The organism is Mesorhizobium sp. P2_D5, assembly GCF_056404355.1.
On sequence record NZ_JBFUEE010000006.1, the window covers coordinates 55,493 to 112,241 of the forward strand.

Consider the following 56,749-nt stretch of genomic DNA (forward strand, 5'->3'; position numbering starts at 1 on the left):
GCGAAACCTTCTCCGCCACGTTGACCTTCGAGAAGGCCGGCACCGTCAGCGTCGACTTCGCCGTCGAGGGCATGGGCGGCGCCACGGACGACCATGCCGATTGATCGCACCATTTCGACAAAATCTGAAATCAGAGGGACCATTATGAACAAGTACCTTTTGTCGGCCGGTGCGCTTTTTCTCCTCGGGACAAGTGCTGTCTTCGCGCACATCACGCTCGAAACCCAGGAAGCGGCCGTCGGCTCGACCTACAAGGCTGTCTTGCGCGTGCCGCATGGTTGCGACGGCAAGGCGACGATCGCCGTGCGCGTGCAGATCCCGGAAGGGGTGATCGCGGTGAAGCCGATGCCGAAGCCGGGCTGGACGCTGCAGGTCAAGAAGGGCAAGTACGACAAATCCTACCAGCTCTACGGTCAGGCGGTGACCGATGGGGTCAAGGAAGTCGACTGGAGCGGCGGCAGCCTGCCGGATGAATTCTATGACGAGTTTGTATTCCGCGCGACGCTGACGGCCGATCTGCCCGTGGGCCAGAAGCTCTACTTCCCTGTCGTGCAGGAATGCGACGGCGCCGCCGATCGCTGGATCGAGATCCCGGCAGCAGGACAGGATGAAGACGCCCTGGAAAATCCGGCGCCCGGCATCAAGCTGTTGCCGAAGAAATGATGTCTTTCGGCGGCGCACTTCGTTCGCGGAATGCGCCGCCATTTCATGGCAATGGCATGATCGCGATATCCTCACTGCGGATGATTCACATGGCCAGCAAGCTCGTCAGCCGGGTTGCCGGGGGCTTTCTGGCGATGATGATGCTGCTCATCGCCATGGCCTCGACTAGTCCGGCCTTTGCCCATGCCGCGTTGATCAAGACCGACCCGGCCGACGGTGTGGTGCTGGCACAGGGGCCGGCACAGTTCTCGCTGACCTTCAGCGAGCCGGTCTCACCGCTGGTGCTGACGCTGGTGAAGCCCGACGGCACGCCGGTTCCGCTGACCGCTTTCCGCCTCAGCGACCAGACGGTCGAAATCGACAATCCGCAGGACCTCAAATCCGGCACGCATGTGCTGAGCTGGCGCGTCATCTCCGCCGATGGTCATCCGGTCGGCGGCTCGCTGCTGTTTTCCATTGGCGCACCAACGGAGCCGCCGGTCGCCTCCGAGGCCGTCGACTGGCCGCAGCGGTCGGCAATCTGGCTCGGCAAGGTTCTTCTCTACATTGGTCTTTTCCTTGGCGTCGGCGGCGCTTTCGCCCTTGCCTGGCTGACCCAGGGCGGGCCGTCCGGCCGGCGTTTCGCTATCGGGGCAATCCTGTGCGGGCTGGTCGCGGCCCCGCTGTCGCTCGGCTTGCAGGGGCTTGATGCGCTCGGGGCGCCGCTCTCCCATCTGGCGCAGCCGGTCATCTGGCGGACCGGGCTCGATACCAGCTTCGGCTGGACGGTGCTGGCCGCCTTGATCTCGCTGGGGCTCGGCCTGCTGTCGCTGGCCGGGCCACGTTTGGCCGCCAAGCCGGTCGCGCTGGCTGGACTTGCCGGTGTGGGTATTGCGCTGGCCGCCAGCGGCCATGCCAGTGCCGCCGAGCCGCAATGGCTGACGCGACCCATGGTGTTCCTGCACGGCGTCGGCATCGCCTTCTGGGCCGGCGCATTGATGCCGCTCTGTCTGGCGCTGAAAGGTCAGTCGGCGGAGGTCGCGCCATTCCTGCGGCGGTTCTCACGCATGATCGTGCCGGTGGTGGCCATGCTTGTCGCTGCCGGCATCGTGCTTGCCGTCATCCAGGTGCAGACGCTGGCGGCGCTGGTCAATACCGCCTATGGCAAGCTGCTCTTGATCAAGCTCGGGCTGCTGGTCTTCCTGTTCACGCTTGCCGCCGTCAACCGCTGGAAACTCACCGCATCGGCCGAGGCCGGAGCGACGGAAGTGCAGCGCAGGCTCGCCCGCTCGATCGGCGTCGAAATGCTGATCGTGCTGGCGATCTTCGCTGTTGCCGCGGGCTGGCGCTTCACGCCGCCACCACTGGCACTGGCGATCGCCGCGGCCCAACCGGTTTCGGTCCATATTCACGCGCTGCAAGCGATGGCGGATCTCAGCATCACACCCGGCCATGCCGGACCGGTCGTCGCCTCGATGATCATCATGACCGGCGATTTCGGACCGCTCGACGCCAAGGAGGTGACGCTGGTGTTGTCGAAGCCCGATTCAGGCATTGAGCCGCTCAAACGTGCCGCGACCAAGCCCGGCGATGGCAGCTGGCGTGTCGACGACCTCGTCATCCCGGTTCCTGGCCGCTGGACGGTGCGCATCGACATCCTGGTCTCGGACTTCGAGATGGTGAAGATCGAAGCGCCTGTCGATATCAGACCGTAAAAACTGGACCGCCAAGTGCCCCGAAACTTGGCCGATGCAACACAATTCGGCGAGGCGGTTGACGCGGCCCGAAAGGCCCGTCAATCATCTCGCCGAAGAATGGGCATCCCGGCAAACCGCGAGCTCGAACCAACAAGATCCGAAAGCAGGGAAGAAACGATGGAAAAAGCCGAAATCGGCCTGATCGGCCTTGGCACGATGGGCTCCAACCTGGCGCTCAACATCGCCGAGCACGGGCACCGCATCGCTGTCTTCAACCGCACCAGGGCACGCACCGACGCTTTCGTCGAGAATGCCGGCGCGCTGAAGGACATGGTGGTGCCTTGCTACAGCCTGGAAGAACTCGCCGCCGCGATCCGACCGCCACGCCCGATCATCATCATGGTGCTGGCTGGCAAGCCGGTCGACGAACAGATCGAAGCCCTGCGTGGCGTGCTGTCGGCCAACGACATCGTCATCGATGCCGGCAACGCCAATTTCCGTGACACGATGCGGCGCTTCTCCGAGCTTTCGGGCTCGGGTCTGACTTTCATCGGCATGGGCGTGTCCGGCGGCGAGGAGGGCGCGCGCCACGGGCCGTCGATCATGGTCGGCGGCACCGAGGATTCCTGGAAACGCGTCGAGAAGGTGCTGACCGCGATCTCCGCGAAATTCAACGACGAGCCCTGCGCGGCGTGGCTCGGCACCGACGGCGCCGGCCATTTCGTCAAGACCATCCATAACGGCATCGAATATGCCGACATGCAGATGATCGCTGAAATCTACGGCATCCTGCGCGATGGCCTCGGCATGGGGCCTAAGGATATAGGCACGGTGTTTTCCAACTGGAACAAGGGCAGGCTCAATTCCTACCTGATCGAGATCACCGCCAAGGTGCTGGCCGCAGACGATCCGAAGACCGGCAAGCCGGTGGTCGACATCATCCTCGACCGCGCCGGCCAGAAGGGCACCGGCAAATGGTCGGTCATCGAGGCGCAGCAACTCGGCATTCCGGCGACCGCGATCGAGGCGGCCGTGGCGGCGCGCGTGCTGTCGTCGATCAAGGACGAGCGGCAGGCGGCGGAAAAAGCCTATGGCAATATCGGCGTGACGAAGATTTCCGGCGACAGGGACGCATTGCTTGGAGATCTCGAACTGGCGCTTTTCGCAGGCAAGATCGCCGCCTACGCGCAAGGCTTTGCGGTGATGAGCGGCGCCTCCAAGGAGTTCAACTGGAACCTGCCGATGCCGACCATCGCCAGGATCTGGCGCGCCGGCTGCATCATCCGCTCGCAGATGCTCGACACCATGGCCGAGGCGTTCGGTTCCGGCGGCGCATCGACCAATCTTCTGATGGCGCCGGCCTTTATCGCCCTGATGCAGGAAGCGCATCCGTCGCTGCGGCGTATCGTGGCAAGGGCATCGGAGGCAGGCTCCCCGGTGCCGGCGCTGTCTTCCGCACTTGCCTATTTCGACAGTTACCGCCAGGGCCGCGGCACCTCGAACCTGATCCAGGCGCAACGCGACTTCTTTGGCGCGCACGGCTTCGAGCGTATCGACGGACCGGGTGCATTCCACGGGCCGTGGGGCAGCGGTGCGGCTGGCTGAAAAATGGCTAATCCAGCGAGCGCCGATAGGCCAGGACCTCGCTCGGTACGCTCAGGCTCTGCAGCGTGCCGGGCGCGGCGCCGCCGATCCAACCGAGAACGGAGCGGGCGAGTTCGGAGCCCGCCAGCCGGAAATTCTCGTTGACGACCAGCAATTCCGTGCGAAACAGATGCAGCAGGTCCGACGATTGCTTGGACACGACATCGACGTCACGACCAAGCTTGAGGCCGGCATCCTCGATGCCGGCGACGATGGCCAGTGTCGCGGCGGCGGCGCTGCTGACGAAGCCGTCCGGCCGGTCTTCGCGGCGCATCACTTGCGCGGTCCGGCTCCGGATCTGCTCGATCGTATGGTCGATAGAAACAGTGTTGAAGGGGACTTCACTGGCGCCGACCTCGCTCAGCGCATCGGCAAAGCCGTTGACGGTATGACTGTGGTAGGTCAGCCCGACGGGCGGTGACAACAAAGCGAGCCGGCGGCGGCCGATGCCGGCCAGACGACGCACGGCTTCCACCGCAAAAGCGTAGTTGTCGAAATCATGATAGGGGTGAACCAGCCCCATATCGGTGCGGCCATGCGTGGCAAAGGGAATGCCGTGCTCCAGCATGTAGCGGGCCCGTGGGTCATTCGGCTGCGTGCGTGAGATGATGACGCCGTCGGCCGAGCCCGTCTCGACCAGATAGCGTATGGGGTCGAGCGGATCCTGCGAGCGCGAATAGGGCGTGACGATCAGATGGTAGGGTGTGTCGGCAATGACCTCCGAAACGCCGTAGATGATGTCCGAGACGAAGCTCATGATCTCGCGCTCGGTGTTGAGCACGAGACTGATGACATTGGTCCTGCCGGTGCGCAGGCGCACGCCGGCGCGGTTCGGCCGGTAGCCGATCTGCTTGGCGACTAGCTGGACACGGCGCCTTGTTTCGGCGCCGATTTCCGGAGCGTCCTTCAAGGCCCGCGACACGGTGGTGACGCCGAGCCCGGTCATGAAGGCAAGCGTCTTCAACGTCGGCCGTCCCTGCGCCAACGCCTCTTCGTTGTTTTCCGTACGCCGTTTGTCCATTCGTCCTGCCCGTCAGGCGCATAGCAGCCGCAGGCCGGATCGGCAATCACCGCCACAGCGATACGGTATGCGTTCCAGCCCCGGCAAGCGTCAATATACTGAAACGTTACAGATTGCCAATATCGAGATGCCGCCACTCGCGGCGAGGCCGACGGCTGTCTTGAAATCCATTGGGATTGCAGAAGAAATCGCTTTTGTCATCGCCTTTGCCGGCTTTCACGCGCAGTTTGATGTCCTGCAGTGCAGCGATCCATGCTGCGGCGCATATAAAAGCGATTGCTCATGTGAATTTGTTCGCGGCTCGAAAAAATATCGAACTCGTTTCGTTCATGGGGTTGCGCAGGTCACGCAATTCCCGTATCGAAAATCTGTAACGTTTCAGATTCTGGGAGGAACCGAAATGCGATACAGACTTTTGACCGCTGCGCTGGCAGCGACGGCTACTCTGCAATTTGCCGGTCCGGCCGCGGCGACGGACCTGGAAGTGATTCACTGGTGGACGTCGAAGGGCGAGTCGGCGGCGGTGTCGCAGTTCGCAAAGGCCTTTGACAATGACGGCCACGGCGACCGCTGGGTGGACAGCGCCATCGCACTCGGCGAGACCGCCCGATCGACCGTCATGCAGCGCGTGCTCGGCGGCGATCCGCCCGGTGCCGCTCAGTTCAATCCCGGCCGGCAGTACGAAGAACTGATTTCGGGCGGCAAGCTGCTTGACCTGACGGACGTCGCGACCGCCGGCAAGTGGGATGAGGTCATTCGCCCGAAGGCGATCGGCAGCGCCTGCCTCGTTGACGGCCACTGGTGGTGCGTTCCGGTCAACATCCATTCGAATTACTGGGCCTGGTACTCCAAGCCGGTGTTCGAGAAAGCGGGCGTGCCAGAGCCGAAGAACCTGGCCGATTTCCTCGCGGCCGCGCCGAAGATCAAGGAGGCAGGCCTCATCCCCTTCGCCATCGGCGGCGACGGAAACGGCTGGCAGATTCAATTGCTCTTCCAGGACATGGTTACCGAGGCTCTCGGTGTCGCACAGCGCGACAAGATGTATACCACCAAGAGCGCCGAAATTGCGGGCAGCCCAGAGATGAAAGGCGTCTTCACGCAGTTGAGGGCCCTGAAGCAGTTCACCGACAACGGCTACGCCAACCGCAACTGGAACGACACCACCAACCTGGTGATCACCGGCAAGGCCGGACTTCAGGTGATGGGCGACTGGGCGCGCGGCGAATTCGCGGCCGCCGGCATGACCGGAGTCAAGGATTTCGGCTGCATGATCGGCCTGAACGAGGCCAAGCCGGTGGTCAGCACCGACGGCGACATCATCCTGTTCTTCAAGCAGAACAATCCGGATGTCGAAGCAGCGCAGAAGCGTCTTGCGGCGCTGCTGATCAGCCCCGAGGTCCAGGTCGCCTTCAACAACGCCAAGGGTTCCATGCCCGTGCGTGGCGATGTCGACATGTCGACAGCCGACCCGTGCATGCAGAAGTCGCTGAAGGCAGTGGAAGACCCGGCCAACATCGTCACCGCGACGAACCGGTTCATCACCGAGAACACCAATCAGCAGCTCAATGAGCTCGTCGCGCAATTCTTCGCAGACGATTCCATGACGGCTGACGACGCCACCGCGAAGTTCGCCACGATCATCGGCAATTCCGACTAGGAACTGATCACTACCCCGAGGCGCCGCCCTTACAGCGGCGCCTCGGTCGCGTCCCGACCCGACAGGAAGCTCTCTTTTCTCTCGGCAACGGGCTGACAATCGCAGGACGGGAAGCTGCGGCGGTCTGAAGCCCGGTGGTTCGGACAGCGCTGACCTTCACGTCGGCAAACGCCCCCAAGGTGTCGGTGGAAGCGGAGAAAGACGGACGATGCAGAAGAGCTGGAGGCACAGATTTCACCTGCCTGCCGTCATCGGGACAATACCGATGATTCTCGTTGCCCTCGGCGTGTTCGTGATCGGCATCGGCTTCTCGGTGCTATGGTCCTTTACCAGTTCGAAGCTCTTCCCTACCTACGATTTCGTCGGTCTGGCGCAGTACAGGCGCCTCTGGGCCGACAACCGCTGGCTCGTCTCGGTCAATAACATCTGGTTCTTCGGCCTGATGTCCATCACCTGCAACATGGTGTTCGGATACCTGCTCGCCGTCTTCATGGACCAGCGCATCCGCCAGGAGGACCTGTTCCGCTCCATCTTCCTGTATCCTTTTGCCATGTCGCTGATCGTCACCGGACTCGTGTGGCAATGGGCGCTCGACCCCAACCTCGGCCTGCAGGAGGCGCTGCGCAACTGGGGCTGGACGAGCTTCAGCTTCGCCCCGCTGGTCAGCGCCGAGACCGCGCTGTACGCACTGGTCGTGGCGGGCATCTGGCAGGGCTCGGGCGTGACGATGGCGATCCTGCTTGCCGGCCTGCGCGGCATTGACGAGGATATCTGGAAAGCCGCGAGGGTCGACGGCATCCCGACCTGGCGCACGCACGTTTCCATCGTGGCGCCGATGATGAAGGGTGCCTTCGCCACCGCCTTCGTTCTGCAATGCGTAGGCGTGGTGCGCGTCTACGACCTGGTCATTGCCATGACCGGCGGTGGGCCTGGCATCGCCACGTCCATGCCGGCAGTCTACGTCATCCAGCTCATCACGGTTCGCCAGAACGTCGGCCAAGGCATGGCTGGGGCAACGATGATGCTGCTGCCGGTCCTGATCGTGCTGGCTTTCAGCGGAATTCTACTATGGCGGCGAAATCGCCTGCGGGAGGCGGGCGCATGACCGTCGGACAGATCACCGCAATTCAACCGCCCCGGGAAGCGTCGCATCAGGCTGGCGTGGCGCCCTTCGGGCCGAAACCGCGACGGATATCGGCCGGCCGCATCGGCATCTATGCTTTCCTGGTCGTTGCGGCCCTCTTCTTCCTCATCCCGGTCTACATCATGATCGTCACCTCATTGAAGGGGATGCCGGAGATCAGGCTGGGACATCTTTTCAACCTTCCTGGCGAGCCGACCTTTCAACCCTGGGCCGACGCCTGGCTCCACGCCTGCACCGGTCGCGATTGCAACGGCCTCAGTCCAGGCTTCTACAATTCGGTGAAGATCACCGTGCCCAGCGTGATCATCTCGATCATCTGCGCGTCGATCAACGGTTACGCGCTGACCTTCTGGCCATACAAGGGCGCCAATCTGCTCTTCGGGTTGCTGGTGTTTGGTGCCTTCGTGCCCTATCAGGTCGTGATCTATCCATTGATCATCGGGCTGAGCTCGGTCGGGCTGTTCGCCTCGCTCCCCGGCATCATCATCGTGCACACCATCTTTGGGATGCCGATCCTGACGCTGCTGTTCCGCAATTTCTACGCGGCAATTCCGGTCGAGCTGTTCAAGGCAGCGCGTGTCGACGGTGCGGGTTTCTGGCGCATCTTTTTCTACATCATGCTGCCGATGTCGGTGCCGATCACCGTCGTCGCCGTCATCCTGCAAGTTACCGGCATCTGGAACGACTTCCTGTTCGGCATCGTGTTTGCCGGGCGGTCCAACTGGCCAATGACGGTGCAGCTCAACAATATCGTCAACACCACCACCGGCGTGAGGGAGTACAATGTCAATATGGCGGCAACCATTCTGACGGCTGCGGTGCCTCTGCTCATCTACTTCATCTCCGGACGATGGTTCGTGCGCGGCATCGCCGCTGGCGCGGTGAAAGGCTAGTGGATATGGCGCAGAACGGTACCAGCGTTTCGATCCAGGACCTGTCGCTGAGCTTCGGTGTGGTGACCGTACTGGAGACACTTAATCTCGATGTCGCCGAGGGCGAATTCATCGTGCTGCTCGGGCCCTCGGGCTGTGGCAAGTCGACCTTGCTCAACTGCATTGCCGGCCTGCTCGACGTCTCCGAAGGCAGCATCTTCATCAAAGGCAAGAACGTCACCTGGGAAGAGCCCAAGGATCGCGGCATCGGCATGGTGTTCCAGTCCTATGCGCTCTACCCGCAAATGACGGTGGAGAAGAACCTGTCCTTCGGGTTGCGTGTCGCTGGCACGCCGAAGGACGAGATCGCCAAGCGGATCGCGCGGGCGGCCGAGATCCTGCAGATCGAGCCGCTGCTGCAACGCAAACCGGCAGCACTGTCCGGCGGCCAGCGCCAGCGCGTGGCAATCGGACGGGCGCTGGTGCGCGATGTCGACGTGTTCCTGTTCGACGAGCCGCTGTCCAATCTCGACGCCAAGCTGCGCGCCGAGCTGCGCGTCGAGATCAAGCTGCTGCATCGCAAGCTGCAGAACACGATGATCTATGTCACCCACGACCAGATCGAAGCGATGACGCTGGCCGATCGCATCGCGGTGATGAAGGGTGGCGTCATCCAGCAGCTCGATGCGCCACAGACCATCTACAATCGGCCGGTCAACCGCTTCGTCGCCGGCTTCCTCGGCTCACCCGCGATGAACTTCATCGACGGGCAGGCCGAGACCGGCGCCACCGCGGCTTTCAAGACCGGAAATGTATCCATACCGCTCGCCCGCTACGCTTTCGACGCCGCGGGCAACAGCAGCGGCCCTTGCGTGTTCGGTATCCGGCCCGAGCATGTCGCCCTTGGCGAGGCGGCAAATGCCATGCCCTTTGCCATCGATGCCGCCGTCGAGATCGTCGAGCCGATGGGCTCCGACACGCTGGTATGGACGCAGCTCGGCGGTCAGAATTTCTCCTTCCGCGTCGAGGCGGAAAAGACGCTGCGCAGTGGCGAGCCAATCCGGATCGGCTTTGATCCTGCCCGCGCCTCGCTGTTCGACAGCCAATCCGGCAACCGCATGTAGCTCCCAAGCCCCACTCCTCCCCAAGCAGAACGGACAGAGACGATGAACTGGTCATTCCAACTTTACAGCGCCCGCAATTTCCAACCCTGGGAAGGCGTCCTCGAGACGCTCGGCAAGGTCGGTTACACCCAGGTCGAAGGCTTCGGCGGCGTCTATGATGATCCCAAGGCCTTTCGCGCCGAACTCGACAAGAACGGGCTCGCCATGCCGACCGGGCATTTCTCGATCGACGCGCTCGAGAACGATTTCGACGGCGTGCGCAAAATTGCCGACACACTCGGCATCACGCTGCTCATCTGTCCTTTTCTGATGCCCGACCAGCGCCCATCCGATGCCGCCGGCTGGCGCGGCTTCGGCGAGCGTCTGGCAAAGGTTGGCGACGCCGCGAAAAGGGCCGGCTACGGCTTTGCCTGGCACAACCATGATTTCGAGTTCAAGAAACTTGCCGACGGCTCGGTGCCGCAGGAGCTTATCCTCGCGGCAGCGCCGGACATCGGGTGGGAAATCGACGTCGCCTGGGTGGTGCGCGGCGGCGACGATCCGCTGGCGTGGATCGACAAATACGGCAAGCGCATCAGCGCCGTCCACGTCAAGGACATGGCCAAGCCCGGCGAGGGGCTGGACGAGGATGGCTGGTCGGATGTCGGCCACGGCACGATCGACTGGGCCGGCCTGATCAAGGTGCTGCGCGCCAAGAGTGCCGCCCAATACTACGTCATGGAACAGGACAACCCGAACGACATCGAGCGCTTCGCCCGCCGCTCGATCGCAGCCGTCAAGACCTACTAGGAGCAATCAGCATGGCAAAGAAACTTGGCATCGGCGTCATCGGCTGCGGCAACATCTCGAAGGCGTATTTTTCGCTGGCGCCGCTGTTTCGCGGCATCGAGATGCGTGCCTGCGCCGACATCAACATGGAGACAGCGAAGGCGCGGGCAAAGGAGTTCAAGCTGCGCGCCGAGACCGTCGACGACCTGCTCAAGGCCGACGACATCGACATCATCGTCAACCTGACCATCCCGGCGGTGCACTACGAGGTGTCGAAGCAGGCTCTGGACGCGGGCAAGCACGTCTATTCGGAAAAGCCCTTCGTGCTGTCGGTCAAGGAAGGGCTCGACCTGAAGAAACGCGCCGAGGCGAAAGGCCTGCGCATCGGTTCGGCGCCCGACACGTTCCTCGGCGGCGCGCATCAGCTGGCCCGCGACCTGATCGACACCGGCAAGCTCGGCAAGATCACCAGCGGTACCTGCCACGTCATGGGCCACGGCATGGAGCACTGGCACCCCAATCCGGACTTCTTCTTCCAGCCCGGCGCGGGACCGGTGCTCGACATCGGGCCGTACTACATCACCAATCTGATCCAGCTGATCGGGCCGGTGAAACAGGTGGCGGCCTTCGCGTCGACACCCGCCAAGGAACGCACCATCAGCTCGAAGCCGCGCGCAGGCGAAAAGATCCCGGTCAACACGCCGACGACCATCCACGGCCTGCTGGAGTTCGAGAACGGAGCCGTGGTGACGCTGAACACCAGTTGGGACGTCTGGGCGCATGGCCACGCGCCGATGGAACTCTATGGCGAGGCGGGCACAGTGTTCGTGCCGGATCCGAATTTCTTCGGCGGCGACGTGCGCTTCACCGAAGACAGCAAACCGGTCAAGAAGCTGCCGAAATGGAAGCACCCGTTCGGCGTTCCCAACGAGATGCATTCGCAAGGCATGATGGCCAACTACCGCACGGCCGGCCTCGCCGACATGGCGGTGGCGATCGCGGAAGGCAGGCCGCACCGCTGCTCGATGGAACTGGCGCTGCATGCCGTCGACGTGATGACTGGGCTGTTGCGCTCAGGCGAAACCGGCAAGTTCGTCGCCATGCAGACCAGTTGCGAACGGCCGGCCGCACTTGGCGTCAAGGAAGCCAAGGCGCTGTTGGCGAAGAAGAAGTAGACCAGGCACTCAACCCTCTCCCCGTTCCGTCAGGGAGAGGGTAAGGGTGGGGGGCAGAGCCGACTCGCCGTGCTGTCGCGATGGCAGCCGACTGGCTCGCTTCCATTTGAGGATTTTCCCATGCCCTACATCCCCGCCGAAAACCGCTACGAGAACATGATCTACAACCGCTGTGGTCGCTCCGGCCTGAAGCTGCCGGCGATCTCGCTGGGGCTGTGGCACAATTTCGGCAATGACACACCGCACAAGACCAAGCAGGCGATCGTGCGCCGGGCTTTCGACCTTGGCATCACGCATTTCGACCTCGCCAACAATTACGGTCCGCCGCCCGGCTCGGCCGAGACCGCTTTCGGCGAAATCCTGCGCACCGACTTCGCCGGTTACCGCGACGAGCTGATCATCTCGACCAAGGCCGGTTACGAGATGTGGGCCGGTCCCTACGGCGAATGGGGCGGGCGCAAGTACATGCTGGCCAGCCTCGACCAGAGCCTGAAGCGGATGGGTCTCGACTATGTCGACATCTTCTATTCGCACCGCTTCGATCCCGATACGCCGCTGGAAGAAACGATGGGCGCACTTGACCATGCGGTGCGCTCGGGCAAGGCGCTCTATGCCGGCATCTCGTCCTACAATTCGCAGCGCACGCGCGAGGCCGCCGATATTTTGAAGCAGCTTGGCACGCCTTGCGTCATCCATCAGCCGAGCTATTCGATGCTCAACCGCTGGGTGGAGGAAGACGGCCTGCTCGATACGCTCGAAGGGCTCGGCGTCGGCTCCATCGTGTTCTCGCCACTGGCGCAAGGCATGCTGACCGACAAATATCTCGGTGGCATTCCCGAAGGCAGCCGCGCCTCCCAGGGCAAGTCGCTGAAGACAGCCTTCATCAACGACAGGACCATCGCCAACATCAAGGCGCTCGATGCCATCGCCGGCAAGCGTGGCCAGACACTGGCGCAGATGGCGCTGGCCTGGGTGCTGCGCAAGGGCAAGGTGACCTCGGCGCTGATCGGTGCCAGCCGGCCGGAACAGGTCGAGGACTGCGTTGGCGCGCTCAAGGTGCTTGACTTCAGCGATGCCGAACTCGCCGAGATCGATAGCTATGCGCGCGAGTCCGACATCAATTTGTGGGCGGCTTCAGCCGAGCGCAAAGGTCCACCGAGAAAGTAAGCTCGGTAAGCCGGCAAATAAAAACGGCGGGACCTCTCCCGCCGTTTTTCATGTGAGGCGAATTGCCTTCGCTTCAGGGCGTGGCTGGTTTCTGGGCGGTGCCTAGCCCTGCCTTGGGCTTTGCCGGCGCCGGCGCTGGCGTTTTCATTTTCGTCTCGATCCAGCCGGTGTAGTTGGCCAGCCGTGTGTAGATGCCGTACGCGTCCTTGTGGCCGCAGGCCGCACTTCCGTCCGCCGGACCTTCGCCCCAGCTGACGACGCCGACCTGGACCGGACCGTCGGCGCCGGTCATGAACAGCGGACCGCCGCTGTCGCCGTTGCAGGCATCGCGCACGCCGCTGGTGGTGCCGGCGCAGATCATGTTGCCGGTCAGCGGGTCTGTCATGTCGGCGGCAATCGCATTGGCGGCAGCGTCGATGCCTTTTTCCGAATAACGCATGCGGTGGGACAGATCGCCAAGTGCGGCCTTCAGATCATGCGCATAGATGGCCTTGATGCCGCTGTTGCAGGCGGTGTTCGGCTGCAGGTCGAGGTCGGCAACCATCAGCGTGGTCGGAAAGGTGCCATCCTGCATCTTGCCCCAGCCGGTGACAGTGGTTTTGCCGGTGTCGGGTGTGGCGTCATGGGTGACCTTGATGGTCGGCGCATCGGCCGGCTCTGCAAGCCGCAACAGGCCGAGGTCGTTGTCGAGCGTCTGCTCGCTGTAACCCTCGTTGACGATGACCTCTACCACCTTGTGGCGCTTGCCCTCGCTGAGATCGGTGGCGCCGGTCAGCACGGTGACCGCGTCGGGCGAAATCGGCTGGCCCTTGTCGTTGAGGCAGTGGGCCGCCGTCAGCACCCATTGCGGCGCGATCAGGCTGCCGCCGCAGAATTGTGCATTGGCCTGCGAGGCCGGGTTCTCGTCCAGCCTGTCGGTGGTGAGCAGCGCGACCTGAAACGGATAGGCACCCTTTTCGGCCTGGTTGCCGCCATAGACACGATCGGCGCCGTCGGGATTTTCCGCCGCAGCCTTGGCCTTGGCATCCGCAACGCGTTTCATCGGCGAGACCGCCGCTTCGGGCCTGGCGGTGTCATCCGCCTGGCTGGCGCTGACGGTTGCAAGAGCCGAGGCGATGGCGAGCGCCGACGCGGCGACGATCGGCCTGAACCGATGGATGATGTGCACCTGAGATCCTCCTGAGACACGTTCCCGAACGAGCCACTCCGGCGCATGATCAGCGAAACAGTCGCCAGCAAACCGGCGTCGCTTCGCGGATCGCGTTCCCGTGCGGAACCCGTTCAAAACCCTATAGCCCCCCACGGGCTACGTGGAAGCGATTTGTCATTCCAATGTTGTATTAATTTAGGCAGTATACCGGCGCGGGTGTCTTTGGCGGGGGCCTTCGACAGACCGCGTGGGGTGATGATCAGGTTCAGGCGCCGGTAACCAAACTCATTTTTCGGCTTCACCACGATCTCGACAATATTTCTGTATTTTGATCAAGTCCTTGCTGACTTTTGGGAGAGTCTCACCATGACAAAACTGACAAACGCTATCATTGCGTCCGCATTGCTTTCAACTGCAATGTGGACGGTCCCGGTTTTCGCCGCCGATCCTGGCTCCGCCAGTGCCGGTAATGGCGAAAGCATGCGGGACGTAACTTCAGGCGACTATAAGCCCGGGCGGGCAAAACCAATCGCGTCGCCGAAGCTGACTGACGAAGACAGCCGCGCCGCGCCGCTTGCTGACGAGGCAACGGCTGTCAAATCCTATGGCATCGTCGGACGTTCCGCCGATGGCAAGGAGATCAAGATCGAGCCGAGCGAAGCGTTGCGGGATCTGATCATCAAGGAACTGAATGCGCCGGCCAATGGAAAAGACGGGGCGCAGCGCAAGACCGAAGATCCTGACCTTGGCGAAGGCGAAGCCGGCCGTCAGGTTTTCGGCACCGACGACCGTGAGCAGGTCAAGAACACCAAGACCTATCCGTTCTCGGCAATCGGCTATCTCGAAGCCAAATCGCCGAAGACGGGCAACTATGGCAGCTGCTCGGCAACGCTGATCGGCCCGCGCACGGTGCTTACCGCGGCGCACTGCCTCTACAGCCACGAGGACAAGGACTGGCTCTCCGAATATCTGTTCGTGCCGGGCCTCAACGGCAGCACAGCCGACGACGCACCGTTCGGCGCCTTCACCTATGAGAGCGCCTACGTGCTGCAGGGCTTCATCGACAACTACCAGGGCTATTATGGTTCGGTCATCCCGTGGGATCTCGGCATCATCACGCTGAAGCAGGATGTCGGCACCAACCTCGGCTGGCTGGGCTACGCCAACTATGACGATCTCGGCGACTTCACCGCCAACCTCGTCGGCTACCCCGGCGACAAGCCGATGGGCACGATGTGGAAGGCGAACTGCGAAGTGCATGCCGAAAACATCGCTCCGGAATATTTCCAGTATGACTGCGATACGTTCCCGGGGTCGAGCGGCAGCTCGGTCTATGCCTATGACAACAACTCCAAGCAGCGCATCATCACCGGTGTCAACGTGGCCGAAAGCCCCGACGCGAACACCGCCGTGCGCCTGAACGCGGCCAACATCCAGTGGATCAACAGCCTGTACAAATAATCGCTACGCAATCACCGTGAAGACAAAGGGCGGCGGGGCAATCCCGCCGCCCTTTTTTCATGCCGATGCTTCCCATGCGGCTTCTCTTGCACGAGGCCGGCTCGCCGACTACGCTTCAAAGGGCCAAGGGGTTGGCATCCAAAGGGGCTCAAAGGATGGCGCGGACTAGGGCAGTGTTCGGTATCGCGGCCGCATCGATGCTGGCCGCGCTGACATTATCACCGGCCTACGCCGATCCGGCGACCGGTCCTGCCGGTGGCGCCTGGGCTGAACGGGTGCAGATCCTCTACCAGGCAGACACGCGCTCGGTGCTGCGCAGGACGGTCCGGGTTTGGGATTTCCATCCGGAGAAGAATCTCGATTTCGTCTGGGAGCCGGCGGCCGGCCAGTCGCCCGACCTGACGATCACTGAGAACGGCACCATCAACGGCAAAGGCAGGCTCGTGTGGCGGGTGCGTGGCTCGGCGAGCTATGATCCCAAAACCATCTATTCCAGCTATTTCGGTGACATCCGCAATGGCCGGCCCGACGGGCAAGGCCGGCTCGAGCTGCGCTCGGGCGAGGTTTTCGATGGGCATTGGCGTGTCGGGCAACTCGACGGGACGGGTATTCATGTCGACGCCGACGGCAACCGCTATGAGGGGCAGTTCGTCGCCGGCGCGCCGAATGGCGAGGGGCGACTGCTGTCAAGGACCGGCGAGATTTTTGCCGGCTCATTTGTCGACGGGTTGAAGAACGGCAAGGGCCGCACGCGGCTTGCCGGAGGCACAATCTACGAGTCGCAATGGGCGATGGGCAAGGAGGTCGGCGGAATGCGTCCCGACGTGCTGGCCGATGCCAGGGTCGGCGGGCTGCTCAAGGCGCAGACCGGTGGCGGCGATGCCGACAAGGTCGAGATCGGCGTTGCGGTCGACCAGCGCATGACCCAGCAGTCCGATATGCAGTACCAGCATCTGGTGCGCGACGAGGATATCGCGATCTATCCGCTGTCGGACCAGTACAATGACAGCTGGAACGGCACCGGCCAGGTCACCACCAGCAATGTCTATGAAGGTATGAACTGGGAGGAGGCGCCGGCCTTTGCCGAGGTCGACCTGAAGACGTCAGACCAGTCCAGGGTCAAGCTCGACAGTCTGGAAATGAAGGTCGCCGCCAGTGATGCCTATCGCAAGCCGATGCTGTCGATATCGGAGCATTTCGGCTGCGTCGGCTTCCGTCCGGATTTCTCGATCATCAACAATGGTTGGGGCGAGCCCAAGGACATGAAGTTGTCGATCCAGTTCACCACGGTCGACGACGAAGGCAATCCGACAGGTGATCCCAGCCGCATGTTCAGCAAGGGTGTCGGCAGTTTCGGCGAGGGCGTCGACGTGTCGATCAAGAGCGTGCTCGCAGAGGCTGGCGTCGACACGGCCAGCCTGGAGACGGGGCGGTTTCCCTGTCCTTCTGTCGATAGTCTCAACGTCTGCCGCAGCCAGCTCACCAACAAGATCAAGTTCGGCGAGGTCGCCGATTATCTCGGCACCATGCAACAGGCGATGACGCTGAATGCGATCGGCAAGTTCGACTATTCCTGGTCGGACGACGAGGGTCATGTCTACCAGCAGAGCGAGCCGTTCCGCACCTCTATCACCATGGCTGTTTTCGAGACGCCGGAAGCGATGGCCGAATGCGGCGATGGCGGCGGCGGCACGCCGGAAGCGATGCGCTACCAGAACATCGAGTTCCCGATCGGCAAGCATGATTACACCATCGCCATGCCGGTGCGCGGCAACAAGAAGATCAGCGCCTACACGGCGCGGCTGAAGATGTGGTCGTCGATGTCGTCGATCCATAGCTTCAGCATCGCCGCGCATTTTGCCGATGGCAGCGTGCGCGAGAGCAAGCCGGTCACCTTCTTCTATTTTCGGCCGAAGCAGTCGCTGTTCGAGACCAAGACCGAGCCGGCGGCCTGCTATCTGCCGCGCGATATGGTCGGCTGCGGTTAGGGGTGCATCGATATTCAGGTGATGCCGGCCTGCAAACGGCAGCTTCCGGCTCGGCTTGACCTGAATCTCAACACACCCTGGCGCGCCTATTTGCGGCCCATCTCGAAATAGTTGGGCAGCGGCAAAAGCCGGGTGAACATCGTGCCCTGGGCGAAGACGCGCAGTTCCAGCATCGATCCCGACGACCGCTCGGCGCTCTGGTCGAAGAGGAAATTGCCGAGCGAATAGATCTCCGCAACATCGCCGCCGGCAAGCGGAACGATCGCCTCGCTCGATACATGCGGATGGCCGCCGACGATGACCGATGCGCCACGCAGCCGCATCTGGTCGGCAAGCATCTCCTCGCGCGCCGACGGTTCGGTCTCGTACTCGCGGCCCCAGTGGACGAAGGCGACGACCGGCCGCTCGGCGTTTTCGTGCAGCAGCCGATCAAGCAGGGCAGGCGTCAGCAGATCGGTGTTCTTCGAGCCGTTGGTGTCGATGTCGGTCAGGCCGACAAGGTCGAGATCGGCAAGCGCCAGCGTCTCACCCTGGCCGAAATGCGGGATGCCGGCTTCGTTCAGCGCGCGCAGCGTCTCGGCATAGCCTGACGGGCCGAGATCATAGGCATGATTGTTGGCGAGCCCGACACCGGCGACATGCAGCCTCTTCAGCATGTCGACGGCCAGGTCTTGCGGCATCGCCAGCGTCATGTCGTCGATCGCTTCCGGCACGTTGGGCAGGATGACGCCTTCGAGGTTGACGATCAGCGGCCGTGAACCGGTGAGCGCCAGGACGCTGTCAACGATCCGGTCGGCAACACCGTCGCGGACCAGTATCTTCTTCATGGCACGGCCGAAATTCACGTCGCCGGCCAGATAGTAGATCCTGTCCTTCGGCCGTGCCGGGTTGTTGAAACCGGGAGCGAAGGCACCGAACAGCGCCACGACATAGCTGGTGGTCCGCTCGACATAGTCCGGCGTGTGTTCCTGCGAATTCTCGTTGGCGACGACCAGCGGCTGGGCGCCGAACAGTTCGCGCTGCAGCCTGGTCTGGATGTAGAGCGCGCCGACGGAATCGGCGTGAGCGGGCTGGCGAAGCGCCGCTATGCCGTCGAGCGACCCGGCGGCCAGCATGTTCAGCGTCTGCTGGTCGAAGCGCCGTGCGTCGTGCTGCGGCAGATAGTGCGAGAAGTCGGTGGATTCGACGATCAGCGTGTCCTGGTCGACGATCGGCTTCAGGGCCTCGGCCAGCCTGTCCCAGTCGCCGCGCCGCGCCTTGACCGACATCGCCACGGGCACGATTTTCGCCTCGGGGAAGTAGTGGTGCAGGAAAGGCAGCATCGCGCGCACGCCATGTTCCTTGTCGAACAGGCAGGACTCCTCGACCATGTCGCCGTGCGTTTCGAGCTGGCGTACTGCTTGGACGTCGGCGGCGACCGGGCCAAGCACGGTATCGAAGCCGCGTACCGAGGTGGCGTACAGTTTGCGCGTCTTGTGGAAATGGTCTGGCGACAGGATGACGATGCGCTTGTAGCGGAAGCCGGACGCCGCCCGGAACCCCAGCGCTACCAGGTCCGCGGCCAGGAGATGATGCGGGACGGTGATGCCGGTCAGCCGCTGGTTCGATGGTTCGATATCGGCCACCTTTGCGATGGCATCCTTGAACAGTTTGGCGTCATCGTAGAAGGGCGGAAAGTTGTCAGCGCCGGGCGGGCAAATTACGGGCGCGGCAACGGCGTGAAAGAGTGGGGTAAAGAGGCAGAATAGCATTGCTGCGATTGCCGGCCACAGTCGCGCGAGGGGGGTGTCTTGGCGCAGTCCCCTCATGGCTCGGCGAGCACGATGTTCTCCACGCCGCCGACATAGTAGAACGGCTTCTGCTTCGATGATGTCAGCCGCACCACCTCGCGTGAAATGTAGTCGGCAAGGCCGAACAGCGTGACGCCGCCGTCCGACGTCCTGGCCTTGCCGCGCAGGCCTTCGAGGATCGAATAGGTGAAGACGCCGTGTCCGAGTTCGGGCAGTTCGGCGGCGGTGTTGTTGGCTGCGGTGGCCGAAAACACGACGATGCGCGCATCCTGCGCGTCCTTTTCCAGGCGCGGGTTGAAGGCGTTGGCGGCATGGCAGGTGTCGAGCAGCATGAAGCGCATGCCCTTGGCCCGCTCGACCGATTTCTGGATGTCCGACCAGTCGACAAGCGAGGAGCGCTTCCAGCGCTCGGCATCCTGTTTGCGGCCGTCGGTCGGGATGAAATAATAGTCCTCGTCGATGTTGATGCCGTGGCCGGCGACGAAGATGATCGTGGTGTCGTGCTCGCCCGGTCTGTCGAGGAAATCGGCGAGCTGGTCGTCGATCGTGTCGGAGTCGGGCTCCATGATGGCGTCAGCGCTGGCGATTGAATAAGTCTGCTTGGCCTTGTCGGGGGCCTCATCGAGCGCTTCACGGTTGACCAGAACCAGCGTCTCCATCGATGAGAACAGCGGCGCCGATTTCTGCGCAATCACCTTGAGGAATTCGGTGGCATCATCGACGGGGTAGCGCAGGTCGCAGGCGTGGCCCGAACAGGCGTCGTTCAGGAACGGATATTTGTCGACGCCGATGACCGCGACATAGAGCTTGCCTTTGGCCTCGGACTTCTCGGTCTTCCTTGCCAGAGCCGTTACGCTGCGTTCGGTCAGATAACCGAATTCGTTGGTGCCGGTGATGCGGATGGTGTTTTCGCCATTCTCGACCGGTATCTCGACGATGGTGTTGTCGCCGTCCACCGAGCGGGCGGTGACGTCGCCGACATTGCGGCTGTTCGACAGGATCGAGAAGCCGGCGACATCGGTCCCGGCTTGCCCCGCACCGGTGATCTCGACAGCGACATAACCGTCACGCACCTTGCTCTGGTCGGTGGCGAGGCGGATGTCGAATTCCGGTGGCTTGCGCTGCAGCAGTTTCTGGAGTTCGTTGTCGACGCTTGGCCGCATCTCCTTGACCGCCTGTTTGGCGCTGCGCAGGATGATCGCGCGGCGAACCATCTCCGGGCTCCAGAGATATTTCTTCAATTGGCCGGCGCGGATGAAGCGGCCTTCATGGTCGCGGCCCTGGTTGACCTGCCAGCCGATCAGCTTGTCGCCTTCATCGGAGGAATAGTAGTAGCCCTGCGGCATCCAGGCGATCCATTGCGAGCCGGCGAAGAACATCGAGACGATCAGCTCGTGCGTCTTCAGATTCCAGAGCCTGAGCGTCTGGTCGGCGCTGCCGGTGACCAGCAGGCCCGCTTTTTCCGAAGCGACCATGGCATTGATTTCGCCGGTATGGCCGGTGAATTCGCCCGACACTCTCGCTGTCGCGGTCCGATATTCGAGCAGCGTGCGGTCATTGCCGCCGGTGATCAGGCCAAGGCCGTCATCGATCAGCGTGAAGGCCGAATGGACAAAGCCATTGGTGGCATCGTTCTCGATGCTGCGCACCATCTTGCCGCCATTGGCGATCTCCAGCACCGCGTTTTCCAACGCGTCCTTGCCTCCTTCCCCGGCGCGCAGCGACCACTGGCCGTCTGTCAACGCGGCGCGGGCAAACGAGCCCGGCTCAGCCAGCGGCTGCGGGTCGTCGAAGAATCGCTCGGTGGTCGGCAGCACCAGCCTGTTGTCCAGTTCGCCTTGTTCCTCCGGACAGGACACGCGCTGGGGGCAAGGGTTGGCATTGCCCCAGGCGATGACGTCATTCGCTACGTCGATGCCGACGGCGGTCACCGGCTCACCCACTCCCTGCAGCAGGGCCTTGCGCTCGCCAGTCGTGGGATCCCAGACCTGGATGGCGTTGCGCGTGCCGCCGGCGGTTGCCACCAGCGAGCCATCGGCATTGGCGGTGCTGGCATAGACCGTGCCGTCGTGGCCGGTATAGTCGAGCACCTTCTCGCCGGTGTCGGTGTTCCAGATGATGGAGCGGTGCTTGTCGGCGCAGCGATAGCCGCAGGAGGCGACCAGTCGCGACCCCCTGGCAAAGGTCAGCGAGCCGACGAGGAAATCCTGCGTTGGCATGGCGCGCACCATTGTGCCGTCTGCTGCGTGCCAGAGCTGCACCTGCCCGTCCTTGCTGCCGGTGGCAAACAGGTTGCCATCCGGCGAGACGGCCAATGCCATGACACTGATATCCCGCAACGGTTCGGCCTCGGCCGGCAAGGCGATCTCCTCGCCCTTTGCGACGTCCCAGAGCCGGATGCCGTTGTCGGTGGTGGTCGCCGCCAGCCTAGTCCCCGCGGCAGCGAAGGCGAGCTTGTCGATGTGCCAGGAATCGGCATCGAGCTTCTTGTCCAGCGTCCACCCGGTCGCGGATTTGTCGTCCAGCCGCCAGAGATAGACGACGCCGTCGGCGCCACCGGCAGCCAGGGTTTTGCCGTCGGGAGAGAAAGCGAGGTCGTAGGTTGCGTAGTCGGCGGCCTTGAGCACCGCCTTCATCTTGCCGGTGGCAAAGTCGAACAGCCGGATGTCGCCATAGGGTGGCCTGTCGCCGAGGCTGGCGCCGAAATAGCCGCCGGCGGCAATCGTCTTGCCATCCGGCGAGACCGAGACCGCGAAGATCTTGCCGTCGCTGCCATTGCCGAGATAGCCGCGAATGGTGCGCAGCGTCACCCCGCTCTGCCAGTCCCAGATGCGGATGGTCTTGTCGTTCGATGCCGAGACGATGTCGTCGCCGTCGGGCGTGAAGGTGAGGTCGGTGACCTGTGCACTATGACCGCCGGTGTCGAGATCGAGGTGGAAGTCAGCCGCCTCTTCGGCGTTAGCAGCCGATGCGACAGCAAGCGCACCGGCCATGGCGAGCCAGCAGCAGGCACGCAGGAGGCGGCGGGCTGCTCCTCCCATCGCTATTTGACTTCGCCCGCGGGTTGCCGATTGCGCACATAAGCCTCGATCGCCGTGGCGAAAGTCGGTGAACCCGCCTTGCGCTGTTTGTCGACATAGCCGGCAAAATAACTCCAGAACGAGACGGCATAGTCGCGGAAATAAGCGTCGGTCACTTTGCGCGAACACAGATCGCCGTCGATGCAGAACGACAGGCGGTTGAGGAAATAGACGATGCGGTCGAAGTTTTCGCTGAAATCGGCGAGTGGCATGTCGCCACCGCTGGCGGTCATCGCCTCGATGCCGATCCGCTGCCGGAACACCTGCTCCTCGGTCGGCGAGGGGTTGGCGCTGAGCAGATTGTCATATTTGGCATTGAGGGCCGCAAGACGATCTTTCAGCGCGCGTTGCGCCTGCTGATAGTCTTTGGTTTCCCAGAGCTCAACCAGCGACATGGTCTGCTCGACGCGCTTCTGCTCCTGGTTGGCGAGGAACTGGTAGATCGAAAACATCAAGGTGAAGATGATGGCCAGACGCACCAGCAGGCCCGACCAGGCATAGACCAGCATGCGCCAGTCGCGGTCGGTGAACGGGTTCGCTTCCTTCTTGATCTCGTGGCTGCTCGGCCAGGGAAACCCCTCGGTGGTTTCCGGCAAAGCCGGCTTCGTGGCTGGCGCCTTTGCGGTGGCGGCGGCAGCTGCCGTTTGCCTGGTGTTGGCCGCCGGCTTTTTCATTGGCAGCTGTCCAGTTCGATGACGGCGGAGGGATCCAGCACGATGCCGGGCGCCTCCAGCTTCTTTTTCAAACATTCCAGCTGCAGGCGCGAAATCATGAACTGCACATCGGGCTCCGCCGCCCCCTTGTTCGGTGATGGCAGCGCCTCGACCACGCCCCGCGAGGCGCAGTTGCTGAGATCGACGACAACCGCTCCGTTGCCGCTTTTGGCGATCTGGTCATACTGATCGAGAAAACAGGTTGCCAGTTCAGAGTTGGTGACGATCTGATTGACACAAAGGCCGCAGGCCTCGTCCGCCGAAGCATTGGCGATCAGCAACAGGCTGCCGGCAAGGCCGGCCACCGATCCACGCCAGGAAAACATATATTTCTTCACAATCGATCCTATCCGCTTCGTCAGGCCGTCATGCGCCATTGCGCCCGCCGGGAATGTTCTCATATCGCGCCGATCGCGCAAGAGCCGGTCCGGCCCTTGTGCCGGCATTCGGTCAGGCGCGTGGCACCGTTTCCATAGGGAAGATTATCACCGCGCCCTTCGGGCCGCTCTTGTCGGCGAGCCGCATCACCGAGCGGGTTGCCGGCGCCATGCCGATATCGGTCAGCATGTCGGAGAAGCTGGCAGGGCCTAGCCCGCGCGTCATGGAGGCAACGCCGTCCTGCGCCAGGAAGCTCAGATCCTCCTTCTCGCTTTCCGGCGGCGCCTCGGTCAAAACCGCGATCATCCTTTCCATGCCGAAGCTGGTGTCGGTGAAGGCCAGCAGCCCCTCTTCGATCGAGGCTTGCGGCGCCAGGCGCTCGGCGACGATGTGGGTGATCGAATAGTCGCTGCCGACATAGAGCACGTTGATGTCGACCAGCAGATCAGAGCTGTTCTTTGCCAACACATGCACTTCGTCGCCCGGGGAGACGCGAGGCACCACCGAAGCCTGCAACGGTTCGAGACCATCCTTGTCACGGCGTTTGACCTGGAACTGGACGTCGACGTCCTCCGGCTTGTAGTCGGATGCCGCCGCCAGCCGCGACAGCCCGGTGGCACGGAAGATGGTGCGCAGATTTCTGGTCGTGGCCTCGACCAGCTTTTTCCGGTCATCCATGTGAATGATGATCAGCGGCGGCTTGCTGCCGTCCTTCAAGGTCACGTCGCCCGAGGCCGGCAGGAACCACAGCGCCGGCTTGTCGGTCGCGTCCTTGGCAGCGCCGGCAATGGCATTCTCGCGCATCACCGCAAAGCGAAGCTCGGCGCTCTTGCCGGGGTCGACCAGTTCGATGTTGAAGCCGGTTTCTTTGGCCGTAGCCAATTCGTCGAGAACCGAATTGACCAGAGCGGTTTGCTTTTCCAGTCCCTTGGTCGCCGCCGGCCGCGCCACGGCGAGCTTGTAGTCGACGGCGATCTCGGCCACCCGCGCATAGGCGTTGGCGGGAATATCGGCGAGCTTCAGCGCCGGCTTTTTGTCGAATTCGACCGGCTTGACCCGGCTCTCCAGGTTCCTGGCTGACTGCACCTCGAGATAGCCGACAGCGTCAGAAAGCTGCGACAGCGCCGAGGGCAGAATGGCGAGCTTGCTGCCGGGGGTGAGGCGATGCAGCAGGCCGGCGCCGATCGTCGCGTCGCCGTCCTTGATGACAACAGGCCATTGCATGACCGCGTCCGTCTTGTCGGTGCCGAACACGCGGGCGTCGAGTTCGCCCTCGAACAGCGGTGTCGGGCGCGTGCGGCTGTCGGCCGAATATTGCTGCAGCACGGCCTGGCCGAGCTGGCGATAGGTGACGTTCGGGTTCTCGGCCAGTTTCGACAGGATGGTGAAGGTGAACAGACCGAACCGGGGTGCATCGGTCGTGCCCTTGGGCAGCGGCATCTCCGGCGTCGTCTCCACCGTCTGCGCGGCATAGAAGGCGACTAGCTTGCCCTTGGTGATCGGTTCGCCGCCGGTCGGGGTCAGGTTGAAAGCGGGCTTGCGCGTGCCGTTGTCGTCGACGCCGCGCGAGCCGGCGGCGGATGTCACCTCGTCATAGGCCTTGATCGCCGCGGCCCGCTCGGCTTCGCTGCCGCCGACCAGGTCGGCGAACTCGACCTTGCGCTCCATTTCGTCGTCGACCTCGACGGCGCGGGTCGCGGTGCCGGAATGGCAGCAGTCGAACACGACCCAGACGAAGGCGCCTTTGTTGCGGATGGCGTCGAGCGCAGCACCGATCTCGTTGTCGACCAGCGCATTCGGCACGCCCGCATCACGGTTGATCCATTTGTCGATGTCGACGGGCAGGAAAATCTCGTCGAGCCCGTCGGTCTCGTCGCCCTTGACCCTCTCCGGCTGCTGGGCGCCGTGACCGGACAGGTGCAGATAGACGAAATCGTCGCGCTGCACCTTGGCGGCGAGGTCGGCCAGCGCGGCCTTGATCGCGGCATGGGTCGGCAAGCCATTTGCGCCTGGGACGTCCTTGGCCAGCAGCGTGACATTCTCGGCCGCGAACCGCACCGGGTCGGGCACGTTCTTCAACAGGTACTCGTGGACCAGGCCCGCATCGTTCTTCGGTCCGATCAGCCAGTTCCTCTGCGGCAGGTTCGGATATTCGGTGCAGGCGACCAGCAGCGCATGGTAAGTGCGCGATGCTGCCATGGTCCTGAACGACACCGCGCTAGCCATCGTCAGCGCGGACGTGCCGACCAGCAGCGTCCGCCGCGTCAATTTGATCATGATTGCTTCCCCAAGCCCGATCGAATTCCCAAGCGCGGCAATCCTTGCCGAAGATTTTGTCAGTATTTTGAATGTTGCATCGCAGAGCAACCCGCCTGTTACCCCGCTCCGGTCAACGATAGGCTTTCTCGACAGCCCTTCGGGGGCAGAGATGTTGTAAACAGTAGCAAAAATGGCTGTTCGTCGCTATCTGGATGGGTAGGGATCGTTTGCGCGCGGAAATGATGCGCGAGCGACGCAAGACAGGTTGGAAACAGGATCATGGCGGCGAGGGATGTACTGACGAAGAACCAGCTGTGCGTGCTCGAGAAACTCGAGGCCGCCAGCGGGCCGCTCAGCGCCTACACGCTGCTCGACCAGCTGCGTGAGCGCGGCTTTCGCGCGCCGCTGCAGGTCTACCGGGCGCTCGACACGCTGGTGAAGTCCGGCTTCGTGCATCGGCTCGAAAGCATCAACTCCTTCGTCGCTTGCGCCGAGCCGCATGACCACAGCCATTCGATGACCGCCTTCGCCATCTGCGACACATGCGGGCAGGTCACCGAAATGTCCGATCACGATGTCGACCACCGGCTGGACGAATGGGTGCGCTCGACAGGCTTCGCCGCCAAGAAGGCGGTGATCGAATTTCGCGGGACATGTGCGAAGTGTTTGGCTGAAGCGGCCTAACGCGCGGTCGACCAGGCGAACCAGAACGCAACGAGCGCCAGCAAGGCCGAAAGCAGCCGTCGGCTGGTTCGTTCCAGCCGTGGATCGTTGAGGAATGGCTGCAGCGCTCCCGCCAACACGACGATCAGTCCATGGATGGCTGTCGCGATGGCCACATAGGTCAGGATAAGCAGGACAGTCTGCGCAAGTATCGGTCGTCCGGCCTCGACGAAGGTCGGCAGCACGGCGACATAGAAGATCGCCGCCTTCGGATTGAGGAGATTGGTGACAAATCCGCGCCAGAAATACTTCCCACCCGGATTGCCCTTGTTCGAAACCACATCGGTTCCAGCGGTCCAACCCTCCCAAGCGAGATAAAGCAGGAACAGAATGCCTGCCCAGCGGAGACCCTCGTAGAGCAAGGGCGACGCCTGAATCACTTCGGCGACGCCCAGGGCGGCGATGCCGCCAATGGCCGCCAGACCCGATGCGATGCCCGCCACGGTGGCGAAGCCCGCCCTGCGGCCGTGGCTCGCCGAAACCAGTGCCAGGTAAGTCATGTTGGGGCCTGGCGTCAGTTCGATCAACAGCGACGCCAGCGCGAATGAGAGGAATGTGGCCGTTGAAAACGGCAGCATTTCACTCACTTCAATGTGCCTCGTCCCAGTTGTTGGCGGCGCGGGCGTCGACATGCAGCGGCACCGACATCGACACCGCCGGCATCGCCGCGTTCTCCATGATGTGACGCACGACGGGGATCGTCGCCTCGACTTCAGCTTCGACCGTCTCGAAGATCAGCTCGTCATGCACCTGCAGCAGCATGCGGGCCGACAGCTTCGCCTTCTCCAGCGCCTCGTCCATGCGCACCATGGCGCGGCGGATGATGTCGGCGGCGGTGCCTTGCAGGCGGGCGTTGATCGATGCGCGCTCGTTGAACGCGCGGACCGAGGGATTGGAGGATCGGATGTCAGGATAGTGGATGCGGCGGCCGAAGATCGTTTCGACGAAGCCGTGCTCGCGGGCGTAGGCCTTGGTCTCCTCGATGTAGTCGCGGATACCGGGGAAGCGCTCGAAATACTTCTTGATGTAGTTGCTAGCTTCCTCGCGCGGGATCGACAGCTGGTTGGCGAGGCCGAAGGCGGAAATGCCATAGATGATGCCGAAATTGATCGCCTTGGCGCGACGGCGGACTTCCGAAGGCATGCCCTCTACCGGCACGTTGAACATTTCCGATGCGGTGATGGCATGAATGTCGGCGCCATCGGCGAAGGCCTGTCGCAGTTGCGGGATTTCGGCGACGTGGGCGAGCACCCGCAGCTCGATCTGGCTATAGTCGGCCGAGACCAGCCGGTTGCCCCTGTCGGCGATGAAAGCGGTCCTGATCTTGCGGCCTTCGGAGGTGCGCACCGGAATGTTCTGCAGGTTCGGATCGGATGACGACAGCCGGCCCGTCGTCGTCGCCGCCAGTGCGTAGGAAGTGTGGACGCGCTTGGTGTCCGGATGGATGAAGCCGGGCAGCGCATCGGTGTAGGTCGATTTCAGCTTGGTCAGCTGGCGCCAGTCGACGATCTTGCGCGGCAGTTCATGGCCTTCGGCGGCGAGGTCTTCGAGAAGCTGCGCCGAGGTCGACCATTGCCCGGTCTTGGTTTTCGAACCCCCGGGCAGACCCATGCGGCCGAACAGGATGTCGCCAAGCTGTTTTGGCGAGCCGATGTTGATGCGCTCGCCGATGAGCTGATAGATTTCCTCTTCGAGGCGAGCGGCGCCCTGCGCCAGTTCGCCCGAGAGCCGCGACAGGATCTGCCGGTCGACGGAGATGCCGCGCTGTTCCATGCGCGCCAGCACCGGCACCAGCGGCCGCTCTAGCCGTTCATAGACCGACACCAGGCCCTTGGCGGCAAGCCGCGGCTTCAGCACCAGCCAGAGCCGCATCGTCATATCGGCGTCCTCGGCGGCATGAGCCGTCGCCCTGTCGATGTCGACCTGATCGAAACCGACGGAGCTTTTGCCCGAGCCGATAACCTCCTTGAGCTGGAGAGGGGTGTGGCCAAGCCATTTCTCGGCAAGCGAGTCCATGCCGTGACCATGAGGGGTGCCGGCATCGAGCACATAGGAGATCAGCATGGTGTCGTCAAAAGGCGCGACATCGATGCCATAGCGGCTCATGATGACCAGATCGTATTTCAGGTTCTGTGCGATCTTGAGAACCGACCGGTCCTCCAGCAGCGGTTTCAGCACGGCCAGCGCCTCGCGAAGCTGGATCTGGTTTTCGACCGCGCCGCCCCCGAGCAGATCACCGTTACCGCTCTTGTGGGCAAAAGGAATGTAGGCGGCGCGGCCGGGCGCCGTGGCAATGGACATGCCGATCAACTCGGCCTGCATCGGATCGGCCGACGTCGCCCTCACGTCGAAAGCGGCAAGCCCGGTCTCGGTTGCCTCGGCGACCCAGGCTTTCAAGGTCGCGACATCGCGGATGCAATGATAGGCCGACGTATCGATCTTGCGGGTGGCGGCGCTCTCCAACCGCAGTGCGGCGAGCAGGGAAGGGGTGTCGCCGCTGATGGGTTTGTCGGCGCCCGGGGCCTGGTTTGCCGCGCCGTCTCCGCCGGTCTTGGCAGGTCGGACGTTGGAAGTTCCCGCGCCGACATCGGGGCCATGCGCGGCGTCGGCACGCTCGACGGTCACCGCGACGGCCTGGACGTCGCCGGCCTCGGTGCCGGTTGCTTCCGCCACGCGGCGGGTCAGCGAGGTGAATTCCATGGTCTTGAGGAAGCCGATCAGCTTCGGTCCGTCCGGCGCGTGCAGGATGAAGTCGTCCAGACCCTCTGCCACCGGAACGTCGGCCTTCAGCGTCACCAACTGGCGTGAAATGCGCGCCTTGTCGGCGTTGGCGATGATCGATTCCCGCCTTTTGTCCTGCTTGATCTCGCCGGCGCGGGCCAGCAGCCCGTCGAGGTCGCCAAACTGCTCCAGCAGTTGCGCCGCCGTCTTCGGCCCGATGCCGGGCACGCCGGGCACATTGTCGACGGAATCACCGGTCAGCGCCTGCAGGTCGACCATCTTTTCCGGCGGCACGCCCCATTTCTCGATGACTTCCGGAATGCCAATCTGGCGGTCCTTCATCGGGTCGTACATGCCGACCGTGTCGCCGACCAACTGCATCAGGTCCTTGTCGGAGGAGATGATGGTGGTGTCGCCGCCGGCTTCCCGGGCCAGCCTGGCATAAGTGGCGATCAGGTCGTCGGCCTCGTAGCCTTCGATCTCGATGCAAGGCAGGTTGAACGCCCTGGTCGCCTGGCGGATCAGGCCGAATTGCGGGATCAGGTCTTCCGGCGGCGCCGAGCGGTTGGCCTTGTATTCGGGGTAGAGATCGTTGCGGAAGGTTTTCGAGGAATAATCGAAAATAACGGCGAAATGCGTCGGCACAATGCCTACATCGGTGTTGCGGGCATCCAGCATCAGCTTCCACAGCATGTTGCAGAAGCCGGAAACGGCGCCGACCGGCAGGCCGTCGGATTTGCGGGTCAGCGGTGGCAGTGCATGATAGGCACGGAAGATGTAACCGGAGCCGTCGATAAGGAAGAGATGATCGCCTTTTTTCATGTCGGCAGGGATAGCGCGGCTCGATGCTGCGGTCCATGCCAAAGGCGCCGGCACCCACCGGTTCCGGCAACACCCTGACAGAATGGCAGCGGCCGGACTGCTCACGCCCATGTTACAAAAGTGTAATTTTCATGCCCTTGAATCGCCACGTTCAAAGACCCAAATAAACGTCATCGGCAGTTTTCGCCGAAGTCCGGAGCAAGGCCCGTCCCCCGCCTATCCCGGACACCTGCGGCAGCCTATCCCCCCTCTCCGGGCTGCCGCATCGTTTCGAGTAGAAGGCCGCCGTGGTTCCCCCTCCACCACGGCGGTCTTTTTTTGTCGTTCGAGGCGCATTGCGCGCCTTGGTCCAATCGTCCCGGGCTTTTCGTTCGCCCAGTCTGCCTTTACGGTCCCGGCACTGAATCGAAAGGCTTCACAAATGTCCGCAGTTTCCCCCGTTCTCGATCGCCTCGACAAGAATCTCGACCAGAGCCTTGAGCGCCTGTTCGGCCTGCTCAGGATCAAGTCGATCTCCACCGATCCGGCCTATGGCGCCGACTGCCGCAAGGCGGCGGAATGGCTGGTGGCAGACCTCAAGCTGATCGGTTTCGACGCCAGCGTGCGCGACACGCCCGGATACCCGATGGTCGTTGCGCATCATGATGGACCAGCCGGCTCGCCGCATGTGCTGTTCTACGGCCACTACGACGTGCAGCCGGTCGATCCGATCGAATTGTGGGAAAGCGATCCGTTTTCGCCTGCGGTCAAGGAAATCGAGCCCGGCCACAAGGTGATCACCGGGCGTGGTTCGGCCGACGACAAGGGCCAACTGATGACCTTCGTCGAGGCATGCCGGGCCTGGAAGCAGGTGCATGGCAATTTGCCGTGCCGAATCACCATCCTGTTCGAGGGCGAGGAGGAATCCGGCTCACCGTCGCTGAAACCGTTCCTCGAAGCCAATGCCGACGAGCTGAAGGCCGATTTCGCGCTGGTCTGCGATACCAGCATGTGGGACCGCGACACGCCGTCGATCTGCGTCGGGCTGCGCGGAATGGTCGGTGAGGAGATCACGGTGAAGGCCGCCGATCGCGACCTGCATTCCGGCCTCTATGGCGGTGCCGCCGCCAACCCGATCCGCATCCTGGCCAAGGTTTTGGCCGATATCCACGACAAGGACGGCCACATCACCATTCCAGGCTTCTATGACGGCGTCGAGGAAACGCCGTCGCAGATCCTGAAATCATGGGAGACGCTTGGCGAGACGGCCGAGACGTTCCTCGGACCCGTCGGCCTGTCGATCCCGTCGGGTGAGAAGGGCCGCTCAGTGCTGGAACTGACGTGGGCGCGGCCGACGGCCGAGTTCAACGGCATCATCGGCGGCTACACCGGCAAGGGCTTCAAGACGGTGATCGCGGCGGAAGCCTCGGCAAAGGTCTCGTTCCGCCTCGTCCACAAGCAGGACCCGGCGAAGATCCGCGCTGCGTTCCAGAAGTTCGTCAGGGAGCGCATTCCGGCCGACTGTTCGGTCGAATTCCACCCGCATGGCGGCTCGCCGGCAATCCAGCTTTCCTATGACTCGCCGTTCCTGGCCAAGGCCAAGAACGCGCTGTCCGACGAATGGCCGAAGCCGGCGGTGACGACGGGCGGCGGCGGCTCGATTCCCGTCGTTGGCGACTTCCAGACTTATCTCGGCATGGAATCGCTGCTGGTCGGCTTCGGCCTCGACGATGACCGCATCCACTCGCCCAACGAGAAATACGAGCTCAGCTCCTTCCACAAGGGCCAGCGTTCCTGGGCGCGGATTCTGGAGGCGTTGACGCGCTGAGGCGGCGAGACCCCAGTTTTCCTGTTGATTTTTCAGCGGATCGCGGCGAGGACGGGCCACGAGACAAAAGCGACACGGCGTCCCTTGCGCTTCAAGGGATGCCGCAGACTCGACCGGAGAAGACAATGGCCGACATCCGTTTCCACAAAAATGACCTGCCCGACCTGTCGCACTACAATGTCGGGGCGGTGGCCATCGACACCGAGACGCTGGGGCTCAACCCGCATCGCGACCGGCTGTGCGTGGTGCAGATTTCGCCGGGCGATGGCACAGCCGACGTGATCCAGATCGCACCCGGCCAGAAGAAGGCGCCGAACCTTGTCAGCCTGCTTAGAAATCGCGGCGTGACCAAGTTGTTCCATTACGGCCGCTTCGACCTTGCCGTGCTTTACAATGCGTTCGGGGTGATGCCCGAGCCGGTGTTCTGCACCAAGATCGCCTCGCGGCTGACCCGCACCTACACCGACCGGCACGGGTTGAAGGACATCTGCTTCGAGCTTCTCGGCGTCGGCCTGTCCAAGGCACAGCAATCGTCGGACTGGGCGGCCGAGACGCTGTCGCCCGAACAGCTCGAATACGCCGCTTCCGATGTGCTCTATTTGCACCGTTTGCGCGATGTGCTGGCCGGGCGGCTGGCGCGAGACGGGCGCACCAAGGAGGCCGATGCCTGCTTCCGCTTCCTGCCGACGCGTGCCAAACTCGATCTCATGGGCTGGGACGAAGAGGATATCTTCGCCCACAGCTGATGACCTTGGTTAGACTCTGCTGCCGGCGACCCGTTTGGAACCAGATGCAGGGCGCCGCGTTGTGTCGGCTGAGTCTGGTCTGTTCAAAGGGGGGATGACATGGCGGACAGAAAGCCGATAGCGACCGCTCCGACCGACGGTTCAAAGGTCTCCGTCACCTGGAAGGACAGCGACGGCGTCATCAACGAATCCATCGCGCAATATCGCGACGACGGCTGGTGGGTCTACACCGACAGCCATACGCAAAAGAAGGTCGAGCCGACCAGCTGGCGGCCTGCCGCAAGCGACGATGACGACCAATGAGCGCGCCGCTGGCGAGGCTGGCTGCTTTCGAATAGCCTGAAATCGTTGATATCGAGGCCGATTCGGAGCTTTCCGCTCCGCGCTCGCCCTCTTGCTCGGAGGAAATCGTCATGGGTGTCGAAAGCCTGCTCGTCTTCATCATCATTGGTGCCATCGCCGGCTGGCTCGCCGGTCTCATCGTGTCCGGCTTCGGCTTCGGCCTGATCGGCAACATCATCGTCGGCATCGTCGGCGCGTTCATCGCCGGCTGGCTGTTCCCGCGGATCGGCTTCTCCATCGGAGGCGGCGTTCTCGCGGCGATCATCCACGCCACGATCGGCGCCATCATCCTTTTGGTGCTGGTCAAGGTCCTGAAACGAGCTTGACGCTCGACAACCGAAAGAGCGCGCCATGAAACAGAATACGCTCTATCTCGTCATTGGCGCGCTCGTCGTCGTGGTCATCGCGCTCGGCATCCATGTCTATCGCGAGCAGACCAAACCGAAGGGCGTCGAGCTCAAGATCGACGACAAAGGCATCTCGATCCAGCAGAATTGACGGCGCCGGACCGGCGCTGACCGCCGCCGTCTTGTTGCGTAAACGGGCGGCGCTGATATGCCGTTCCGGCCGATCCGCAAGCAATTGAATCCACATTGCTTCGATTTTTCCCGACTTAACCCGCCTTTAAACCGCCGCATCTACTCTTCAACCCGAACGCCATAGGCATCGGGGATATCAAGCACAGCGCATGGCGAACCGCAGAGACAGTCGCATCGAACCCAGTTTCGAGGGACCGCCGCAGGCGAAATCCTCGGCGGGTCTTTCGGTGAACGAGGAGGATCGCGTCGTGCCGAGCAACCGCAAAGCCTCCGCAAAACGCAAGCCGGCCAAGGGAAAATCGTCGCGCGGCGGGCGCGGCAGAAGCCGGCGCGGCCTGTTCGGCGTGCTCGGCCGGCTGTTCTACTGGTGCTTCGTGCTCGCCATCTGGGGCGGCATCGCGGCGGCCGGCATCGTCATCTACTACGGCGCCAAGATGCCGGCGGCCACAACCTGGTCCATCCCCGACCGCGCCCCCAACATCAAGATCGTCTCAGTCGACAACCAACTGCTCGCCAATCGAGGCATGAGCGGTGGCGAGGCCGTCGGCTTACACGAAATGTCGCCCTATATCCCCGAGGCCGTCATCGCCATCGAGGATCGCCGCTTCTACTCGCATTTCGGCATCGACCCGATCGGGCTGTCGCGCGCGATGGTGACCAATCTGCTTGGCGGGCATTTCTCGCAAGGCGGTTCGACGCTGACCCAGCAATTGGCCAAGAACCTGTTCCTGACGCCCGACCGTACGCTGGAGCGCAAGGTGCAGGAGGTATTGCTGGCGCTATGGCTCGAGCACAAGCACACCAAGGACCAGATCCTCGAAATGTACCTCAACCGGGTCTATTTCGGTTCCGGCGCCTACGGCGTCGAGGCGGCCTCGCGCCGCTATTTCGGCAAGAGCGCGCGCGACGTCACCCTGTCGGAAGCAGCCCTGCTTGCCGGCCTGCTGAAGGCGCCGTCGCGGCTGTCACCGGCGCGCGATCCGAAGGCCGCCGAGGAACGCTCGCAGCTCGTGCTTGCCGCCATGCGCGACGAGGGCAAGATCAGCGCCAAGGAGCTGACTTCCGCGATGAGCGCGCCGGCGACGCGCGCGCCGTCGTACTGGACCGGCTCGGAGAACTACGTCGCCGACACCATCATGGAGGAACTGCCTGACCTGATCGGCGACGTGCGCGGCGACATCGTCGTCGACAGCACCGTCGACCTGACGCTGCAGAAACTCGCCGAACAGTCGATCCGCAAGTTGATCGACGACAGCGGTAAGAAGCTGAACGTCACCCAGGGCGCCCTGGTGTCGATCGACGATTCCGGCGCCGTGCGCGCCATGGTCGGTGGCTACGACTATTCCACCAGCCAGTTCGATCGCGCCTCGGAAGCACGCCGCCAGCCGGGCTCGGCGTTCAAGCCATTCGTCTATATGGCCGCCCTCGAGGCCGGTCGCACGCCCGACAGCGTGCGCAACGATGCGCCGATCAAGATCGGCAACTGGACGCCCGACAATTACGGCGGCAAGTATTTCGGCAAGGTGACGCTGGCCACCGCGCTGGCAAAATCGCTGAATTCGGTCGCTGCCCAACTGACCATGGAGGTCGGGCCGAACGCCGTCGTCGAGGCGGCACACCGCATGGGGATCCAGTCCGAGCTGCAGTCCAACACCTCGATCGCGCTCGGCACCTCGGAGGTGACGCCGCTTGAACTGACATCGGCCTACGTACCCTTCGCCAATGGCGGCTACAAGCCGGACATCCATTTCATCCGCCGCGTGACGACCACCGACGGCAAGGTGCTCTACGACAGCGGCGGCGGCAGCGCGCCGCGCGTCGTCAAGCCCGAGATCGTCGGAATGATGAACTCGATGATGACCGGCACAGTCGAGACCGGCACCGCCAGGAAGGCGGCTTTTGCTTGGCCGTCGGCCGGTAAGACCGGCACCAGCCAGAATTCGCGTGACGCGTGGTTCGTCGGCTACACCGCCAATCTCACCACCGGCGTCTGGTTCGGCAATGACGACGGCAGCCCGATGAAGAAGGTCACCGGCGGCGCGCTGCCGGCGCAGGCCTGGCACGAATTCATGGTCGCCGCGCATGAGGGCGTGCCGGTGCGGCCGCTGCCCGGCACCTGGAAGTCGACCCCCGCCGACACGATCGTGCCCGACGAGATACCTTCGGCAAACAACAGCCAGCCGGCGCCGGTTCCGCCCGCCTCCGTTGGTCAGCAGGCGCCGGCCGCGCAGGCTGCTGCGCCGGTCACGCCGCCGCCAACCCCGGTCCGCGCCGTGCGTCCCGCCCAGACCGTTGATGCCGATGGCCTTGCCATGCCGGAGGACGAGGGCGCCACCGCTTCGATCAAGCATCCGGTGCCGCCCGGCAATGTCGGCGGTCCGCTGAAGAAGAAGCAGACCTCGATCCTCGACATCCTCGGCGGCGGCTAAGCTGCTCCGGAGGCCGGTCGGCTGTCGCTACCGATGGACGAGGCTGGAATGGACGACGTCAAAAGGGAAAAATTCAACCATTTGAGCTGGTGGCAATGGCTCTTGCTATTGTCGATGCCAGCGTGCGTTGTGGTGTTCAGGCATTTGCCGAACCTGCGTTTTTCTGATCCAGCGTATCTGTTCCACGAAAGAATAGGCGCGATCATCGGAACGGTCATTATTGGGTGTCTGGTACCTTATGGCATTGCCTGGGTCTGTGGGCTCCTGATGCGGAGATCACGCGTCGGCTTCCAATGTGTTCTCTGGTTTTTGGCACCGGCAACTTTTCTTCTTAATCTCGCCCTGCTTTTTGATTGCCCGACCTGCTACTAGCGAGAAGGACGCTGGCCTGTCGGCTTCCCGGTCTCATGTCCGGTCGAATGGTGACATTTCGGCCTCTCGCTACGTCGGCGGCATTCGGCTACATCTGCCGACTGGAGACCCAAAATGGCTGAACTCGACACCCGAAAAACCATCGTGCTGACCGGCGCCAGCCGCGGCATAGGCCACGCCACGGTCAAGCGCTTTTCGCGCGAGGGCTGGCGCGTCATCACTTGTTCGAGGCAGGCCTTTGCCGAGGATTGCCCGTGGCCGGCCGGGCCGGAAGACCACATCAAGGTCGATCTCGCCGACCAGGAAGATGTCGGCATCGCGGTGTCGGAAATCCGCCACCGGCTGGAGGCGCATGGCGGCCAGCTGCATGCGTTGGTCAACAATGCCGGCATTTCGCCGAAGCTCAAGGACGGCAACAGCCGGATGGACTCGATCGACACGCCAATGCATGTCTGGCGCGATGTGTTCCAGGTCAATTTCTTCGCGCCGATCATGCTGGCGCGCGGCCTGTTTAAGGAATTGGCGGCGGCCAAGGGCTCGATCGTCAACGTCACTTCGATCGCCGGCACGCGTGTGCATCCTTTCGCCGGCACCGCCTATGCGACATCGAAGGCGGCACTCGGCTCGCTGACGCGCGAGATGGCGCATGATTTCGGCCCGCACGGCATTCGCGTCAACGCCATTGCGCCGGGCGAGATCGACACCGCGATCCTGTCGCCGGGCACGGACAAGATCGTCGAGACGATCCCGCTCAGGCGCCTTGGCACCACGGCTGAGGTCGCCGACATCATCTTCTTCCTGTGCTCGCAGCAGGCGTCCTACGTGACCGGCTCGGAAATCCACATCAATGGCGGCCAGCACGTGTGAGCGGATCGATTTCTTTGTTTTGACGCCATTCCGGACGGAAAACCGCTTCACACTTTTCCTGGAATTGCTCCAACTCATCCGCTTATGGTGAGAACAGCCTTGCCGCTGATGCTGCGCTGTCGCAGTGCGTCGAGGGCCTGGGCGACGTCTGTCCACGGGACGGTCAAGACCACGCGCGTTTCGAGCCGGCCCGCCGCGACCATGGCGAGCAGCGAGGCGATATCCGCGCCAATGCCTGAACCGGAAGTGTAATACGCGAAAGTCTGAAGCCTCGCCCCCTCGTGACCCGGAACGAACTGGCGGAATCCGACTGGCGTGAGTTCGCCGCTGCTCGAGCCGAACATGACGATGGTCCCGCCAGGTGCGACGCGTTCGATCGCGTGTGCGAGGCTTTCGCCGCCGACGGATTCAGTGATCAGCGAAAACGGCCCCTCTGCGAGTTCGATCGACTCGACAACCCGTCCGGCTCCCAGGCGGCGGAGATCCTCGTGGTGTTGGGAGGCGGCGACCGCTGTCACCGAAGCGCCTTGCTGGCGAGCGATCTGGATCTGGAAACGACCGACCGCACCGCTTGCGCCGGTGATCAGGACCTGCTGGCCGGCCAGGTCACCGCCATGGCGCAAGGTCCGTAGCGCCGTCGTGCCCGCGACCGGAAGCGTGGCGGCGGAGACGAAGCTGACGTCATCCGGCAGGACGGCGAGACGGTCGGTTGAAACGGCGACGCGTTCGGCCCAGCCGGCCTGGTCGACCAAAGCCGCAACCCGGGCGCCCGCGGCTGGCCCGGAGCCATCGGCTGCCGAGCGTTCGACAACCCCGACGATATCCTGGCCGGGTATCCAGCCGGTTGAACGTATGGCGAGCAGGCGCAGTTCGCCTCGGTTCAACGAAGTTGCGTGGACCGAGACAAGCGCCTCGTTCGAGCCCGGCTGAGGCTCGTCGAGCTCAGAGAGTTTCAGCCGGGTGGCGCTATCGGGAGAGATGACCAGGGCGAGCATTGCTCATACCTCATTGCTGCGTGGTGGACGCATAGCCTTCGGGGCGGCTGCTATGCATCGGTCTCGCTGGCGGGCAGATGGCCGCCGATCGAAGAACCCCGCAGCGCGCCCCAGACGTGCTCATTCGCAGGCCGAAACCTATCGACTTTCCCACTTGAATAATTTAGCTATCAACGCAATCGATCGCTAAAAACAGTCAATCATGAGACAGCCTCTTCGCTACCCCTGGCTCGATTTCGATGTGGATGCGCTTTCAGAGCCGGCGATTGCCGTGCGCGTCGACGTCACCGAGACCAGGGCCGAGGTCCCCTCCCATTGGCACCGCAAAGGCCAGCTTGTCTTCGCGCTCAGTGGCGGCGTCACCTGCCGTGTCCCCAGCGGCCTGTGGATGGTGCCGCCGCATTGCGGCGTGTGGATTCCCGGCGATATGGAGCACAGCAACATCGCCACCGCCAACGCCCGGGTTTTCTTCGTGTACATCGAGCCGGGAGCCGCCGATCTGCCGGACCGGTGCTGCACACTATCGATCTCGCCGCTGCTGCGCGAACTGATCGTCGAGCTGGCCGATCACGGGCAGGACGACGATTCACGGAAGGCCGTGCTGACGACGGTTCTGCTCAGCGAGCTGCCGCGCATGCCTGTCCAGCAGCTGCATATGCCGATATCGTCAGAGCCGCGCTTGAGGCGCATCGTCGATGCCTTGGCCGAGAATCCTGCCGACCGCAGCAATCTGGCCGAATGGGCCAGGCGTGTCGCTCTCAGCGAGAGCAGCCTGGCTCGCCTGGTGGTGAGAGAGACGGGCCTGAGCTTCGGACGCTGGCGCCAGCAACTGCATCTGATCGTCGCGATACGGGAACTGGCCTCGGGCGCAAGCGTGCAGCAGGTTTCGGCAGATCTCGGCTATGAGTCCGTCACGGCCTTCATCACCATGTTCAAGAAGGCGCTGGGCAAGCCGCCTGCACAGTATCTCAGCAGCGTTGCGCAGAATGGCGGCTCAGCATTCGTTGCGTGATCAATTCGATTGAGGGCGGACGCTTGAGATCGACAGATGCGATCTGTCGCCGGCCATCGGCCAGTCGCGAACCGTAATCGTTCTGGATCGGCTCAGCCAGCGGACGGTTCAGAGGCCTCGGGTGGCTTGTGCCCAAGCACCTCTTCGACGATGCCGCGGGCGATCTCGCGCTCGCCCATGATGACCGTGTCGGCGCCGAGCCCCTTGAGATGCTCGACCTCGGCGTCGGAATGGGCACGGGCGATGACGTTGATGCCGGGGTTGGCGGCCCGCGCCCGCAGCACGATCTGGCCGGCCTCGAAGGCATTGGGGATGGCGAGGATCAGCCGCCTGGCGCCTTCAGGATTGGCGGCGGCGAACACTTCGGCATTCGCCGCATTGCCGGACACGGTCTCGATGCCGTCGGCCTTCAGCCTGGCCAGCGTCTTGTCGGCATCTTCGATGACGAGGAAGGGCAGGGCGGCCTCTTTCAGCGCCGCGCCGACGAGGCTGCCGACACGGCCATAGCCGATCAGGATGGCGTGGTTGGCGAGGGTTGTCCTGGGCGGCGGCTCATCTTCCCTGTTGGTCGTCGCCGCAACCGAGGCCACCTGGCCGGGTTCCGTCGCCGGGCCGACCGGCCTTGCCACGACCGGCGGCGCCGTCCTGGCGGCGCGGGCTTCAAGCCACGGCTTCATCCAGTCGATGGCCAGGAACATCAGCGGGTTGAGGACGATCGACAGGATGGCACCGGCCAGGATGAGGTCGCGGCCCTGTTCGGGCAATAGCTTCAGCCCGACGCCGAGTTCGGCCAGGATGAAGGAAAACTCGCCGATCTGGGCAAGGCTTGCCGAAATCACCAGCGCCGTGGCCAGCGGATAGCCAAAGGCAATGACGATGACGAATGCCGCCAGCGATTTCCCGATGACGATGATGGCGAGCGTCGCCAGGATCGGCCAGCCATTGCTGATCAGGCTGAACGGATCGAACAGCATACCAACCGAGACGAAGAACAGCACCGAAAAGGCATCACGCAGCGGCAGCGATTCCTCGGCGGCGCGATGGCTGAGCTCGGACTCGCTCATGATCATGCCGGCAAAGAAGGCGCCCAACGCCAGCGAAACCCCGAACAGCTTGGCCGCGCCAAAGGCGACGCCAAGCGCAATGGCCAGCACGGCGAGCCGGAACAGTTCGCGCGAGCCGGTGTGGGCGACATAGTGGAGGATCCACGGGATGACCCGGCGGCCGACGACAAGCATGACGACGACGAAGGCGGCGACCTTGGCCAGCGTGACACCAACGACGCCCCAGATGCCGTAGCTGGCCGGCAGCGACAGCAGGCCGCTCACATGGGTGTCCGCCTGCTCCTGGCCGCCGAGCACGCCGGCAAGGGCCGGCAGCAGTACCAGCGCCAGCACCATGGCCAGGTCCTCGACGATCAGCCAGCCGACGGCGATGCGGCCGCGCTCGGTCTCGATCATCCGGCGCTCCTGCAAGGCGCGCAGCAGCACCACGGTCGAGGCGACCGAGAGTGCCAGGCCGAAAACCAGGCCCGCGCCCATCGACCAGCCGAGCATCCAGGACAGCCCGGCGCCGAGCGCGGTGGCAAAGCCGATCTGGACGATGGCGCCGGGCACGGCGATGGCGCGCACCGACAGCAAATCCTTCAGCGAGAAGTGCAGGCCGACGCCGAACATCAGCAGGATGACGCCGATTTCGGCGAGCTCATTGGCAAGGCCGGCATCGGCGACGAAGCCGGGCGTGTTCGGCCCGACCAGCACGCCAGCTACGAGATAGCCGACCAGTGGCGGAATGCGGAAGCGGTTGGCGAGAGCCCCGAAGACGAAAGCCAGCCCCAGACCGGCGACGATGGTGGCGATAAGGGGCGTGTCATGCGGCATTGTCTATGGAGCGCCTTTCAAACCAGAAATGTCGGATGTGCGCCGCCCGAAGCCGCCGCCTGTTTGCAATATGGTGGAAGGGGTGTCGACGATGCAACCCGCAAGCGCGCGAAATCGACGGCGAGAGGCGCAGAAAACAAATAGCCGTCAGAATTCACGCAGATCAAGTCACCACCTGATCGAAAAGGGCAGCGATTTTGCTGCCCTACATGGGTTTTGGTAAGGGTGGCTTTAATCTACCAAATTGGTAGAATTTAGAAAAAACTGTTTTGCGATATTTTCCGTCGGGCGCTAAAAGAGGCGCAAATCAAGGCCTGCGGCAGCAGCTTGAATCCGCCCCATGTGCCAACGAGGAATATTATTCTCTTGGCCGACAGGCTTTCAGAAAAGCGATTGCATCCCGACAAGCGATGCGCGAGTGCGTTCCTTCTGGTTTTTCGCGCCCGCGCGTAGAACTGCAGGCCTGTTCAGGGTTACGCTCGCGTCCATGTCGCACACAACTCCCAAGCTCAATGCCTTCCCCGTCTTCCTGCGGGTCGAAGGGCAGACCGTGGCCATCGTCGGCGGCGGTGACGAGGCGCTGGCCAAGGCGCGGCTGATTGGGCAGTCGAGCGCGGCCCTGCGTATCATTGCGGAACACGCCGAGCCCGACCTGTTGGCCTTCATCGTTCAGGCTGGCGCAAACCATGTGGCCGCCACGTACGACGTGTCGCAGCTCGAAGGCGCGGTCATGGTGTTTGCCGCCAGCGGCGACGAGGAACTCGACCGCCGCGTGGCCGCGGACGCGCGCCGGCTGGGGATCCCGGTCAATGCCGTCGACCGGCCGGAACTCTGTGATTTCTTCACCCCGGCGCTGGTCAACCGCGCGCCGGTTGCCATCGCCATCGGCACGGAAGGGGCAGGCCCGGTGCTTGCCCAGATGCTGCGCAGCCGCATCGACCAGCTGCTGTCGCCGTCGCTTGGGCCGCTGGCAACGCTTGCCGCGTCGTTTCGCGGTGCTGCCGAGAAGCTGCTGCCGAAAGGCAACGCCCGTCGCCGCTTCTGGAGCGACTTTTTCGGTGGCGCGCCTGCCCATGCGGTGGACGCCGGCCAGCTGTCGCAGGCGCATGACGCCGCCGTCGATCTTCTGCTTTCAAACACGCCACCTTCGGGCCATATCGCGCTCGTCGGTGCCGGTCCGGGCGCCGAGGATCTTTTGACCTTGCGCGCCCACCGCCTGCTGATGGAAGCCGATGTCATTGTCCATGACGCGCTGGTGCCGGAAGCGGTCGTCGCCATGGGACGCCGCGATGCCGAGCGCCTGCCGGTCGGCAAACGCAAGGGCTGCCACACCAAGAGCCAGGCCGAGATCAATGCGCTGCTGGTCGAGCTTGGGCGCCAAGGCAAGCGTGTCGTGCGGCTGAAGTCGGGCGATCCGCTGGTGTTCGGCCGGGCCGGCGAGGAGATGGCAGCACTGCGTGATGCCGGCATTGCATACGAGGTGGTTCCGGGTGTTACCGCAGCCTTCGCCGCCGCCGCCGATTTCGAATTGCCGCTGACCTTGCGCGGCGTTTCCTCGTCGATGGTCTTCACGACCGGCCACGACCTCAAGGGCAATTCGCTGCCCGATTGGGCCAAGCTTGCCATTTCGGGCGCGACCGTCGCCGTCTATATGGGCCGCTCGGTGGCGGCCGAGGTTGCCGGCCGCCTGATCGAGGCCGGTCTGTCGCCCGACACGGCGGTGGCCGTGGTCGAAAATGCCAGCCTCGCCAATCGCCGCCGCTTCCACGGCACGCTTGCGGACCTGCCGTCGCTGGAAGCGCGTGCCGATCTTTCCGGCCCGGTCATGACCATCATCGGCGATGCGGTTGCCGGCGCCAACTTTGAACGGTCCGAGCCGCTCGCGGCTCACAGGCATGCAGGCGTGTCCGCAGCTGCCACTGAGGGAGTTCAGCAATGAAGATACTGACCGCCAACCGCCTCAGTGACGGCATTGCCGTCTGGTATGCCGATGGCGGCTGGGCCGAGACGGTAGACCATGCCGACCTCGCGCACGACAAGGCGGCCGAGGATCGCCTGGAGGCGATCGGCGCCAAGGCCTATGCCGCCAACGAAGTGGTCGACGTCAATTTGATCGACGCCGATGTCGTCGACGGCATGGTCGAGCCGGTGCGGTTGCGCGAGAAGATCCGTGCCGCCGGCCCGACCATCCGCAACGATCTCGGCAAGCAGGCTGCCAAGCAGGCGACTCGGGCAGCTTAACAAGACACCAGGCATGGGCGGACGCGCCCTGAAAGACGAAGCATGTACCGTTACGATGAGTTCGACCACGATTTTGTCCAGGCCCGTGTCGCCGAGTTCCGCGACCAGGTCCAGCGTCGCCTTGCCGGCGAAATCACCGAGGACCAGTTCCGGCCGCTGAGGCTGATGAACGGCGTCTATCTTCAGCTGCACGCCTACATGCTGCGCATCGCGGTGCCCTATGGCACGCTGAACGGCAAGCAGTTGCGCATGCTTGGCCATATCGCCCGCAAATACGACAAGGGCTACGGCCATTTCACCACGCGCCAGAACATCCAGTTCAACTGGCCAGCGCTGTCTGACATCCCGGCGATCCTGGCGGATCTGGCAAGCGTCGAGATGCATGCCATCCAGACCAGCGGCAATTGCATCCGCAATGTCACCGCCGACCATTTCGCCGGTGCCGCCGCTGACGAGGTCGCCGATCCGCGCCCCTATGCGGAAATCCTGCGCCAGTGGTCGTCGGTGCATCCGGAATTTTCGTTCCTGCCGCGCAAGTTCAAGATCGCGGTGACAGGTGCCGAGCGCGACCGTGCCGCCATCCAGACCCATGACATAGGCCTGCACCTGAAGAAGAACGCCGCCGGCGAACTCGGCTTCGCCGTGTATATCGGCGGCGGCCAGGGCCGCACCCCGATGGTGGCCAGGAAGATCCGCGACTTCCTGCCGGAAGCCGACCTCCTGTCCTACTGCACGGCGATCCTGCGCGTTTACAACCTCTATGGCCGCCGTGACAACAAGTACAAGGCGCGCATCAAGATCCTCGTCCACGAGACCGGCGTCGAGGAAATCACCCGCCAGGTCGAGGCCGAGTGGCAGGAACTGAAGGACGCCGAGCTGAAATTGCCGGATGCCGATATCCGCGCCATCCAGGCCTATTTCGCGCCTCCGGCGCTCACCGACCGGCCGGACGGCGACGCAGCGGTTAAGCTGGCGCGCCTCGATTCGAAGAGCTTTTCCGATTGGCTCGACCAGAACGTGGTGACGCACCGCCATCCCGACTATGCGGCGGTGACCATTTCGCTGAAGGGCATCGGCGAGGTGCCGGGCGATGCCTCCGACAGCCAGATGGAAGCAGTCGCCGACATCGCCGAGAAATACGCCTTCGATGAGCTTCGTGTCAGCCATGAGCAGAACCTGATCCTGCCGCATGTGGCGCGCGCCGATCTCAAGGCGGTCCATGACGCACTGGTCGACATCGGGCTGGCGACGGCCAATTCCAACCTGATATCGGACATCATCGCTTGCCCGGGCCTCGACTATTGCGCGCTGGCGACGGCGCGCTCGATCCCGATCGCGCAGGAAATCTCGCGCCGCTTCGCCTCGCTGGAGCGGCAGCGCGAGATCGGCGAACTGAAGTTGAAGATCTCCGGCTGCATCAATGCCTGCGGCCATCACCATGTCGGCCATATTGGCATCCTCGGTGTCGAGAAGAAGGGCTCCGAGCTCTATCAGGTGACGCTGGGCGGCTCGGCCGACGAGAATACGTCGGTCGGCGAGATCATCGGCCGCGGCTTCAGCTCGGAAGAGATCACCGACGCCATCGAGCAGATCGTCGAGACCTATCTCGGCCTTCGGCTCAACCCACAAGAAAAATTCATCGACGCCTACCGCCGAGTCGGTCCCGCGCCGTTCAAGGAGGCGCTCTATGCTGACGAAGCCAAGGCCGCTTGACCAGATCGTCGACGTCGTCGATGACGGCATAGCTGCGAAAGCGGCGGGGCTCGATGCGCTTTATGGCCATCTGACCCCGCTCGAGATCATCGAACGCTCGGCCCACGAACTGTTCCACGACGAGATCGCCGCGGTGTCGTCATTCGGCGCGGATTCGGCAGTGCTGCTGCACATGATTTCCAAGATCGACCGGACGCTGCCGGTCATCTTCCTCGACACCGGCAAGCATTTCGAGGAGACGCTCAGCTATCGCGACGCGCTTGCCGCCGATTTCGGGCTGACCAACATCCGGGTAATCAAGCCCGAAGAAGCAGCGCTCGAACGGATCGACCCGACGGGCAATCTGCACCAGAGCAATACCGACGCCTGCTGCGACGTGCGCAAGGTCGAGCCACTGGCGCGTGGCGTTGCACCTTTCCGCGCCTGGTTCACCGGCCGCAAGCGCTTCCAGGCCTCGACCCGGGCAACGCTTCCGGTGTTCGAGGCGGTCGGCCCGCGCATCCGCATCAATCCGTTGGCGCACTGGACGACATCGGACCAGGCGGACTACATGCGCGCGCATGCGCTGCGCGAAAATCCGCTGGTCGCCTATGGCTATCTGTCGATCGGCTGCTTCCCCTGCACGCAGCCGGTGCAGCCCGGCGAGGACGCGCGCAGCGGCCGCTGGGCCGGTCATGCCAAGACCGAGTGCGGCATTCACCTGTCGGGACTGGAGAAGTCGCTGACCGACGCATCACTATAGGCTATGTTGATATTCAGCCGGACTGCAAAGGGCGGTTTCCTGCGCTTCCGGTGCTCGGCTTGGGCTGAGCCAAGTTTCAACCCCCTGGGAATCTTTGTGCTTTAGGAATTTTTGATGACCGAACCGACGACACCGGAGACACGCCTCTGGACCCCGACGGGTTTTCGCGAGGACGAGTGGGCTCATGCCGAGGGCCCGGACGCACTGTCCGGCAATGGCCGCTTCATCCTGCCGCTACAGGCGTTCCTTGCTCTCGATCCCGAGGTGCGCCGGTCCGCCAGGGAGCGGCTCGGTGTCGCGCTACAGCCTGGCGACCAGCTCGAGAAGATTGCCGATCTGCTCGACCGTTTGTCGCTGGTGGCGCTGGCCTTCCCGGCCTTCAGCGATGGCCGTTCCTTCTCCAAGGGCGAATTGCTGCGCAGCCGCTATCATTTCGAGGGTGCGGTGCGCGCAACGGGCCAGGTGCTGGTCGACCAGTTGCCGCATATGCTGCGGCTCGGCTTCGACGAATTCGAGATATCTAACCCCGTGCTGTTGAAACGGCTGGAAGAGGGCCGCGCCGGTGGGTTGGGGCTCTATTACCAGCCGGCCGCCGTGCCGGAGCCCAAGGGACCAAAATATTCTTGGCGGCGCGTTCGCGTCAGCTGACGCAGCGGTAATTCCGCGTGCCTTTACAACGCCTCTGATAGGGCCTTCTCTTGGCTATCCGGACGGAAACATCCGCCGGGTGTCCGGGAGGAGATCATGGATTTCGACTATGTCATTGCCGGTGGCGGGTCCGCCGGCTGCACGCTTGCCGCGCGGCTCTCCGAAGATCCATCGAAAAAGGTATGCCTGATCGAAGCCGGCGGCGAGGGCAAAAACGTGCTCATCCGCGCGCCGGCAGGTGTCATCGCGCTGTTGCCGGGGCGGCCGAAGATCAACAACTGGGCCTTCGAGACGGTGCCGCAGCAAGGCCTCGGCGGTCGCAAGGGGTACCAGCCGCGCGGCAAGGCGCTGGGTGGCTCGAGCGCCATCAATGCCATGCTCTACACACGCGGGCACCGCGGCGACTATGACGAATGGGCCAATCTCGGCTGCGACGGCTGGTCATGGGGCGAGGTGCTGCCATATTTCCGGCGTGCGGAAGGCAATCAGCGTGGCGCGGATGCCTTGCACGGTGGCGAGGGACCATTGCGGGTCGCCGAGCAGCAGGAGCCGCGTGCGCTCTCCAAGGCCTTTGTCGAGGCCTGTGGCGAAAACCAGATCCGGCGCAACGATGATTTCAACGGCGTCGAACAGGAAGGGGCCGGACTTTATCAGGTCACGCAATTCTGGGGCGAACGCCGCAATGGCGAGCGCTGTTCGGCAGCCGCCGCCTATCTACACCCGGCGATGAGCCGGCCAAACCTCACTGTTGTCACCGGAGCGCACGCCACGGGTATCGTCCTTGAAGGCAAGCGGGCCGCCGGCGTGCGTTATCGCGCCGGCAAGAATGAAGCGGTTGCGAACGCTAGGCGCGAGGTCATCGTCTGCGCCGGTGCCTTCGGCTCGCCGCAGCTCTTGATGCTGTCCGGGATCGGCCCGGCTGTCGAGCTTGCAGCCCACGGAATTCCGATCGTCCATGAACTGCCCGGCGTCGGCAAGAACCTGCAGGACCATCTTGATTTCATCATGGGCTGGAAATCGAAGAATACCGACATGATGGGCATTGGCCTGCGCGGTCTGCCTGGACTGCTGCGGCATCTGCGGCGCTGGCGCAGGGATGGCGGCGGCATGATCGCCACGCCCTACGCGGAGGGCGGCGCCTTCCTCAAATCCGACCCGGCGATCCACCGTCCCGACCTGCAACTGCATTTCTGCATCGCCATCGTCGATGATCATGGTCGCAAGCTGCATATGGGTTATGGCTTTTCCTGCCACGTCTGCGTGCTGCGGCCGCATTCGCGCGGCGAGGTCGGGCTGTCGGCGCGCGACCCGCTGGCGCCACCGCGAATCGATCCGCGTTTTCTGTCCGACAAACGCGACGCCGAACTGTTGCTCAGGGGTGTCAGAATGATGCGCGGCATATTGGAGGCGCCGGCGCTGGCCAAATACCGCGCCAAGGAAATCTACACCGCCGGCGTATCGAGTGATGCCGAGCTGATGACCCATATCCGAGCCCGCGCCGATACGATCTATCACCCGGCGGGCACCTGCAAGATGGGCATCGACGACATGGCGGTGGTCGATCCGCAGCTCCGCGTGCGCGGCATACGGGCCTTGCGGGTGGTCGACGCCTCGGTGATGCCGACGCTGATCGGCGGCAACACCAATGCACCGACCATCATGATCGCCGAAAAGGCGGCGGACATGATCAAGGCGGTGGCCTGAAGGAGTTCTGGTCGAACCAGTGTTGCTAATTTCGCCTGTTTTGAAGCGATCTATGGCGATGCCATCCCCGGCCGACGGGAACTGGTCTTACCAACGGGGGATTTGTGCTTTCCCTTTCGCCTTCCTGCCCTTAGGATAGGTCCATTATTTCATCATCCGAAATAAATGTGGCCACAAGGGAGGAACCGGGAATGGCTGGCAAGAAGATATTGATGCTCGTTGGCGAGTTCAGCGAGGAGTACGAGATTTTCGTCTTTGAACAGGCCATGCATGCCGTTGGCCATACGGTGCATGTCGTGTGCCCCGACAAGAAGGCCGGCGACATCCTGAAGACGTCGCTGCACGACTTCGAAGGCCACCAGACCTATACGGAAAAGCTCGGCCACGACTACATCCTCAACAAGACCTTCGCCGAGGTGAAGCCGGACGACTATGATGCCGTGTATGCGGCGGGCGGGCGCGGGCCGGAATACATCCGCATCGACAAGCGGGTGCAGGGGCTGGTGCGGCATTTCCATGAGGCCGGCAAGCCGATCTTCACCATCTGCCACGGCGTGCAGATCCTGATCGCCGTCGACGGCGTGGTGCGGGGCCGGGAAGTCGCAGCGCTTCACTATTGCGAGCCGGAGGTGACGCTGGCCGGCGGCATCTACATCGACGTCGCGCCGACCGGCGCCCATGTCGACGGCAATCTTGTTTCAGCCAAGGGCTGGCCGGGCCTGTCCAATTTCATCCGCGAATGCCTGAAGGTGCTGGGCACCGAGATCCGCCATGGCGAGATCCTGATGCGCGAAGAGCGTCAGGCGGCCTGACCCGCCGGGCAATTCCAGGAAAAGGGTGAAAGGTTTTCCGTCCGGAATTGCGTCAAGACAAATCCAGGATTTGCCAAATGCCGCCGCGCCGTATGGTGCGGCGGTCTCTTTATGCCGCCAGCGCCTCGCGGAACGACACCAGCTTGCGGCGGTTCTCGTCCCACAACGCCAGTTTGACGCAGCGCAGGCTGTCGAGCAGCGTGACGCGACCGATGCCGCGCAGTTCCGGATAATCCCGCAGCACTTCCTGCAACCGGTAGCCCGGCACCTTGGCGGAGAGGTGGTGGACGTGGTGGACGCCGATATTTCCGGTGAACCAGTTCAGCACCGGCGGCAGGTCGTAGTAGGACGATCCGTGCAAGGCGGCGTGTTGGAATTCCCAGTCCGCATCCTTTGCCCATTCCGTCTCCTCGAACTGGTGCTGGACGTAGAACAGCCAGATGCCCGCCGAACCGGCAAGGATGACGATCGGGAGATGGACAACCAGGAACGCGCCGGGGCCGACGAACCAGATGAGGATAGCCGCCGCAACCGCGATGCCAAGATTGGTGGTCATTGACGACACCCAAGGCGTCAGGCCGCCACGCATCATGCCGACAGGCAGCCTTTGCTCGAAGATGAACAGCCAGATCGGTCCCAGCCCGAACATCACCAGCGGGTGACGATAGAGACGGTAGGCGAGACGGCCCCGCCATGACAATTGCCGGTATTCGGCAACGGTCAACGTCCTGATGTCGCCCATGCCGCGCTCGTCAAGATTGCCAGCGCTGGCATGATGGGTCGCGTGGGCGCGCCGCCAGCAGTCGTAGGGCGTCAGCGTCAGGATGCCGAGCGCGCGGCCGATCCAGTCGTCGGCATAACGATTGGCGAAGAAGGAACCATGGCCGCAGTCGTGCTGGATCATGAAGATGCGCACCAGAAACCCGGCCGCCGGAAGAATGAGGACCAGACCCCACCAATGACCGTAGGAGTAGGCGGCCGAAGAGAGCGCCCAGAGCGTGACGAAGGGAATAAGGGTGATGGCGAGTTCGAGCGCGCTGCGGCGCCTATCCGGCTTCTTGTAGCGTGCCAGAATCTTCAGCCAGGCGCGCTTGCTGTTGGCAGCCGCCTCAGGGGAAATCATGTTCATCAGGAATCATAGGCGGGGTGTCCCGCCACCGCAAGACAGGGATCACGCAAAATTACTGTGCGTAATTGTCGCGTGGCACGGCGGTCGACCCGGTCAGTCCCAACTTGACCCAGTCGACGATTCACCCTGGAGCGCCGGGTTTTTCTGCTTTGGGGCGATCACTACTCCCGATCGAGGATGGGGCAGCCGCGCTCGGTTCCAAAAGTCACGCGCACGCGGTCGCCATACTGTCTGCCCGGACGGTGATCTCGCGGCGGCCGATGGACTCTATCCTTGCCCGGCGAATGCCCATCCGTTCCGCCTTGTCGAGAGCCCGGTCTTCCGTGCAGCCTCGTGAGTGGCGACGGTCGCGCCAGTCGTCGCTGCGGACATCGCAATCGTCGTAGTTGGGATCGCAATCTGGCAGGAGCTTCAGCCGCGGGCCATGTTTGCCCAATTCCAGCTGCAGGCTCTCTGCCTGTGACGGAAAGGCCACCAATGCAACGGCGCCAAGGCCGACAAGCGCCGACAGCAATGAGGTGGTCGAAACCTTGCGCACTACGTCCTCCATGTGAATCATAACGCATCCATCACTAGATGGTTCGGCTCTCTCAGGCTATTGCCGATGGAGGGTTGTTGCCAGATCGATCGTTGCGCTTACTGCCGGCGCCAGCCGGCGTCGCTGTCCTCCACCCCGTCGAGGCGATCGAGCAGCTCCCTGAGGCGGTCGGGAATGTCGGTCTCGGTGCGGAAGGCCGGCAAGGTACGCAGAAAGCGCGTCACCGCCTCGGCACCGAACTGGCGCCTGACCTCGGTGGCCAACCGTTCTCCCTTTTCGCCTTTGTTGCGGGTCATAATCTCAAAATCCTGTGTCAGCTTCGAAACTCCTCCAGCAGGGGAATGGTTCCCGCACCACGCCTTTGTGGCAAGCAAAGCCGTCATTTAAGGTAAAGCTTGAATTAAGATCGAAAGACCGTGCCGTTCGTTGCCCCGCCCTGGTCAAGGGCCTCTACCATCGCTTACCCCTTGATTTTTGGCCGCCAAACCTCGATATCGGGCTCAAAATCCATATCATTCGAGATTGACGGGAAACGGCGATGAGCGACCAGGCAAAAGACGAACGCGCGCCCGATGAAGTCGAGGCGACCGAGGCCAATGCCGAGCGCACGGAAGGCAGCATCGATGGCGACTATGAAGCCCTTGTGCGGCTGCTGAAGGAAAATGAGGATCTGAAGGACCGCGCGCTGCGCGTCGCGGCCGAGATGGAAAACCTGCGCCGCCGCACCGCGCGCGACGTGCACGACGCGCGCACTTACGCGGTGGCGAATTTCGCGCGCGACATGCTGTCGGTGTCGGACAATCTGCGCCGTGCGCTCGACGCCATCCCGGCTGAAGCCAAGGCATCCGGGGACGCCGGCTTCAAGGCGCTGATCGAAGGCGTCGACCTCACCGAGCGCGCCATGCTGTCGGCGCTGGAACGGCACGGGGTCAAGAAACTCACGCCTGAAGGCGAGAAGTTCGATCCCAATTTCCACCAGGCGATGTTTGAAGTGCCCAATCCGGATGTCCCTGCCAACACCGTGGTCCAGGTCGTCCAGCCGGGCTATTCGATCGGCGAGCGGGTGCTGCGCCCGGCCATGGTCGGCGTCGCCAAGGGCGGCCCGAAGTTTGCCGCGGAAGCCCCAGTCGAGCCTGGGCCTGTCAATGAGCAGGCCGAGAAGGATGCCTGACGAGAGCGAGTAGCGAATAGGGGGTAGCGAGTAGGAAATAGTTGATAGCGGCCAAGTGGCTTCGTGCTATTCCCTATTCGCTACTCCCTTCTTGCTATTCGCTCACTCATGAACCCCATCGCTCTTCTCGACTATGCCGGCGTCGCCGTCTTTGCCGCGACCGGGGCGCTTGCTGCTTCACGCAAGCAGCTCGACATTATCGGTTTCCTGTTCCTGGCCAGCGTCACCGGCATCGGCGGCGGCACGTTTCGCGACCTGATCCTCAACGTGCCGGTGTTCTGGGTGGGAAACCGGGACTACCTGCTGATCTGCGCGGTGGTGGCGGTGGTGGTGTTCTTCACCGCACACCGTGTCGAATCCCGTTACAAGCTGCTGCTCTGGCTCGACGCAATCGGCCTTGCCGCGTTTTCCGTGATGGGCGCGGCCAAGGGGCTCGCCATCACCGGCTCGCCGGCGGTGTCGGTGATCACCGGCATGCTTACCGCTACATTCGGCGGTATCCTGCGTGATCTTCTGGCCGGGGAGCCTTCGGTGCTGCTGAAGCCCGAAATCTATGTCACGGCCGCGCTCGTCGGCGCTGCCATCTTTACAGCAGGCGATGTGGCTGGCTTACCGCAGATTGTCTCAGGATGGGCCGGCTTCGCCGCGGCGTTCGCCGTGCGCGGCGGCGCGCTTCGCTTCGGCTGGGCGTTTCCGCCCTACAAGAGCCGGCCCGGCCGGCGACCGGAAGATATTCCGTGAAAAGAGGGAATAGCGAATAGGGAGTAGCGAATAGCGGTTGTTGCCGCGCAACTCCGGCCACGACGTCCTATTCGCTATTCGGCTGTTCACGCAGCGAAGCGCTGGGCTTCCCCGCCATAGTAGTTGACGTAGCGGGCGCCGATTTCCTTGACCGGCATCACGACGAACACGTCGACCGTTGAGAATTCGCGGTCGATGACGCAGCCATCGCCGATGCGGGCGCCGACGCGCAGATAGCCCTTGACCAGCGGCGGCATCGCCGCGATCGCCGCCTTGGCATTGACCGCCTCGATCGGCATCAGATCCATCGAACAGTAGCGCCCGGACACCGCGCGCACGTCCCAGGCCGAATTCGTCCGGCAGTGGTGGGCGAGATAGGTAAGCGCCTCGGCATGCGCCGCCGGCACAGTGCCGTGGAAGGACGCGCAACCGGTCATCACACCGATTTCGTAGTGGTTGATATAGGCCCAGATACCTTGCCACAGCGCCTCGATGGTGCGCTTCGAACGATATTCAGGCAAAACGCAGGAGCGGCCGAGCTCGAGAAAACGCTGACCGGGGTGACGGGCGATAAGCTTGGTCAGCTCGAATTCACCTTCGGAATAGAAGCCTCCAGCGGCGGCCGCGATTTCTTGCCGCAGCAGGCGATAGGTGCCGACGATGCGGCGATGTTCGGGGCCGGAAAGCGAAGTATCGAAGACGAGCAGATGGTCGCAGAGCGGATCGAACCGGTCGGCGTCACGGCGATCCGGCGCCTGGAACAAATCCTTCCTGGCGCCGAGTTCATCGTAGAACACCCGGTAGCGGACTTCCTGCGCGGCCGCGATCTCGGCCTCGTTGCGGGCGAGCCGCACTTCGAGATTACCGATACGGCCGAGTGCTGCGCCCTTTATGACGGAATCGACGTTACGTCCGGCAAGCAAGGCGCTGCTGGCGTTCGGCCGAGTGTCACATTCCGGCATAACTGTATGCACGAGGATTCTCCTTCGAGCCATCCCTCTTGGCACGGGGATACGGTGTAGGTGCAACAGGATTGTGACAGTACCGTGATACGACGTCGTGGGCAATACTTCGTCGGCTGGCGAATACGGTCAACCGGCTACGTTACGCCTGCGGGCGGGGTGGATGGGCTGTCGAAGTTCCTGACCTTCGGCTCGCGATCATGCCCCTAGGCCGCGACCTGTCCCTCGACGGCATTGACCAGAGCGTCAGGGTCGAGTGGCTTGGTAACGAAGCCGCTGGCGCCATGGGCAAGCACCGCATGGCGGGTCTTTTCCTGGCTATCAGCCGACAGCACCATGATCGGCACCGGCGGCACGGCGGTTTCCTCCTCGTAGCGGCGGATGGCGGCAATCGCGTCCAGCCCGTCCATGACCGGCATGTGAAGGTCCATCAGAACCACGTCGAAGCGATGGTTGTGCCCGGCGCCGGTGACAGCCTCGACGGCGGCCTTGCCGTTGCCAACCACCTTGACGCGATGCCCGGCCTTCAGCAGCGTGGCGCGGGCAAGCATGGCGTTGATGTCATTGTCCTCGGCGATCAGCACCGACAGGCCCCGTTGGCGATTGCCTGCGGCACGCAGCGCGGGCGCGTGACGGTTTTCCGGCTGCGGCGGGGCGAGGGCGGGAGCATTGCTGCTCAACAGCACACGCAGAAGCGTTCCGCCACGCACCGGCCTGGCAAGGAAGGTCGCGTAGCCGCTGGCGCGGAACTCGCCAAGCATGCCGCGGTCGGTCGGCGCGATCAGCGTGATGGCCTCGCAGTCGGCGAAACCGCTCTGGCGCAGGCGCTTGAGCAGCCTTCCATCGCTTGCTTCCATCGCCGCGTCGACCAGGAGCATATCGCAGCCGTCGGCGAAGGGCGCGGCCTGCGCGACGGTCGTGGCGACATCGACCGCGCCGCCATTGGCGCGGATCGTGCGGGCGATGGCATCGGCCTCGACGGCATTTTTCGACAGGATCACCGCGCGCTTGCCCGAGAGCGCGTTCTGCCAGCCCTGCGGCGCTTCGGTGGCCGATATTGCCGGGATTTCGAAGACAAACTCGGATCCCTGACCGAGCCGGCTCGATACTGAAATCGTGCCGCCCATGGCGGCCACCAAGCGTTTGGAGATGGCGAGGCCGAGGCCGGCCCCGCCATGCTTGCGCGTCGACGTGCCGTCGGCCTGCTCGAACTCTTCGAAAATGCGCTCCAGGTCGTCTTCGTGCAGACCTGGACCGGTGTCGGCGATGGTGAAGCAGATGCGGTCGGTGGTTTCGGTGCGCGCGCGTGCGATGCTCACCAATACACCGCCGGTGTCGGTGAACTTGATGGCATTGCCGATGAGGTTGAGCAGCACCTGCCTGACCTTGCCCGGATCGGCGGTGATCAATTGCGGCACGTCGGGTTCGACATGGCAGCCCAGCCCGATATCCTTGGTGAAGGCGCGGGCAGCCAGCAATTCGACGATGTTGTCGGCGATCTCGCGCACCGACATCGGCTGCGGCTCCGGGTCGAAGCGCCCCGCCTCGATCTTGGAGTAATCGAGCAGATCCTCGATCAGGGCGAGCAATGCGCTGGCCGAGGTCGAGACGGCGCCGACATAGGTCTGCTGTTCCGGCGACAGCCTGGTGTCGGCCAGCAACCTGGCCATGCCCATGATGCCGTTCATCGGCGTGCGAATTTCATGGCTGACCGTGGCGAGGAAGCGCGATTTGGCCTGGCTGGCGTATTCGGCCCGCTCGCGAGCGGTGATCAGCGAGGATTCGGCGCGTTTGCGGGCGGTGATGTCGCGCGCGATGGCGCGATGCGAAACGGCGCCGCTGTCCTTGTCGCGCACCGACAGTTCGATCCACGAAAACCAGCGCGGACCGCTCGGCGTGCGGATGGAGACATCGGTGGAACTCAGGCATTCATGATCGGAAAAGGCAGCATCGGGAACGATGCCGACATCGATGCCGAGTTCCGCCAGGGTCTTGCCGGCGAGGTCGCGTTGATCGCTTTGGACGAGGTCGGCGAAGATCTTGTTGGCATAGACGATGTAGCCATCGCGGTCGCGATGAATGACGAGGTCGCCAAGTGCGTCGATCAGGCCGCGAAAGCGCTCCTCGCTCTCCTGCATTTCCCACATGCGGTCGGCCAGCGTCTCGATCTCGGCGCGGCTGCGGGCGGTGGTCTCGTCGAGCAGGACCGCCGTGCGCTGTTCGCTCCGCCTGACGCGCAGATGCAGGGCAACGCCGGCTAGGCCGACTGCCAGCAATGCGACGCTGATAAAGATCGGTGCTCCGGTCAGATGCGCAAGGCCTGCCAACACGACGATGGCGGCGAAGGCCAGCAACGGAAGGCCTTCGCGCCCGGCGGGTTCGGGCTCGGGCACCAGCGGCGGCGCGGCGACGAAGCGCCGCGTCGACGTCGGCGCCGCATCGACGTCTTCGCCCGTGTCCACCTGTTGGCTGCCGGATTCCGCGATCATGCGAAACCCTTGCCAGATAGAGATTATGGAAAATTGCGGCGGATCGTTCGAATTTTAGCGGATGAGTGCTTTTCGCCCCGGCGGTGGTGGATTTGCCGGCACACGTGGCAATTCCGTCCGCCTTCTCAGGGCAGTCGAGCGGCTCACATATCCACGACGACGCGCCCGCGGATCTTGCCGTCGACGATGTCATGGGCGGCATCGATGATGCCGTCGAAACCGATGGTCGTCGCCAGGCTGGCAAGCTTCTGCAGATCGAGGTCGGTGCCGATGCGCCGCCATGCTTCGAGGCGGACTGCCTTCGGCGCCATCACCGAATCGATGCCCAGCAGCGAGACGCCGCGCAGGATGAAGGGGGCGACGCTCGCTGGCAGGTCCATGCCTCCGGCCAGGCCGCAGGCGGCGACCGCGCCGCCATAGGAGGTCATCGACAGGACGTTGGCCAGCGTGTGGCTGCCGACCGCGTCGACGCCGCCGGCCCAACGCTCCTTGGCCAGCGGCTTGGCCGGCTGGGCAAGCTCGTCACGCGATATCACTTCGGCGGCGCCAAGGTTGATCAAATAGGGACTTTCGGCGTTACGGCCGGTGGAAGCAACGACATGGTAGCCGAGGCTGGACAGGATCGAGACCGCGACCGAGCCGACGCCGCCTGCCGCCCCTGTCACCACCACCGGGCCGCGATCGGGCAGGATGCCGTGCCGTTCCAGCGCCATGACGCAGAGCATGGCGGTATAGCCGGCGGTGCCGACCGCCATCGCGTCATGCGGGCTCATCCCTTGCGGCAGCGGCACCAGCCAGTCGCCCTTGACGCGGGCGCGGCCGGCGTAGGCGCCGAAGTGGGTTTCGCCGACGCCCCAGCCGTTCAGGATGACCT

The 56,749-nt window shown here is 63.3% G+C and carries 49 protein-coding genes (2 of these 49 cut by a window edge); 32 read left to right on the forward strand and 17 right to left on the reverse strand.

Annotated features, from left to right (window positions below; translation table 11 throughout):
- The 4 genes from AC1DYW_RS24170 to gndA form a co-directional block, all read left to right on the forward strand.
- On the forward strand, positions 1-104 hold the final stretch of the coding sequence (locus AC1DYW_RS24170; protein ID WP_457152187.1) for a copper chaperone PCu(A)C. The gene continues 433 nt to the left of window position 1, outside the view; only the last 104 of its 537 coding nucleotides appear in the window; its start codon lies beyond the left edge, outside the window; its stop codon occupies positions 102-104.
- A gap of 40 nt (positions 105-144) precedes the next feature.
- Positions 145-663 carry a YcnI family copper-binding membrane protein gene (locus tag AC1DYW_RS24175; RefSeq protein ID WP_457152188.1) on the forward strand — a complete coding sequence of 173 codons (519 nt, stop codon included), beginning with the start codon at positions 145-147 and terminating at the stop codon, positions 661-663.
- An 89-nt stretch (positions 664-752) separates the two neighbouring features.
- Positions 753-2,357, forward strand: coding sequence for a copper resistance CopC/CopD family protein (locus AC1DYW_RS24180; protein ID WP_477227875.1), 1,605 nt, complete (start codon positions 753-755; stop codon positions 2,355-2,357).
- A gap of 159 nt (positions 2,358-2,516) precedes the next feature.
- Positions 2,517-3,944 (forward strand): NADP-dependent phosphogluconate dehydrogenase, encoded by a 1,428-nt coding sequence (gndA, locus tag AC1DYW_RS24185; RefSeq protein WP_477227876.1) that lies wholly within the window; start codon positions 2,517-2,519, stop codon positions 3,942-3,944.
- Positions 3,945-3,951: 7 nt separating this feature from the next.
- Here the strand turns inward: gndA and AC1DYW_RS24190 are convergent, their stop codons facing one another.
- The gene (locus tag AC1DYW_RS24190) at positions 3,952-5,004 is read right to left on the reverse strand and encodes a LacI family transcriptional regulator (RefSeq protein ID WP_457152191.1); all 1,053 of its coding nucleotides are present in this window, start codon (positions 5,002-5,004) and stop codon (positions 3,952-3,954) included.
- 400 nt (positions 5,005-5,404) lie between these two features.
- On the opposite strand from AC1DYW_RS24190, the gene AC1DYW_RS24195 reads away from it, so the two are divergent.
- The 7 genes from AC1DYW_RS24195 (at position 5,405) to mgrA (ending at position 12,911) form a co-directional block, all read left to right on the forward strand.
- The gene (locus AC1DYW_RS24195) at positions 5,405-6,661 is read left to right on the forward strand and encodes an ABC transporter substrate-binding protein (RefSeq protein ID WP_095084758.1); all 1,257 of its coding nucleotides are present in this window, start codon (positions 5,405-5,407) and stop codon (positions 6,659-6,661) included.
- Positions 6,662-6,869: 208 nt separating this feature from the next.
- The gene (locus tag AC1DYW_RS24200) at positions 6,870-7,766 is read left to right on the forward strand and encodes a carbohydrate ABC transporter permease (RefSeq protein WP_457153342.1); all 897 of its coding nucleotides are present in this window, start codon (positions 6,870-6,872) and stop codon (positions 7,764-7,766) included.
- On the forward strand, positions 7,763-8,698 hold the full coding sequence (locus AC1DYW_RS24205) for a carbohydrate ABC transporter permease (RefSeq protein WP_457153343.1): 936 nt from the start codon (positions 7,763-7,765) through the stop codon (positions 8,696-8,698). Before AC1DYW_RS24200 ends, AC1DYW_RS24205 begins: the two co-directional genes overlap by 4 nt.
- Before the next feature lie 5 nt (positions 8,699-8,703).
- Entirely contained in the window at positions 8,704-9,801 is a 1,098-nt protein-coding gene (locus AC1DYW_RS24210) for an ABC transporter ATP-binding protein (protein ID WP_457153344.1), read from the forward strand.
- Between the two features lie 42 nt (positions 9,802-9,843).
- The gene (locus AC1DYW_RS24215; protein ID WP_457153345.1) at positions 9,844-10,590 is read left to right on the forward strand and encodes a sugar phosphate isomerase/epimerase family protein; all 747 of its coding nucleotides are present in this window, start codon (positions 9,844-9,846) and stop codon (positions 10,588-10,590) included.
- A gap of 11 nt (positions 10,591-10,601) precedes the next feature.
- Complete coding sequence (locus tag AC1DYW_RS24220) at positions 10,602-11,744, forward strand: Gfo/Idh/MocA family protein (protein ID WP_477227877.1); 1,143 nt, start codon at positions 10,602-10,604, stop codon at positions 11,742-11,744.
- A gap of 120 nt (positions 11,745-11,864) precedes the next feature.
- A complete protein-coding gene (mgrA, locus tag AC1DYW_RS24225) occupies positions 11,865-12,911 on the forward strand; it encodes an L-glyceraldehyde 3-phosphate reductase (RefSeq protein ID WP_457153347.1) in 1,047 nt (348 codons plus the stop codon).
- Positions 12,912-12,984: 73 nt separating this feature from the next.
- Here the strand turns inward: mgrA and AC1DYW_RS24230 are convergent, their stop codons facing one another.
- Positions 12,985-14,079 (reverse strand): S1 family serine peptidase, encoded by a 1,095-nt coding sequence (locus AC1DYW_RS24230; protein WP_457153348.1) that lies wholly within the window; start codon positions 14,077-14,079, stop codon positions 12,985-12,987.
- Between the two features lie 348 nt (positions 14,080-14,427).
- Between AC1DYW_RS24230 and AC1DYW_RS24235 the strand changes: the two genes are divergently transcribed.
- Both AC1DYW_RS24235 and AC1DYW_RS24240 read left to right on the forward strand, forming a co-directional pair.
- Entirely contained in the window at positions 14,428-15,522 is a 1,095-nt protein-coding gene (locus AC1DYW_RS24235; RefSeq protein WP_477227878.1) for a trypsin-like serine peptidase, read from the forward strand.
- Positions 15,523-15,695: 173 nt separating this feature from the next.
- Positions 15,696-17,510, forward strand: coding sequence for an MORN repeat-containing protein (locus AC1DYW_RS24240; protein ID WP_477227879.1), 1,815 nt, complete (start codon positions 15,696-15,698; stop codon positions 17,508-17,510).
- A gap of 86 nt (positions 17,511-17,596) precedes the next feature.
- Here AC1DYW_RS24240 and amrB read toward each other — a convergent pair whose 3' ends face one another.
- From amrB to AC1DYW_RS24265, 5 genes are all read right to left on the reverse strand, one after another.
- Positions 17,597-19,261 (reverse strand): AmmeMemoRadiSam system protein B, encoded by a 1,665-nt coding sequence (gene amrB, locus AC1DYW_RS24245; RefSeq protein ID WP_457152398.1) that lies wholly within the window; start codon positions 19,259-19,261, stop codon positions 17,597-17,599.
- A 53-nt stretch (positions 19,262-19,314) separates the two neighbouring features.
- Entirely contained in the window at positions 19,315-22,341 is a 3,027-nt protein-coding gene (locus tag AC1DYW_RS24250) for a WD40 domain-containing protein (protein WP_477227880.1), read from the reverse strand.
- A 2-nt stretch (positions 22,342-22,343) separates the two neighbouring features.
- Positions 22,344-23,054, reverse strand: a complete 711-nt coding sequence (locus tag AC1DYW_RS24255) for a DUF4760 domain-containing protein (protein ID WP_457152400.1) — start codon at positions 23,052-23,054, stop codon at positions 22,344-22,346.
- Positions 23,051-23,470: a hypothetical protein gene (locus AC1DYW_RS24260; protein ID WP_457152401.1), complete on the reverse strand. Its 420-nt coding sequence runs from the start codon at positions 23,468-23,470 to the stop codon at positions 23,051-23,053. The genes AC1DYW_RS24255 and AC1DYW_RS24260 overlap by 4 nt, the downstream gene beginning before the upstream one ends.
- A 73-nt stretch (positions 23,471-23,543) precedes the next feature.
- Positions 23,544-25,748, reverse strand: a complete 2,205-nt coding sequence (locus AC1DYW_RS24265) for a caspase family protein (protein ID WP_477227881.1) — start codon at positions 25,746-25,748, stop codon at positions 23,544-23,546.
- Between the two features lie 261 nt (positions 25,749-26,009).
- On the opposite strand from AC1DYW_RS24265, the gene AC1DYW_RS24270 reads away from it, so the two are divergent.
- Positions 26,010-26,414: a Fur family transcriptional regulator gene (locus AC1DYW_RS24270; protein WP_095084745.1), complete on the forward strand. Its 405-nt coding sequence runs from the start codon at positions 26,010-26,012 to the stop codon at positions 26,412-26,414.
- Here AC1DYW_RS24270 and AC1DYW_RS24275 read toward each other — a convergent pair.
- Both AC1DYW_RS24275 and polA read right to left on the reverse strand, forming a co-directional pair.
- Entirely contained in the window at positions 26,411-27,031 is a 621-nt protein-coding gene (locus AC1DYW_RS24275) for a LysE family translocator (RefSeq protein WP_477227882.1), read from the reverse strand. The two genes, AC1DYW_RS24270 and AC1DYW_RS24275, sit on opposite strands and share 4 nt — an antisense overlap.
- A gap of 10 nt (positions 27,032-27,041) precedes the next feature.
- The gene (polA, locus tag AC1DYW_RS24280) at positions 27,042-29,996 is read right to left on the reverse strand and encodes a DNA polymerase I (protein ID WP_477228089.1); all 2,955 of its coding nucleotides are present in this window, start codon (positions 29,994-29,996) and stop codon (positions 27,042-27,044) included.
- 421 nt (positions 29,997-30,417) lie between these two features.
- Between polA and AC1DYW_RS24285 the strand changes: the two genes are divergently transcribed.
- The 8 genes from AC1DYW_RS24285 to AC1DYW_RS24320 all read left to right on the forward strand — a co-directional run bounded on the left by AC1DYW_RS24285 (position 30,418) and on the right by AC1DYW_RS24320 (position 37,098).
- Entirely contained in the window at positions 30,418-31,803 is a 1,386-nt protein-coding gene (locus tag AC1DYW_RS24285; protein WP_477227883.1) for a M20/M25/M40 family metallo-hydrolase, read from the forward strand.
- A gap of 125 nt (positions 31,804-31,928) precedes the next feature.
- Positions 31,929-32,549, forward strand: a complete 621-nt coding sequence (locus AC1DYW_RS24290) for a ribonuclease D (protein ID WP_095084743.1) — start codon at positions 31,929-31,931, stop codon at positions 32,547-32,549.
- A gap of 99 nt (positions 32,550-32,648) precedes the next feature.
- Positions 32,649-32,852 (forward strand): hypothetical protein, encoded by a 204-nt coding sequence (locus AC1DYW_RS24295; protein WP_095084999.1) that lies wholly within the window; start codon positions 32,649-32,651, stop codon positions 32,850-32,852.
- A 110-nt stretch (positions 32,853-32,962) separates the two neighbouring features.
- Positions 32,963-33,217 (forward strand): GlsB/YeaQ/YmgE family stress response membrane protein, encoded by a 255-nt coding sequence (locus AC1DYW_RS24300; RefSeq protein WP_457153965.1) that lies wholly within the window; start codon positions 32,963-32,965, stop codon positions 33,215-33,217.
- Between the two features lie 25 nt (positions 33,218-33,242).
- Complete coding sequence (locus AC1DYW_RS24305) at positions 33,243-33,389, forward strand: hypothetical protein (RefSeq protein ID WP_477227884.1); 147 nt, start codon at positions 33,243-33,245, stop codon at positions 33,387-33,389.
- Positions 33,390-33,579: 190 nt separating this feature from the next.
- Positions 33,580-35,859, forward strand: coding sequence for a transglycosylase domain-containing protein (locus AC1DYW_RS24310; protein WP_477227885.1), 2,280 nt, complete (start codon positions 33,580-33,582; stop codon positions 35,857-35,859).
- Positions 35,860-35,907: 48 nt separating this feature from the next.
- On the forward strand, positions 35,908-36,231 hold the full coding sequence (locus AC1DYW_RS24315; RefSeq protein ID WP_477227886.1) for a hypothetical protein: 324 nt from the start codon (positions 35,908-35,910) through the stop codon (positions 36,229-36,231).
- 114 nt (positions 36,232-36,345) lie between these two features.
- Positions 36,346-37,098 (forward strand): SDR family NAD(P)-dependent oxidoreductase, encoded by a 753-nt coding sequence (locus AC1DYW_RS24320; RefSeq protein ID WP_095199543.1) that lies wholly within the window; start codon positions 36,346-36,348, stop codon positions 37,096-37,098.
- A gap of 74 nt (positions 37,099-37,172) precedes the next feature.
- Here AC1DYW_RS24320 and AC1DYW_RS24325 read toward each other — a convergent pair whose 3' ends face one another.
- Positions 37,173-38,093 (reverse strand): zinc-binding dehydrogenase, encoded by a 921-nt coding sequence (locus AC1DYW_RS24325; RefSeq protein ID WP_477227887.1) that lies wholly within the window; start codon positions 38,091-38,093, stop codon positions 37,173-37,175.
- Positions 38,094-38,295: 202 nt separating this feature from the next.
- Between AC1DYW_RS24325 and AC1DYW_RS24330 the strand changes: the two genes are divergently transcribed.
- On the forward strand, positions 38,296-39,105 hold the full coding sequence (locus tag AC1DYW_RS24330) for an AraC family transcriptional regulator (RefSeq protein WP_477227888.1): 810 nt from the start codon (positions 38,296-38,298) through the stop codon (positions 39,103-39,105).
- Positions 39,106-39,197: 92 nt separating this feature from the next.
- Here the strand turns inward: AC1DYW_RS24330 and AC1DYW_RS24335 are convergent, their stop codons facing one another.
- On the reverse strand, positions 39,198-40,985 hold the full coding sequence (locus AC1DYW_RS24335; RefSeq protein ID WP_477227889.1) for a cation:proton antiporter domain-containing protein: 1,788 nt from the start codon (positions 40,983-40,985) through the stop codon (positions 39,198-39,200).
- 487 nt (positions 40,986-41,472) lie between these two features.
- Here AC1DYW_RS24335 and cysG point away from each other — a divergent pair, with 487 nt between their 5' ends.
- From cysG to AC1DYW_RS24370, 7 genes are all read left to right on the forward strand, one after another.
- Positions 41,473-42,924: a siroheme synthase CysG gene (cysG, locus tag AC1DYW_RS24340; RefSeq protein ID WP_477227890.1), complete on the forward strand. Its 1,452-nt coding sequence runs from the start codon at positions 41,473-41,475 to the stop codon at positions 42,922-42,924.
- A complete protein-coding gene (locus AC1DYW_RS24345; RefSeq protein ID WP_477227891.1) occupies positions 42,921-43,226 on the forward strand; it encodes a DUF2849 domain-containing protein in 306 nt (101 codons plus the stop codon). The genes cysG and AC1DYW_RS24345 overlap by 4 nt, the downstream gene beginning before the upstream one ends.
- 42 nt (positions 43,227-43,268) lie before the next feature.
- Entirely contained in the window at positions 43,269-44,939 is a 1,671-nt protein-coding gene (locus AC1DYW_RS24350; protein WP_477227892.1) for a nitrite/sulfite reductase, read from the forward strand.
- The gene (locus tag AC1DYW_RS24355; RefSeq protein ID WP_477227893.1) at positions 44,914-45,681 is read left to right on the forward strand and encodes a phosphoadenylyl-sulfate reductase; all 768 of its coding nucleotides are present in this window, start codon (positions 44,914-44,916) and stop codon (positions 45,679-45,681) included. Before AC1DYW_RS24350 ends, AC1DYW_RS24355 begins: the two co-directional genes overlap by 26 nt.
- 114 nt (positions 45,682-45,795) lie before the next feature.
- Positions 45,796-46,329: a DUF934 domain-containing protein gene (locus tag AC1DYW_RS24360; protein ID WP_477227894.1), complete on the forward strand. Its 534-nt coding sequence runs from the start codon at positions 45,796-45,798 to the stop codon at positions 46,327-46,329.
- Between the two features lie 96 nt (positions 46,330-46,425).
- Positions 46,426-48,033, forward strand: coding sequence for a GMC family oxidoreductase (locus tag AC1DYW_RS24365; protein ID WP_477227895.1), 1,608 nt, complete (start codon positions 46,426-46,428; stop codon positions 48,031-48,033).
- A gap of 191 nt (positions 48,034-48,224) precedes the next feature.
- Positions 48,225-48,845, forward strand: a complete 621-nt coding sequence (locus AC1DYW_RS24370) for a DJ-1/PfpI family protein (protein ID WP_457151042.1) — start codon at positions 48,225-48,227, stop codon at positions 48,843-48,845.
- A 109-nt stretch (positions 48,846-48,954) separates the two neighbouring features.
- On the opposite strand, the gene AC1DYW_RS24375 is transcribed toward AC1DYW_RS24370, so the two are convergent.
- The 3 genes from AC1DYW_RS24375 to AC1DYW_RS24385 form a co-directional block, all read right to left on the reverse strand.
- Entirely contained in the window at positions 48,955-49,974 is a 1,020-nt protein-coding gene (locus tag AC1DYW_RS24375; RefSeq protein ID WP_457151041.1) for a fatty acid desaturase, read from the reverse strand.
- Positions 49,975-50,179: 205 nt separating this feature from the next.
- Positions 50,180-50,512 (reverse strand): hypothetical protein, encoded by a 333-nt coding sequence (locus AC1DYW_RS24380; RefSeq protein WP_477227896.1) that lies wholly within the window; start codon positions 50,510-50,512, stop codon positions 50,180-50,182.
- A gap of 98 nt (positions 50,513-50,610) precedes the next feature.
- Positions 50,611-50,811, reverse strand: a complete 201-nt coding sequence (locus AC1DYW_RS24385) for a hypothetical protein (protein ID WP_457151052.1) — start codon at positions 50,809-50,811, stop codon at positions 50,611-50,613.
- 239 nt (positions 50,812-51,050) lie between these two features.
- On the opposite strand from AC1DYW_RS24385, the gene grpE reads away from it, so the two are divergent.
- On the forward strand, positions 51,051-51,683 hold the full coding sequence (gene grpE / locus AC1DYW_RS24390; RefSeq protein WP_457151039.1) for a nucleotide exchange factor GrpE: 633 nt from the start codon (positions 51,051-51,053) through the stop codon (positions 51,681-51,683).
- A 108-nt stretch (positions 51,684-51,791) separates the two neighbouring features.
- Positions 51,792-52,424 (forward strand): trimeric intracellular cation channel family protein, encoded by a 633-nt coding sequence (locus AC1DYW_RS24395; RefSeq protein WP_457151038.1) that lies wholly within the window; start codon positions 51,792-51,794, stop codon positions 52,422-52,424.
- An 86-nt stretch (positions 52,425-52,510) separates the two neighbouring features.
- Here AC1DYW_RS24395 and olsB read toward each other — a convergent pair whose 3' ends face one another.
- The 3 genes from olsB to acuI all read right to left on the reverse strand — a co-directional run.
- Positions 52,511-53,386 (reverse strand): l-ornithine N(alpha)-acyltransferase, encoded by an 876-nt coding sequence (gene olsB, locus AC1DYW_RS24400; protein ID WP_457151051.1) that lies wholly within the window; start codon positions 53,384-53,386, stop codon positions 52,511-52,513.
- Between the two features lie 206 nt (positions 53,387-53,592).
- Positions 53,593-55,875 carry an ATP-binding protein gene (locus AC1DYW_RS24405; protein WP_477227897.1) on the reverse strand — a complete coding sequence of 761 codons (2,283 nt, stop codon included), beginning with the start codon at positions 55,873-55,875 and terminating at the stop codon, positions 53,593-53,595.
- A gap of 143 nt (positions 55,876-56,018) precedes the next feature.
- On the reverse strand, positions 56,019-56,749 hold the 3' portion of the coding sequence (acuI, locus tag AC1DYW_RS24410) for an acrylyl-CoA reductase (NADPH) (protein WP_477227898.1). It continues 259 nt past the right edge of the window; the window shows 731 of its 990 coding nt (coding positions 260-990); its start codon lies beyond the right edge, outside the window; it ends in the stop codon at positions 56,019-56,021.

What these genes read in the sequence shown, in the direction of transcription:
- AC1DYW_RS24175 (WP_457152188.1), top strand. Translation starts at nt 145, where the DNA reads ATGAACAAGTACCTTTTGTCGGCCGGTGCGCTTTTTCTCCTCGGGACA.
- AC1DYW_RS24180 (WP_477227875.1), top strand. Translation starts at nt 753, where the DNA reads ATGGCCAGCAAGCTCGTCAGCCGGGTTGCCGGGGGCTTTCTGGCGATG.
- gndA (WP_477227876.1), top strand. Translation starts at nt 2,517, where the DNA reads ATGGAAAAAGCCGAAATCGGCCTGATCGGCCTTGGCACGATGGGCTCC.
- AC1DYW_RS24190 (WP_457152191.1), bottom strand. Translation starts at nt 5,004, where the DNA reads ATGGACAAACGGCGTACGGAAAACAACGAAGAGGCGTTGGCGCAGGGA.
- AC1DYW_RS24195 (WP_095084758.1), top strand. Translation starts at nt 5,405, where the DNA reads ATGCGATACAGACTTTTGACCGCTGCGCTGGCAGCGACGGCTACTCTG.
- AC1DYW_RS24200 (WP_457153342.1), top strand. Translation starts at nt 6,870, where the DNA reads ATGCAGAAGAGCTGGAGGCACAGATTTCACCTGCCTGCCGTCATCGGG.
- AC1DYW_RS24205 (WP_457153343.1), top strand. Translation starts at nt 7,763, where the DNA reads ATGACCGTCGGACAGATCACCGCAATTCAACCGCCCCGGGAAGCGTCG.
- AC1DYW_RS24210 (WP_457153344.1), top strand. Translation starts at nt 8,704, where the DNA reads ATGGCGCAGAACGGTACCAGCGTTTCGATCCAGGACCTGTCGCTGAGC.
- AC1DYW_RS24215 (WP_457153345.1), top strand. Translation starts at nt 9,844, where the DNA reads ATGAACTGGTCATTCCAACTTTACAGCGCCCGCAATTTCCAACCCTGG.
- AC1DYW_RS24220 (WP_477227877.1), top strand. Translation starts at nt 10,602, where the DNA reads ATGGCAAAGAAACTTGGCATCGGCGTCATCGGCTGCGGCAACATCTCG.
- mgrA (WP_457153347.1), top strand. Translation starts at nt 11,865, where the DNA reads ATGCCCTACATCCCCGCCGAAAACCGCTACGAGAACATGATCTACAAC.
- AC1DYW_RS24235 (WP_477227878.1), top strand. Translation starts at nt 14,428, where the DNA reads ATGACAAAACTGACAAACGCTATCATTGCGTCCGCATTGCTTTCAACT.
- amrB (WP_457152398.1), bottom strand. Translation starts at nt 19,261, where the DNA reads ATGCTATTCTGCCTCTTTACCCCACTCTTTCACGCCGTTGCCGCGCCC.
- AC1DYW_RS24250 (WP_477227880.1), bottom strand. Translation starts at nt 22,341, where the DNA reads ATGGGAGGAGCAGCCCGCCGCCTCCTGCGTGCCTGCTGCTGGCTCGCC.
- AC1DYW_RS24255 (WP_457152400.1), bottom strand. Translation starts at nt 23,054, where the DNA reads ATGAAAAAGCCGGCGGCCAACACCAGGCAAACGGCAGCTGCCGCCGCC.
- AC1DYW_RS24260 (WP_457152401.1), bottom strand. Translation starts at nt 23,470, where the DNA reads ATGGCGCATGACGGCCTGACGAAGCGGATAGGATCGATTGTGAAGAAA.
- AC1DYW_RS24265 (WP_477227881.1), bottom strand. Translation starts at nt 25,748, where the DNA reads ATGATCAAATTGACGCGGCGGACGCTGCTGGTCGGCACGTCCGCGCTG.
- AC1DYW_RS24270 (WP_095084745.1), top strand. Translation starts at nt 26,010, where the DNA reads ATGGCGGCGAGGGATGTACTGACGAAGAACCAGCTGTGCGTGCTCGAG.
- AC1DYW_RS24275 (WP_477227882.1), bottom strand. Translation starts at nt 27,031, where the DNA reads ATGCTGCCGTTTTCAACGGCCACATTCCTCTCATTCGCGCTGGCGTCG.
- polA (WP_477228089.1), bottom strand. Translation starts at nt 29,996, where the DNA reads ATGAAAAAAGGCGATCATCTCTTCCTTATCGACGGCTCCGGTTACATC.
- AC1DYW_RS24285 (WP_477227883.1), top strand. Translation starts at nt 30,418, where the DNA reads ATGTCCGCAGTTTCCCCCGTTCTCGATCGCCTCGACAAGAATCTCGAC.
- AC1DYW_RS24290 (WP_095084743.1), top strand. Translation starts at nt 31,929, where the DNA reads ATGGCCGACATCCGTTTCCACAAAAATGACCTGCCCGACCTGTCGCAC.
- AC1DYW_RS24295 (WP_095084999.1), top strand. Translation starts at nt 32,649, where the DNA reads ATGGCGGACAGAAAGCCGATAGCGACCGCTCCGACCGACGGTTCAAAG.
- AC1DYW_RS24300 (WP_457153965.1), top strand. Translation starts at nt 32,963, where the DNA reads ATGGGTGTCGAAAGCCTGCTCGTCTTCATCATCATTGGTGCCATCGCC.
- AC1DYW_RS24305 (WP_477227884.1), top strand. Translation starts at nt 33,243, where the DNA reads ATGAAACAGAATACGCTCTATCTCGTCATTGGCGCGCTCGTCGTCGTG.
- AC1DYW_RS24310 (WP_477227885.1), top strand. Translation starts at nt 33,580, where the DNA reads ATGGCGAACCGCAGAGACAGTCGCATCGAACCCAGTTTCGAGGGACCG.
- AC1DYW_RS24315 (WP_477227886.1), top strand. Translation starts at nt 35,908, where the DNA reads ATGGACGACGTCAAAAGGGAAAAATTCAACCATTTGAGCTGGTGGCAA.
- AC1DYW_RS24320 (WP_095199543.1), top strand. Translation starts at nt 36,346, where the DNA reads ATGGCTGAACTCGACACCCGAAAAACCATCGTGCTGACCGGCGCCAGC.
- AC1DYW_RS24325 (WP_477227887.1), bottom strand. Translation starts at nt 38,093, where the DNA reads ATGCTCGCCCTGGTCATCTCTCCCGATAGCGCCACCCGGCTGAAACTC.
- AC1DYW_RS24330 (WP_477227888.1), top strand. Translation starts at nt 38,296, where the DNA reads ATGAGACAGCCTCTTCGCTACCCCTGGCTCGATTTCGATGTGGATGCG.
- AC1DYW_RS24335 (WP_477227889.1), bottom strand. Translation starts at nt 40,985, where the DNA reads ATGCCGCATGACACGCCCCTTATCGCCACCATCGTCGCCGGTCTGGGG.
- cysG (WP_477227890.1), top strand. Translation starts at nt 41,473, where the DNA reads ATGTCGCACACAACTCCCAAGCTCAATGCCTTCCCCGTCTTCCTGCGG.
- AC1DYW_RS24345 (WP_477227891.1), top strand. Translation starts at nt 42,921, where the DNA reads ATGAAGATACTGACCGCCAACCGCCTCAGTGACGGCATTGCCGTCTGG.
- AC1DYW_RS24350 (WP_477227892.1), top strand. Translation starts at nt 43,269, where the DNA reads ATGTACCGTTACGATGAGTTCGACCACGATTTTGTCCAGGCCCGTGTC.
- AC1DYW_RS24355 (WP_477227893.1), top strand. Translation starts at nt 44,914, where the DNA reads ATGCTGACGAAGCCAAGGCCGCTTGACCAGATCGTCGACGTCGTCGAT.
- AC1DYW_RS24360 (WP_477227894.1), top strand. Translation starts at nt 45,796, where the DNA reads ATGACCGAACCGACGACACCGGAGACACGCCTCTGGACCCCGACGGGT.
- AC1DYW_RS24365 (WP_477227895.1), top strand. Translation starts at nt 46,426, where the DNA reads ATGGATTTCGACTATGTCATTGCCGGTGGCGGGTCCGCCGGCTGCACG.
- AC1DYW_RS24370 (WP_457151042.1), top strand. Translation starts at nt 48,225, where the DNA reads ATGGCTGGCAAGAAGATATTGATGCTCGTTGGCGAGTTCAGCGAGGAG.
- AC1DYW_RS24375 (WP_457151041.1), bottom strand. Translation starts at nt 49,974, where the DNA reads ATGAACATGATTTCCCCTGAGGCGGCTGCCAACAGCAAGCGCGCCTGG.
- grpE (WP_457151039.1), top strand. Translation starts at nt 51,051, where the DNA reads ATGAGCGACCAGGCAAAAGACGAACGCGCGCCCGATGAAGTCGAGGCG.
- AC1DYW_RS24395 (WP_457151038.1), top strand. Translation starts at nt 51,792, where the DNA reads ATGAACCCCATCGCTCTTCTCGACTATGCCGGCGTCGCCGTCTTTGCC.
- olsB (WP_457151051.1), bottom strand. Translation starts at nt 53,386, where the DNA reads ATGCCGGAATGTGACACTCGGCCGAACGCCAGCAGCGCCTTGCTTGCC.
- AC1DYW_RS24405 (WP_477227897.1), bottom strand. Translation starts at nt 55,875, where the DNA reads ATGATCGCGGAATCCGGCAGCCAACAGGTGGACACGGGCGAAGACGTC.